The sequence below is a fragment of the Thalassovita litoralis genome, assembly GCF_900182725.1.
Classification (GTDB): Bacteria; Pseudomonadota; Alphaproteobacteria; order Rhodobacterales; family Rhodobacteraceae; genus Thalassobius; species Thalassobius litoralis.
The window spans coordinates 1-57,444 of the sequence record NZ_FXTO01000006.1 but is presented as its reverse complement, the minus strand read 5'-3'; the positions used below and the strand labels follow the sequence as shown (position 1 = coordinate 57,444).

The following is a 57,444-nucleotide window of genomic DNA, read 5'->3' as shown; positions in this document are numbered from 1 at the left end:
TTCGCGCCCGTGGCCGGATTTGCCCCGCCCGCCAAAGGGCAATTCCACACCGCCCCCCGCACCGTAATTGTTGATAAAGACCTGACCGGCCCGCACCTTTTTCGCCATACGCATTTGCCGCGCCCCGTCCCGCGTCCAGACAGACGCGACCAGCCCGTAATCAGTGCCGTTGGCAATCGCCACGGCCTCTTCTTCATCGTCGAAGGGAATAACCACCTGCACCGGGCCAAAAATTTCATCCCGCGCCAGCGCATGATCGGGCTTCACCCCGGCAAACAGGGTGGGTTGCACATAGTTGCCACCCGCCGGTGCATCCTGCAACAGCCCTTGGGCTGCGGTTTCCAGATCGGCGCCTTGTGACAGGAACCCGCTGACCAACCCATGTTGTTTACGCGAAATCAGCGGTCCAACGTCCAGATCGGCCATCGCTGGTCCCACCCGCAACGCACCATAGCGTTCCGCCATCCGCGCCAACACCTCGTCATGCACTGACCGATGCACCAGAATACGCGAAGACGCCGAACAGGTTTGCCCCGCATTCTGAATCCCGGCATTCACCAGAAACGGCAGCGCAGCATCCAGATCGGCATCGCCGAACACAACCTGCGGCGACTTGCCCCCCAGTTCCAGCGTGACCGGGATCACATGATGCGCCGCAGCCATCTGCACATGCACGCCCGTCGCAACCGACCCGGTAAAGCTGATATGATCCACATTCGGCGACGAACACAGCGCCGCCCCGGCCTCGGACCCCAGTCCGGGCACCACGTTCAGCGCTCCATCGGGCAGACCGGCCTCTTTTGCCATATCGGCAAAGGCCAGCGCGGTCAGGCAGGCGTCTTCGGCGGGCTTCAGCACACAGGCATTGCCCGTGGCCAACGCCGCCCCGACAGACCGGCCAATGATCTGCATCGGGTAATTCCACGGCACGATATGCCCCGTCACCCCATGCGGTTCCCGCAGGGTATAAACCGTATAGCCATCCAGATAGGGGATGGTTTCGCCATGCAGCTTGTCCGCCGCACCGCCATAGAATTCGCAATACCGCGCCAGCGCCACAGCATCGGCCCGCGCCTGTTTCAGCGGCTTGCCCACGTCCATTGCTTCGATCCGCGCCAGATCATCCACCCGCGCCAGCACCAGATCGCGCAGCTTCAACAGGATGCGCCCACGCTCTGCCGCTGTGACCTTGCCCCACGGCCCTTCATAGGCCGCGCGGGCGGCGGCCAATGCCGCCTCGACATCCTCGGGGCCGCCGCGCGCGATTTCCCCGATCCGTTCACCAGTCGATGGGTTTTCCAACGGCAAGGTGGCACCGCCCGCCGGGGCTACCCATTCCCCGTTGATCAAACATTTTGACGGATCGAACCACAGGCCCAGCTCGCTCATTCTTCTCTCCTTGCTTCGGCCCTCAGGCCACATCCGCAGGCAACACTGGCGCTGCGGCAATCAATTGCTTTGTGTACTCGTGTTGCGGATCGTCAAAGACCTGATCGGTCTGGCCCTGCTCTACGATTTCGCCGGATTTCATCACCAACACCCGGTCGGTGATCGACCGCACCACGCTCAGATCATGGCTGATGAACAGATAGGACAGGCCGTAATCCTGTTGCAGCGCCGCCAGCAAATCCAGAATTTGCGCCCGGATGCTAACGTCCAGCGCCGAAACCGCCTCGTCCAGAATAACGATTTCAGGCCGCAGGATCAGGGCACGGGCAATCGCAATCCGCTGCCGCTGCCCACCGCTGAATTCATGGATATAGCGATCCATCGCGTCGGCCCCGATGCCGACATCTTCCAACACCTGCGCCACGCGATCACGCCAATCATCTGGCCGCTGCGCCATCAGGTGAAACGGTTCCGCCACCAATCGCGTCACTTTCCAGCGCGGGTTGAAGCTGGAATAGGGGTCTTGGAACACCACCTGAATGCCGGATCGCAAGGCGCTGGGAAAATCCCGCCCCACGGGCTGCCCGAAGGCGTGGATTTCACCGCCCTGCACATCCTCCAGCCCCAGAATGGCGCGGGTCAGGGTGGATTTTCCACAGCCGGATTCCCCAACCAGCCCCAGACTTTCGCCCTTGCGCAACTGAAAGGACACGCCTTTGACCGCCCGGAACGTATCGGTTCCGCCCCAGATACCTTTGCGGTGGATCGTGTATTCGCGCACCACATCGCACACATCCAGCAGCACGTCGTCCAGTTCTTCGGCGGCACGGTCTGGCTGATGGGTTGAGGCAGCCAACAACGCTTTGGAATAAGGATGTTGCATATTGCGCAGCAACCACTGCGCGGGGCCGTTTTCCACCACCTCGCCCTGACGCATGATCACAATCTCATCGGCCATATCCGCCACCACCGCCAGATCGTGCGAAATCAGCAGCAGGCCCATGCCTTCTTCTTGCACCAGCTTTTTCAACAGGGTCAGGATTTGCGCCTGTGTCGTCACATCCAGCGCCGTTGTCGGTTCGTCCGCAATCAGCAGCTTGGGCCGCAAGGCAATGGCCATCGCGATCACCACCCGCTGACGCTGCCCGCCGCTCAACTCGTGCGGATAACGGGACAGAGGGAATTTTTCTTGAGGCAGTTCCGCCCGGCGCAGGGCTTCTGCGGCACGTTTCATCGCCTCGGCCCGGCTGACGCGTTCGTGGATCAGGATCGTTTCGGCAACCTGATCGCCAATCGTCTTGATCGGGTTCAGGGCTGTCATGGGTTCCTGAAACACCATGCCCACATCGCGGCCCCGCATCTGGCACAGCGTTGCTTCGCTCAGCGTCAGTACCTCGCGTCCGCCCAGATCAATCCGGCCCGAACATTCTGCACCATATGGCAGCAATTGCATCGCGGCGAATGCCGTCATTGATTTGCCCGACCCGCTTTCGCCAATCACGCCCACGATCTGCCCGGCACTGACGGACAAGGACACACCCTTCAGGATCGGGGTGCCGTGGATCGACAGGTCCAGCCCTTCGATAACCAACAGGCTCATGCCCGCGCCCTCCGCAGTTTTGGGTCCAGCAGATCGCGCAGACCATCCCCCATCAGGTTCAGCCCCAGAACCGTCAGCAGGATCGCCAAACCGGGGAACAGCGCCATATGCGGGGCAAAGGAAATCATCGTCTGGCTGTCCGCCAGCATCCGCCCCCAGCTTGGGATCGGCGGCTGCGCGCCAAGCCCGACATAGCTTAGCCCCGCTTCGGCCAGAATACCCAGACTGAACTGAATGGTACCCTGCACGATCAACAGGTTCAGCACGTTGGGCAGGATATGTTCCATCGAAATCCGCGCCGCGCCCTTGCCGGACACCCGCGCCGCCATGACATAATCCCGCGTCCACAGGCTAAGCGCCCCTGACCGCGTCAATCGCGCAAACACCGGGATGTTGAACACCCCAATCGCGATAATCGCATTTAACGCCGATGCCCCGAATACCGCCGTGATCATGATGGCGATCAGCAGCGACGGAAAGGCGAAAACCAGATCGTTCCCGCGCATGATCAATTCATCCAGCAACGATCCCTTTTTCGCCGCCGCCGCCAGCCCCAGTGGCACGCCGATCCCCATACCGATCCCCACAGCCACCAAAGCCACCGCGATCGAGGTCCGCGCCCCCACCATGATCATGCTCAGAATATCGCGGCCAAAATGATCGGTCCCCAGCGGATGCGCCAGACTGGGCGATTTGATCTTGTTGGCAATATCCAGCGCCGTCACATCATACGGCACCCACAGAAAACTGATGACCGCCGCCCCGGCGAAAATCGCCGTCAGCACCGCGCCAATCCACAGGTTGCGATTTCCGCCTGTCATCGCCGCCCCCTTAGCCGTGGGTCGACCGCCGCATAGGCCATGTCCACCGCGAAATTCACCACGATCACCGCCAAAACCAGCAACATCACCACGCTTTCCACCACGATCAGATCACGGGCGCTGATGGATTGGAACACCAGCCGCCCCAGACCGGGCAGGAAGAACACGTTTTCAATGATGATCGCCCCGGCCAGCAGGAATGAAAATTGCAACCCGATGATCGTCAGCACCGGGATCAGCGCATTGCGCAGCGCGTGCCGCCACAAGGCCTGTCGCTTGGTCAGCCCCTTGGCCCGCGCGGTTCTGATGAAATCCTCGGACAGGGTATCCAACAGGCTGGACCGCATCACCCGCGCCAGAATGCTGGCCTGCGGCAGGGCCAGTGCCACCGCGGGCAGGGTCAGCGACTTCATCGCCAGCCAAAACCCGGCATCCCAACCCACAAAGCCCCCCGCGCTGAACCAGCGCAGGTTGATGGCAAAGACCAACACCATCAGCATCGCAAACCAGAAATTCGGGATCGCCACGCCCAATTGCGTCACGCCCATCACCGCCACATCCACCACGGACCCGCGCTTGGACGCGGCCCAGATACCGGCAGGAAAGGCGATCAGCGTGCTTAGCGTCAGCGCATACAGCGCCAATGGCAGCGAAATCCACAATCGTTCCCCGATCATTTCCGCCACCGGCGTTCTGTAGGTATAGGATGTGCCGAAATCCCCGGTCAGCATCCCGCCGACCCAGCCCAGATAACGCGCCCAGACGCTGCCATTCAGGCCCAGTTCATCCCGCAACGCGGCCAGCGTATCGGGCTGCGCGTTGATCCCCAGCATATAGGCCGCCGGATCACCCGGCACGACCTCTAACGCCAAAAAAATCACGACCGAGGCCACCACAAGGCTTAGCCCCAGCGACAATAAACGTTTCAGGAAATAGCGCAGCATTCAGCCCGTCACCCAAGTCCGAAGGCATGGGCCTTCTTAGTCCGTTGGCAGATTGATCATCTGCCGAAAGCGCCCGCGCGTATCACACGCGCGAACGCCAGTGTTCAAGTGTTCAGATCACTGATCCCAGTAAACCGCCGTCATATCAGCGGCCTGTGTCGGTGCATCTTTCCACAGCCCGCGAATTTTCGCGTTCGCCACAGTCGGATAAGCCAGTTCAAACAGGTAACCGTTGACGTAATCCTTGGCGATGATTTCCTGCGCTTGCTTCAGCATGGCGGACCGCTGCGCCGGATCGGTGGTGGCGTTCAGGTCATCCATCAGCTTTTGGAAGGTCGGATTGTCGTACTGGAAATAATAGTCAGGCCGCGCGTAAATCCCGATGTCAAAGGGTTCGGTGTGGCTGACGATGGTCAGACCGAAATCCTTGCCACGGAATGCCTGCTCCAACCACTGCGCCCATTCCAGATTGCTGATTTCGGTTTCGATCCCAACAGCCCGCAATTGCGCTGCAATGATTTCCCCGCCGCGCCGGGCATAGGATGGCGGCGGCAATTTCAGCGTGGTTTTGAACCCATCCGCAAACCCGGCTTCGGCCAGCAGTTTTTTGGACAGTTCAGGATCATACCCGCTCAGCCCGGTCAGGTCTTCGTAATCTGGGTTATGCGGCGCGAAATGGGTGCCGATCGGCGTACCATAGCCAAACATCGCCCCATCAATGATCGCCTGACGGTCAATCGCATGGGCTACAGCTTCGCGGACCTTCACATTATCAAACGGCGGCTGTTTGTTGTTCATCGCCAGAATGGTTTCGCCCTCGGTCGAACCGACAAGAACCTGAAAACGCGGGTCTGCCTCGAATTGCGGCAGGTTTTCCGGTGCCGGGAAGCCCGCGAACGCATCCACATCCTGCGCCATCACAGCGGCAAATGCGGCGGTCGGGTCGCTGATGAACTTGAACGTCACCTTATCCAGCTTTGCGGGCGTTCCCCAGTAATCGGCATTTTTCGTCAGGTCGATTTTATCGCCCTGAACCCAATTGCTGAATTGGAACGCCCCGGTGCCAACTGGCTTCGTCTTGATGTTTTCAATCGATTCCGGGGCCACGATCACCGCATCGCCCCACGCCATGTTGAACAGGAAGCTTCCGTTCGGGGCGCTCAGCGTGACTTTCACCGTGGCGGGGTCCACGACCTCGACTGCCTCGATCCCTTTGAACAGCGCCTTTTGGGCATTCGCGCTGTCTTCGGCGCGCGCGCGATCCAGGCTGAACTTCACATCCTCGGCGTCCATCGCGGTGCCGTCATGGAATTTCACACCGTTCCGCAAATGGAACGTATAGGTCTTGCCGTCTTCGGAAATGTCCCAGCTTTCCGCCAGTCCGGGGATCACCGCCCCGTCCGAGGCAAATCGCGTCAGCCCTTCGAATACGTTCGAATACAGAACGGAATCAATCGCCCCCGCGGCCGCGCTGGTCGGGTCCAGATGCGGCGGCTCCAGCTGCATGGCAACCACGATATCGCTTTTGGCCTGCGCCATTCCCATACTGGCCGCCAGCGCCAGGGCGCTAACGACACCAGTCTTGAAACTGTTGAAAATCATCCTCTTACTCCCTTTTTCAGGCCGCCTTCTTCGGGCTTGCCAAAAGCTCGATCAGCGCACGGCCCATCACCTTTGCAGAATCGAGCATATCATCCACGCCGACATATTCATCAGGTTTATGCGCCAAATCCAAAATCCCCGGACCGTAAGCGATGCAATTCTTCAGCTTGCCGATCCGGTCGATATGTTTCTGGTCATAGGTGCCGGGGCTGACCACATATTGCGCGTCCTTACCCATCGTTTCTGCGATTGCGCGGGCCACGGTCTGCACGATGGGCGCGGATTTTTCCGTCATCGTCGGCAGTACCCGGTGCAACTCGGTCACGTCATAGCGGAATTTGTCGCGCCGCCCGGCAACCTTGTTCAGCACCTCCATCACTTCGGCCTGAACGTCGTCAATGTTTTCCTCGATCAGAAACCGCCGGTCGATAATCATCCGGCAGCTATCAGGCACACAGGGGCTAGGCAGCCCCGTGAAATCAGCATCGCCTTCGGCCTGCCCGCCGTGGATCGAATTGATGTTCAACGTCGATTGCTTGGCCCCTTCCGGCACCACGGGCATATCCGTGCGTTTAAGCGCAAGTGCGGGGAACAGGCTGTCCTCCATCTCCTCCAGCACGGCCCCCATATGGCGCACGGCACAATCCCCAAGGAACGGCATCGACCCGTGGGCAATTTCGCCATAGGTTTCGATTTCCGCCCACCAGACCCCCCGATGCCCCAGACAAATCCGATCTTTATTCAGCGGTTCGGGGATAATCACATGCTGTACGCGTTCCGGTGCGAAAAACCCCTTTTCCGCCAGATAGGCCACGCCGCCAAAGCCACCGGATTCTTCGTCTGCCGTGCCGCTGATTTCAATGGCACCCGCGAAATCCGGGCAAACCGCGATAAATGCCTCGGCCGCCACGATGGATGCCGCCAGTCCGCCTTTCATGTCACAGGCCCCGCGCCCGTAGACTTTGCCGTCCTTCAATTCCCCACCAAAGGGATCGACCGTCCAACCCTTGCCCACATCGACCACATCAATGTGGCTGTTAAAATGGACGCATTCGCCCGCGTGCTTGCCCTCGCGCCGCGCAATCACATTCCACCGGGGGTATTTTTCGCTGTCGCCCGGCGTGCCATAGGCCCGAACCATTTCAATCTCGAACCCGGCCCCGGCCAGCCGCGTGCGCAGAAATTCGCAAATCTCGCGGTAATTTTCCCCCGGAGGGTTCAGCGTCGGGATGCGGATCAGATCCCCCGTCAACTGGATCAAATCCTCGCGGCGGGCGTCGATCTCGTCACTCAGGCGCTGTTCAAGCGATTTGGGCGCGGCCATAGGGTCAGGTGTCCTCGAGTCTTGCAATTGTCACAAAAACTATGCTTCTGTGCGCCATACGGTGCCAATACCGTATGAACACGGTGATACATGCACGATCTTGAGACTCTGGCCTTTGACCAAGCCCCAATGGGCATAGCCCTGACCGAAAACCGCATTATCCGCGCCTGTAACGATACATTCGCGCGGATGTTCGGATTCGAAAAAAGCGATCTTGTGGGCCAAAGTTTCCGCCTTCTGTATGGCACAGATCAGGAATTCCACCAGATCCGCGACATCGGGCTGGAACCGCTGCGCCAATCGCTACCCTATTCCGATGAACGGATCATGCGCCACCGCGACGGCCACCAATTCTGGTGCCGTTTCCGCGCCCGCACCCTGACCCCCGAAGACCCGCTGGCCCGCATCATCCTTAGCTTTGCGCTGATCGACACCGACACCACCGGCCCCACCCTGACCCCCCGCGAACGCGAGGTTCTGATGTGGCTGTCGCGCGGCTATACCAGCAAGGAAATCGCCAAAGTGCTGGACCTGTCCCCCCGGACGATCGAGGATGTGCGCGCGCGACTGCTGCGGAAATTTAAGGTCAAGAACGTAGCAGTGCTGTTGTCCCGCCTGTCCGGCGTCGCACATTAACGCCTGACGCCCCCCAATCAGCGGTGCGCCCGCAGATCGGTTGCGCAATGGATATTTTTACCAAGAAAGAGCAACAGGAAGCGCATTAACCGTAACGCGGCGCTGCTCATGATAAGGCGCGCCCTTCTGTTTTCATCTTGCCCAAAATACTCAATATCCGCGCCATCCCCCGGCGCAGGTGCCAAAAGGGGTCAGACCATCGCCCCCACCGCCCGCGCCAAGAAAACCGGCAGATTATCCAACGTCAGGTCGGGAACGGTCCACGCGGCCCCGCCAAAGTCATCCCCTGCGGTATAGGCAGACGGCGTTACCAGCACATTCAACCCGGCCCCCCGCGCCGATAGCACGCCATTACGGCTGTCCTCGAACGCCAAACAATCGCTGGCGGGCAGGCCCAACCGCTCCAGCGCCAGATTGAACACGTCTGGCGCGGGTTTCTTGGCCCGCACCATATCGCCTGCCGCGATCACCTCGAACACATCGGTGGCGGGGCGTCCCCAGCAGCATTGCGTCAACGCCTCGACATTTGGGGTATTGGTCGTCGTCGCCACGGCCACCCGCACCCCCGCCGCCTTGGCCCGCTCGACCAGCGCGGCGACGCCGGGTCGCAATGTCAGTTCCCCACGCGCCAGAATATCCGCATAGGCACGGGTCTTATCCCTGTGCAGTGCAGCGATGTCATCGTCGTTCAAGCGCCGCGCCGCGGCGGGCAAATCCAGCTGAAACCGCTTCATCCGTTCCTTGCCGCCGGTGGTTTTCAGCAGCTCGGCGTAATCGTCGCGGCTCCACTCCCAGTCCAGCCCCCATGCCTGAAAGGTCGCGTTAAACGCTGCACGGTGGGCCTCCTCGGTTTCGGCAAGGGTTCCATCGACGTCGAAGATCAAGGCTTTCAGTGTCATGTCACCCCTCCTTGAACCCCGCAGCAACAATCCCCGGCAAGGCAGCAAAGTCGCTGAACCTGTCCTGATGCGGGATCATATCGACGGGGGTTTTACGATAGCCTTCGGTGAACAGCGCAAACCTCACGTCTGCACGCTGCGCGGTTTCGGCATCTACTTCGCTGTCACCAACATAGATCGCCTGCGCAGCCCCCAAATGCCGAAGGATATACAGCAAGGGTTCCGGGTCAGGTTTTTTCACATCCAGCGTATCGCCCCCGACGACCGCATTGAAATACTGTTCAATCCGTAAGTCGCGCAGGATAGCGCGGGCGGGGGCTTCGGGTTTATTGGTACACAGGGCCAACACATGCCCCGCCGCCTGCAAATCCTGTAATGCCGCCTCGACCCCCGAATAGGGGCGGGTCAGTTCGGTGGTAGCGGCGTTGTAATGCGCCAGCGTGATCGCGGTCAGTTCCGTGTGCCGGGCCATGTCCAGCCCCACGCGCTGCATCACCCGTTCCACCAGTTTTGGCAGGCCATTCCCGATGAAGCTGATGATCGTCGGCAGGTCCAGCGGGTCAATGCCCTGTTCGTCCAGCATCCTGTTTGCCGCTGCCTGAATATCCGGCGCACTGTCGATCAGCGTTCCATCCAGATCGAAAACCACAAGTCCCATGACGCACCTTCCCCATGCCCCGCCATTGGGCGGGGTGTTTTCTTCCCACTATAGAAACGTTTACTGCGCCGCTTCGGCAGCCGCACGAATGGCGCGGATGTTGTCGCCATAGACGTCGGGGTTTGACACCGATCCGCCTTTGAACACCGCAGACCCCGCAACGAAGCAATCCGCCCCAGCCGCAACCAAAGGACCAACCGTGACAGGATCAACGCCACCGTCGACCTGAATCATGATCTCGCGGTCCCCGATCATCTGGCGCACCTGACGCACCTTTTCGACCGAAGAGGGGATGAATTTCTGCCCACCGAAACCGGGGTTCACGCTCATCACCAGCACCATATCGACCAAATCCAGCACCTCGGAGATGACACTCGCGGGCGTACCGGGGTTCAATGAAATCCCTGCCATTTTCCCGGTTGCCTTGATCGCCTGCAAGGTGCGGTGCGGGTGGGGTCCGGCCTCCCAATGGGCGGTGATCATATCTGCACCGGCCTCGGCATAGGCGTCGATATAGGGATCAACCGGCGCAATCATCAGGTGAACATCCATGAAGGTTTTCACATGCGGGCGGAACGCTTTGACTGCGGGCGGGCCGAAGGTCAGGTTCGGCACGAAATGCCCATCCATCACGTCCACATGAACCCAATCGGCGCCCTGCGCTTCGATGGCCTGAATTTCCTGCCCGAAATTGGCGAAATCAGCGGACAGGATCGACGGAGCGATCTTGATGGAACGGTCAAAAGACATGGATATCCCCTTGGTTGAGCGGTCAGGCGGGGAACAGGCCCCGCCTATCCCTATATTACGCGGCCGAGTTGATGCGAAGAGCCTGCCGCCAGTTCGGGAACAATTTGTCTGCATCTTTCGGGAAAGATTCAAACGCCCGCGCGAATTCCTTGTGATCTTTGGCGAACTCCAGCGGATCGGCACCTTCTTTCCAGCATTGTTCGGCCTGCCGCAGGCTGATCGCGCCCGCCGCCGCCCCGTCGATATGGCCGAAACTGCCACCGCCTGCGGTCATCACCAGATTGGAATGGCCAAGGTTTTCAAAGAAACCGGGCATCCGCAGCGCGTTCATCCCGCCCGAAATGATCGGCGTGGTCGGTGCCATGCCCGCCCAGTCCTGATGGAAATACGGCCCATCCGCAGAATCCTCGGTGATCATATAGGCAATCGCCCGATCCGAGGCTTCGCCCTCCATCTTGCCAAAGCCCATCGTCCCCACATGGATTCCGCTGGCTCCCTGCATCCGCGCCATTTTCGACAGCACAAAGGCGGTATAGCCGCGTTTGGCCTGCGGGCTGGTCACGGCACCATGCCCGGCGCGATGGTAGTGCAGGTATTGACGCGGGAACCGCCGCCGCGCCGTGGTGATCGCCGCCGGGCCGGTCACATAGCCATCGACCAGAAACGCCACATGGTCGGCATTTTCGCCAAAGGTTTCCAGAATGAATTCCCCGCGCGCAATCATTTCAAACGGGTCGTCTGCGGTGATGTTGGCGCTGAACAGCTTGGCCTGCCCGGTCTTGTCCTGCGCGCGTTTCATCGCGTCAGCCACCAGCCGCATCGTGTCCTTCATCGGGGCAAAAATCTGATTGCCTTGGGGTTCGTCATTCTTGATGAAATCCCCGCCCAGCCAGAAATCGTAACACGCATCGGCAAAAGGCTGCGGGCGCAGGCCCAGTTTCGGCTTGATGATCGTGCCCACGACGAACCCGCCATCCACATGCGGGCGGCCCAGCACGCGCCACATATCGGCAATCGTGGTCGAAGGCCCATCGAACAGGCGCAGATAATCCGGCGGAACATAGAAATCGTGCATCTTGGCATATTCCACGTCCCCCATGCCCTGATTGTTGCCAATCGCCAGCGTCAGGAACGAACATATCATCGCCCGTCCGTCGGTAATGTTCCGGTCGAACAGATCGACCGGATACGCGATTTTCATCAGCTCTTGCTCCGGGTCGATGTCATACACCAGCGCGTCAACGCCACGGGTGAAATCATCGGTCGTGGACACGTCCACATTCGTTCCGGTCGAGCTTTCGGCCGCAAAGTGGGCCGCCGTTTCCGGGTATCCATGCCCCGCCTTGGGCTTCATGATATAGGCGACCAGCACATGGCGGCCCCCGGCAATCAGGTCTGCCTCTTTCAGGTCAAGACGGGCATAGCGATTTGACTGGTCCATAGTCGTTCTCCTGCTGGGTTGGCGGCCCCTTTCGGGCCGCTCTTAGGGGTCAAGCGACCCGCTTTCATAGCGGGCAGCCATCTCATCCATGGAAATGACCTTGATCTTGCTGGCATTGCCGGCGGTCCCGAACCGTTCAAAACGGTCGCGGCACAGGTCTTCCATTTCCTTCATTGCGGGAACCAGGAACTTGCGCGGGTCGAATTCCTGGGGGCTTTGGGTGGCCACCTTGCGGAACTGGCCGGTCATGGCCATGCGGCAATCGGTGTCGATATTCACCTTGCGCACGCCATGTTTGATGCCGCGCTCGATCTCTTCGACCGGCACGCCATAGGTTTGGGGCATTTCGCCGCCGTATGCGTTGATCAGGTCCTGCAATTCCTGCGGAACCGAGCTGCTGCCGTGCATCACCAGATGAATCCCCGGCAGTTTGTTGTTGATTGCTTCGATCGTGGCCATCGAAAGGATGTCGCCATCGGGCTTGCGGCTGAATTTATACGCGCCGTGGGACGTACCGCAGGCAATCGCCAGCGCGTCGCATTTCGTGGCCTTCACGAATTCCACCGCCTGATCGGGATCGGTCAGCAATTGGTCGTGGCTCAGCTTGCCTTCGGCACCCGATCCGTCCTCGGCTGCGGCCTCGCCGGTTTCCAGCGACCCCAAAACGCCCAGTTCGCCCTCGACACTTGCGCCGACCCAATGCGCCGCATCGGTCACGCGCTTGGTGATGTCCACGTTGTATTCATAGGACGCAGGCGTTTTCATGTCCGCCTCAAGGCTGCCGTCCATCATCACGCTGGTGAACCCGTGGCGGATCGCGGTCAGGCAGGTGGCCTCGTTATTGCCGTGATCCTGATGCATACAGACCGGAATATCGGGATACATTTCCGCCAATGCCTGCACCATATGGCGCAGCATGATATCGCCCGCGTATTTCCGCGCCCCGCGCGAGGCTTGCAGGATCACCGGCGCGTCCACGGCTTTCGCCGCTTCCATGATCGCCAGACCCTGTTCCATGTTGTTGATGTTGAACGCGGGCACGCCGTAGCCATATTCCGCCGCGTGATCCAGCAATTGACGAAGAGTAATCAAAGCCATCGTTTTCCCCTTTCAGGCCGTCGCGCCCGTCACCGGACGCCAAGATAAGATGTTGCATATCATGCCCATCGGCATGTCATGCGCCTGCCATACCTTGCGCGGCTCATCCGTGCCACTGTCAACGACCATCCCCACCCAAATGGACAAGGGTTCGGCAGGCTGCCACCACATCAGGCCAATTCCCCCATCAGGGCGGCATTATCCGCCATCCGGCAGGAAAACCCCCATTCGTTGTCGTACCAAGCCAGCACCCGCACCATGCGCGTCCCCATCACCCGCGTCTGATCGCTGGCGAAATTGCACGAATGGCTGTCGTGGTTGTAATCGACGCTGACCTTGGGTTCGGTTTCAAAGCTGACGATGCCCTTCATCGCGCCGCTGGCTGCGTCCTGCATCACCGCATTGATATCCGCAGCCGTCACATCCCGCCCCGACAAGAAGGTCAGGTCCACCGCCGACACGTTGGGCGTCGGCACCCGAATGGCCGATCCGTCCAGCCTGCCCTTCAGCTCCGGCAGCACCTCGCCAATCGCCTTGGCCGCCCCGGTCGAAGTGGGGATCATGCTCATCGCTGCGGCGCGGGCGCGGTACAAATCCTTGTGCCGCCGGTCCAGCGTAGGCTGATCACCGGTATAGCTGTGGATCGTCGTCATGATGCCGCTTTCGATCCCCACCGCGTCATGCAGCACCCGCGCCATCGGGGCCAGACAGTTCGTGGTACACGACCCGTTCGACACCACCAGATCATCGGCCCGCAATGCGGTATGGTTCACCCCGAACACCACCGTCCGGTCAACGCCCTTGGCCGGGGCGGAAATCAGCACCTTTTTCGCACCCCGCCGCAGATGCACCGCGCTGGCGTCCTTGGAATTGAACTGCCCCGAACATTCCAGAACCACGTCCACCCCGTTCCAATCCAGTTCCTCGGGATCATAGGTGGACATCACCCGGATCGGCCCGCGCCCCATGTCCAGCGTGTTGCCCGCCACCGTAATCGTACCCGGATGTCGGCCATGTACACTGTCATACCGCAGCAGATGCGCGTTGGTTTCGATTGGGCCAGTGGCATTCATCGCCACCACTTCGATATCGTTGCGGCTCGCTTCGAAAATGTGCTTCAGGGTACACTTCCCTATTCGGCCAAGGCCGTTGATCCCAACTCGGATGGTCATCGCTCTCTCCTCAGGTCATCAGGTCACGCGCGGCGTTTGCCACCGCATCGGGCGTTATCCCGAAGTGTTCGTACAGTTGCCCCGCCGGGGCTGACGCACCAAAGCCCGTCATCCCTACGAAACCGTCCTCGGGCCGCAACAACCCACACCAGCCTTGCCGCACCGCGGCTTCCACGCCCACACGAGGGCCATCACCCAGAACCGCACGGCGATACCCGGCGTCCTGTGCCGCGAACAGCTCGAAACAGGGGGCGGACACCACGGCCACGCGCCGCCCTTCGGCCTGCAACGCATCCGCCGCCGCCAGCGCGATTTCCACCTCGGACCCCGTGGCGATCAGCGTCACATCCCGCGCGCCCCCCGGATTGCGCAGCAGATACGCCCCCTGTGCAGTCCGGTTTTCCGCCGCATCGTCGCGCACCGTCGGCAAGCCCTGCCGCGACAGGCACAGAACGCTGGGGGTTTCCCGCTCCAGCATCGCGATTTCCCAGCATTCAGCCGTTTCCACCGCATCGGCCGGGCGGAACACCAACAGGTTCGGCATCGCCCGCAAGCTGGCAATCTGCTCGACCGGCTGGTGGGTCGGCCCGTCTTCGCCCAGCCCGATGCTGTCATGCGTCATGACATAGACCACGGGTTGCCGCATCAGCGCCGACAACCGGATCGCCGGGCGGCAATAATCGGCAAAGGCCAGAAACGTCCCACCATAGGGCCGGAACCCGCCATGCAGCGACATCCCGTTCATCACCGCCGCCATGCCGTGTTCGCGGATACCGTAGTGAATGTAATCCCCGGCATAATAATCCCGATGCACAGCCAGCATACCCGTGGTCCGGGTGTTGTTCGATCCGGTCAGGTCCGCGCTGCCGCCCACCGTGTTCGGCAGGGTCGCATTCACCACGCCCAACGCCATTTCGCTGGCCTTGCGCGTCGCCACCTTGGGCCGTTCGCGGACAAGCCCCGCGCGGTAATCGGCCATTGCCCCCCGCAGCGCCACCGCATCCGGGGCGGCCTGCGCGGCCTGAAACGCGGCACGATTTGAATGACCTGTCAGGCGGCTGTGCCACGCATCACGCGCCGCCTGACCGCGTTTGGCAACAGCGTGCCAAGCGTCGTAAATTTCCTGTGGAATTTCAAACGCGGCATAGTTCCAGCCCAAAGCCGCCCGCGCCGCCACGATTTCCGCCTCGCCCAACGGTGCGCCATGCGTTGCGCTGGTGCCTTGTTTGTTGGGGGCGCCATAGCCGATGATCGTCTTGCACGCGATCAGGCTGGGCCGCGCATCCTCTTGCGCTGCGGCAATCGCATCGGCCACCGCCTCTTTATCGTGGCCATCCACGGCCTGCACATGCCAGCCACTTGCCGCAAACCGCGCCCGCTGATCGGTCGAGGTCGACAAATCCGCCGCACCGTCAATCGTGATGTTGTTGTCATCCCACAGCACGATCAGCCGCCCCAGCCCCATGTGACCGGCAAAATCAATCGCCTCGTGGGAAATTCCCTCCATCAGGCAACCATCCCCGGCAATCACATAGGTATAGTGATCCACCAGCGCATCACCGAACCGCGCATGAGCCATCCGTTCAGCCAGCGCCATGCCGACAGCCGTGGTAATCCCCTGCCCCAATGGGCCGGTTGTGGTTTCAATCCCCTTGGCATGGCCAAATTCCGGGTGGCCCGCCGTGCGGCTGCCCATCTGGCGGAACGCACGGATCTGATCCATCCCCATGTCGTCATAGCCCAGCAGGTGATTGATCGCGTACACCAGCATAGATCCATGCCCCGCGCTCATCACGAACCGATCCCGGTCGGGCCAGCGGTCATCCCGTGGGTCCACCTTCATGAAACGGTTGAACAGAACCGCCGCCACATCGGCCATACCCATCGGTGCGCCCGGATGCCCCGAGTTCGCCGCCTGCACTGCATCCATTGTCAGCGCACGGATCGCGTTGGCCATCAAATCCTCGGTCGTGGGGGCCAGCTTAACTTGCGTGTTCATCTTACCCTCCTTCAGGCTTTGCGCGATTCAGCCACCAGACGGTGAACCATCGGCGTGAAAATCAACTGCATCGCCAAATCCAGTTTACCGCCGGGGATCACGATGGAATTTGCGCGGCTCATCCAACTGCCCTGGATCATCGAGGTCAGATAGGGAAAGTCGATCCCGCGCGGGTTCTTGAACCGGATCACCACCAGCGATTCATCCGCTGTTGGAATCCACCGCGCACAGAACGGATTCGAGGTATCCACCACCGGCACCCGCTGGAAATTCACGTCCGTTTCAACGAATTGCGGGCAAATACAATGCACATAGGCGTGCATACGGCGCAGAATGGTATCGGTCACGGCCTCGGTCGAATATCCCCGGCTGGCCTTGTCCCGGTGGATTTTCTGGGTCCATTCCAGATTGATCACAGGCACCACACCAATTTTCAGGTCGGCATGACGAGCGACGTTAATTCCGTCGCTGACCACCGCGCCATGCAGCCCTTCATAGAACAGCAGGTCCGATCCGGTTTCCAGTTCGTGCCAATCGGTGAACTCTCCCGGTGCCACGCCCCATGTCGCGGCTTCTTCGTCGTCATGCACATAATGGCGGGTTTTGCCGGTGCCGGTTGCGCCATAGCTGCGGAACACGTTTTCCAGCTCGTCCAGAACATTGGCGTCAAAGGAAAAATGGCTGAATGTTTCGTCCCCTGCCGCTTTCCGCGCCGCCAGTTCGGTTTTCATGTCGGCGCGGTTGTAGCGGTGGAACGCATCGCCTTCGATAGAAACCGCCTTGATGCCTTCGCGGCGGAAAATCTGGTCGAAGGTCGATTTGACCGTTGTGGTTCCGGCACCGGATGACCCGGTGACGGAAATAATCGGGTGCTTCTTGCTCATCCCAGCCTCCTCCCAAAGGCAAGTGGATCAGCCGCGGAACAGCCCCCTTTGTCCGAACAGAGCCGAGACTTCCTCTTCGGGAAGATCATGGTAGGCCGCGACGCGGTCCACTTTCTCGGCGCTGCCGAACACCAGCGGGCAACGCCCGTGCAGGGTTTCAGCGGCTTGGTTCAGGATCGGGTCGCTGCCATCGGTGGCGCGGCCCTGTGCCTGTTCGATCACAAAGGCGATCGGGGCACATTCGTAGACCATGCGCAGGCGGCCCTTCTCGTATCCTTTCCGCCCGTCGCTGGGGTACAGAAAGATACCGCCACGGGTCAGGATACGGTGGGTTTCGGCCACCAGTGACCCCACCCAGCGCATGTTGAAATTCACCTCGCGGGGGCCTTCGACCCCGGCCAGACAATCGTCAATGTAGGCGCGCACCGGCTTGGTCCAGTGGCGATAATTCGAGGCGTTGATCGCGAACTCTTTCGAGGTCTGCGGGATCGTCATTGCCTTTTCAGCCAGCTCAAATTTGCCGCTTTCGGGGTTCAGAACGAACTGCATCGTCCCGTTGCCGAATGTCACCACCAGCGCCGTCGCCGGACCATAGACGATATAACCGCCCGCGATCTGTTCCTTTGCCGGGCGCAGGAAACTTTCCTCGGCCCCGTCCTTGGTTTCGTAGATCGAAAAGATCGTTCCGATCGACACGTTCACATCAATATTCGATGACCCATCCAACGGATCAATCGCCAGCGCATATTTGCCCGCCGCGTTCAGCAGCACGGCGTCTTCCTGCTCTTCCGAGGCATACCAGCGTACTTCGGTCGACTTCAGCGCCTTTGCGAACATTTCATCCGCCAGCACATCCAATGCCTTTTGGCCGTCCCCGTCGCTGTTTTCCCCGACCTGATGGGCCAGCGATTGGCCCAACGGCCCCTTGGCGATCACACGGGCCACGTCGATGGACACGGCGCACAGCGCATCAATCACGGGAAACAAATCATTTGGTATCAGGTCATTCGAGATGACATTGGTTTGGCTGGTCATTTTTCAATTCCGGTTTTTATCGGTTGCAACACGATGTCCTTGCTATTTCACGTCTGGCCGCATAGTTGAATTTAATAAATCCGGCAGAGCATTAAGGAAAATTTAATGCCAATCAAAGAAGCAATTACAATCAAACAGTTACGTGCTTTACGGGCAGTGGCAGAAAATGGCTCTATCACCGCAGCGGCCGATATTTTGGGCCTGACACCCCCGGCGGTGCATACGCAACTGAAAACGCTCGAATCAAATCTGGGCTGTGTACTGATCGAACGGCACCCGTCCGGGCGGTCATCCCTGACCGCCGAAGGCCGCGCCGTGCTACAGGCAGAGCGCACTGTGGACACCGCGCTGGATAGCTGCATCGAAAAATTGCGCGCGCTCAAGGCCGGGCTGTCCGGTGTTGTCGTGCTGGGTGTGGTATCCACCGGCAAATATTTCGCCCCCAGTCTGGTGGCCCGCCTGCGCGATGAATACCCGGACATTGACGTGATCCTAAAAGTCGGCAACCGCGACATGACGATCAACGCCTTGCAACAGCGGTCCATCGAACTGGCTATCATGGGCCGCCCCCCGCGCAGCCCCGCAGTGCAAGCGGAATCCATTGGCGATCACCCCCATGTCATTATCGCAAAACCCGATCATTTACTGGCGCAACTGGATGACATTCCCGCCGATGCGTTGTTGAACGAAACCTTCATCGCGCGTGAACAGGGATCGGGCACCCGCATCCTGATGACCCGCTATCTGGACCGGATCGGCAACGGCACGCCGTATCGGATCATAGAAATGGGATCGAACGAGACCATCAAACAGGCGGTGATGGCAGGGTTGGGAATTGCCATGATTTCCGCCCATACCGTCACCGAAGAACTGCGCTCGGGTCGGTTGGTCATGCTGAAACGCCCCGATCTGCCCATTGTCCGGCAGTGGTTTTTGCTGCACCGCGAGGATCTGGAAATCACCCCCGTCATTGAAACCGTCCGCGCCTACATCTCGGAACAAAAGGGAAGTTTCCTGCCGAAATAGACCGCGTCCCGCTTTGCGGAAAATTATTTCACTATATTGATCCGCCCTGCGCTTTGTGCAAACCTACCCGAAATTGGGAGGAATATATCGGTGAGATTTGGCGGAAAAATCGCCATCGTCACCGGCGCATCCAGCGGCATCGGCAAGGCAACAGCAGAACGCCTTGCTGCCGAAGGCGCGTCTGTGGCCTTGGTGGACATACAAAACTGTACGCTACCGTCGGGTGACGGCGATCACATCAGCATCACCTGCGATGTATCGGATGAACATGCGGTGCAGAACTGCATCACGCAGGTATTGGGCCATTACGGGCGGCTGGACGTGATCTGTAACAACGCGGGCGTTGTCTGTTCCCACGCCCCGATCACCGACATTGACACCAGCCAGTTGCAACGCGTGTTCGGCGTGAACCTGTGGGCGATGATGTATTTCATCAAACATGGTGCGCCCGCGATGATTGCACAGGGCGGCGGAGCCATCGTGAACACGGCCTCGGTTGCTGGGGTTCGGTCCGGTGCGGGGGGGAATATCTATTCCGCCTCCAAGGCCGGGGTGATCAACCTGACGCAAACCACCGCCTGCGATCTGGGGGCGCATAATATCCGCGTCAACGCCATCTGCCCCGGCCTGATCGAAACCGGCATGACCAAACCAATTTTCGATTACGCCCGTTCCAAGGGCAAAGAGGAAAAGCTGGGCAGCCGCGCCGAACTGCGCCGTTATGGCCGCCCCGAAGAAGTCGCCGCCGTGATCGCCTTTTTGGCCAGCGACGATGCCAGTTTCGTCACCGGACAGGCCTTGCCTGTCGATGGTGGCAATACCGCGTCACTGAACATGCCCGGTATGAAAGTCTGACCCCAATCCGCAAGAGTCCCCATGTTTGACCGTCACCTCAAAGTCTGGCCCAAAGGCGTTCCGCATCATTTCGACCTGCCCGAACAAACGCTGGCCCAAAACCTGATCAACACCGCCGCCCGCACCCCGGACAAGGCCGCGATCATCTATCACGGCCATACCCTGACCTATGCGGACCTGAACGCGCAGGTGCAGGCGCTGGCCGGGTATCTGCAAAAACGTGCAGGCGTGAAACGCGGGGATCGGGTACTTCTGTACATGCAGAACAGCCCGCAATTCATCATCGGATACTATGCCATCCTGCGGGCGGACGCTGCCGTGATCCCCGTCAACCCCATGAGTCGACACGCGGAACTGATCCATTACGCCAAAGACGCGGGCGCGGATGTTATGCTGGCGGGGCAGGAACTTCTGCCCTTCGCCACCCCTGTTGTCGAAGAAGGCCACCTGAAAACCATCATCGCCGCCCATTACGGCGAACTGGCCGATCCGGCCTGTGACATCCCATTGCCCGACCCGCTGGGGCAACTGGACCCCGCTGACATCCAAGGCCCCGGCGTTGTCCGCTGGGCGGATGCGGTGGCCGAAAATATCGCACCTGATGCACCGCAAGCCACACCCGACGATCTGGCCGTGATCCCTTATTCCTCGGGGACCACTGGCGCCCCCAAGGGCTGCGTCCACACCCATCGTACTGTACAGGTCACATGCGTTGGCGGGCTGGTCTGGAACCCGATGGAAGGCCGCGACATCAGCCTGACCGTGTTGCCCCTGTTCCATGTCACCGGAATGCAGGCCGCCATGAATGCGCCCATCTATTCTGGCGGCACCTTGGTGCTGATGACCCGCTGGAACCGGGCCGCCGCTGCCGAACTGATCCGGCGGTATCGCGTGACCCGCTGGCGGTCAATTTCCACGATGGCGATTGATCTGGTCAATGACCCGGATATCAACAGCTACGACCTGTCCAGCCTAGAAGCTATCGGCGGCGGCGGGGCTGCCATGCCAGCCGCCATTGCCAAGAAGCTAAAAGACATGACCGGACTGGATTATATCGAAGGCTACGGCATGTCCGAAACGATGGCCGCCACCCATATCAACCCGACCGATGCGCCGAAACGTCAATGTCTGGGCATTCCGGTGTTTGACGTGGATTGCCGCGTGGTGGACCCGGCAGACGACCGCGAACTTGGCCCCAACGAAACCGGCGAAATCCTGATGTCCGGGCCGCAAGTGTTCAAAGGCTACTGGAACAACGATCAAGCCACGCAAGAGGCGCTGATTCAGCATGACGGCAAGACCTTCTTGCGCACCGGCGATCTGGGGTATTACGACGAAGACGGCTATTTCTTCATGGTCGACCGCGTGAAGCGGATGATCAACGCCAGCGGCTTCAAAATCTGGCCCGCCGAGGTTGAATCCCTGATGCACAAACATCCCGACATTGCCGAGGTCTGTATCATCTCCACCTCGGACCCGCGCCGGGGCGAAAGCGTGAAAGCCGTAATCGTTCCGCGATCCGGTGCAACCCCGGATGCCGAAAACATCATAAGTTGGTGCAAAGACGAAATGGCCGCCTACAAATGCCCCCGCACCGTGGATTTCGTGGATAGCCTGCCCAAATCCGGGTCCGGCAAAGTTTTGTGGCGCGAATTACAAGAGCAAGAGAATGCCAAGGCAAACGCCCAAACACTGAGCCAGTGAATGAGACTTTTACGCAACTTGACCCGCATAAAGCCAATAAAGTAGTTGCGCACAACCCTCGCGCCCCGGATCAAGGACAGCAAGGAGGGGACCAGGGAGACCAGAGTGAGAAAAAGAACAACCGAGTCCACTGCCGAGCTGATCGAAAAAGAACACGAAGGCGACCGCCAATTTGTCACCGCGCTGCATCGCGGGCTGGAAATTCTGCGCGCGTTCAAACCGGATGATGCCAGCGGTCTGGGCAATCGTGAACTGGCGGAACGCACGGGCCTGCCAAACTCGACCGTTTCTCGACTGACCTATACCCTGCTGAAACTGGGCTATCTGGTCTATGACGACGGCACCGGGCGGTATCGCATGGGCGTGCCGGTTCTGGGGCTGGGCTATGCCTGCTTGGGCGGGCTACGTATCCGTGAAACCGTCCAACCCCATATGCAGCGGGTGGCCGACGAATGCGGCGATGGTGTGCTTGTCGCATTGGGCGGGCGCGACGACATGAAAATGACCTATATCGCTGCCGCCCGCGCGTCAGCCGGGATGATTTCACTGCAACTGAACGTGGGATCACGAATTTCGCTGGCCCGTTCTGCGATGGGCCGCGCCTATATCGCCGGAACCGACGAACACGAACGCGCCCAGATCATGCAGCGGGTCGAAGAACGCACCGATCCCGCAGATTGGCCCGAACTGCGCGACGGCATCGAAGACGCGGCCGCCCAAATCAAGGAACGCGGCTTTTATGTCAGCATCGGGAAGTGGCAAACCGACGTACATGCCGTTTCGGTGCCTTACCGTTCGATGCACGGGGACACCCCGAGCTGGCCTTCAATCTGGGTGGTCCCGGATACATGCTGCCGCGTGAACGGCTGGAAAATGAACTTGGCCCCAAACTCGTCCAGATGCGCAACACCATCGCGCGAGTCAGCGGTTAAAGCCTCCCGAAATTGAAACGACCCGGAATTTTTCAAAATTCCGGGTCAATTTTGTCAGGGAACCAGTACCAACTTACCCGTTGCCCCGCGGCCCAGAACACGTTTCAAAACCTCTGCCGCGTCTGCCAGAGGATACCGCCCTTCGATCAACGGTTTGACTTTGCCCGCAGCGTACCAGCCGATCAGCTCTTTCATGTTGTCGGCGTAAACTTCAGGCTCGAACCGGGTGAAATTCCCCCAGAACACACCCACCACGGCATATTCCTTGACCAGTGACAGGTTGACCGGGAATTTCGGAATTTCACCGCTGGCAAATCCGATGATCAACAGCCGCCCATTCCGCGCCATCGACCGTGAACAGGCATTGAAGGCTTCCCCGCCCACCACATCATAAACGACATCAACGCCCTTCCCGTCGGTCAGCGCCTTCAGATCGTCCTTCAGGTTGTCATAGCCAATCGCCTCGTCGGCACCGCCTTCCAGCGCCAATTTGCGTTTTTCTTCGGTGGAACAGACCGCGATCACCCGCGCGCCCATCACCTTGCCAATTTGCACCGCTGCGATCCCGGTGGCCCCTGCGGCCCCCAAAACACACAGGGTTTCGCCCGCTTTCAAGGCCGCGCGCTGTTTCAGCGCGTGATGCGACGTGCCATAAGCCACCAGCAACGCGCAGGCATCGCCGCCATCCATTTCCCCGATGGGGAATACGCGGCTTTCATCTTCCAGTACCTTTTCGGCATAGCCGCCCAAGGTACAAACCGTCGCCACGCGTTCGCCAACCTTCAGCCGTGTCACATCGGGACCAACGCTTTCGACGGTTCCGGCCACTTCCATGCCCGGTGTAAACGGGTGCGGTGGTTTGCTTTGATACAACCCCTGAACCAGCAATCCGTCCGGGTAATTCACCCCGGCGGCTTCGACCTTGATGACCACCTGACGCCCGGTTGCCACCGGATCAGTGACATCTTCGTATTTCAATTCATCCAGCGGTGCGAATGCGTGGCTGACAATAGCTTTCATTGGAACCCCTCCGTCCTGTTCCGGGGCCGCTCCTCCTGCCCCTTTCGCCGTAGTCAGCTTACGCAGCTTCCCGCGATTCAGCAACCATCCCGCCGGATTGCCGTCAAATAACGGTACGGCATTTCATTGCCTCAACCCATTGAAATTTAGCGAAAAAGAATTCGCACAGGCTTTGGGCGCCGATCGCATAAAATCGCCTTGCGGAATGTAATTTCACTTTCCCCTGTCCCCACCTTCGGGCTAGTCTGCGCACAGGGAGATTACATCTAAAACGGGAGGACCTCATGCTTGGCATGATGATGCAGCGTCCGCTGCTGATCAGTGATATTCTTACCTTCGCGGCCGAAGCCAACCCAAAGGCGGAAATCGTTTCCGCCCGGACCGAAGGCGACATTCATCGCCAGACTTATGCCGAAACCCTGCCCCGCGTCAGCCAGTTGGCCCATGCCCTGCAAGGTCACGGCGTACACCTAGGCGACCGCGTGGCAACTTTGGCATGGAACGGCTATCGCCATTTTGAACTGTATTACGCGATTTCCGGCATCGGGGCCGTGTGTCACACGATCAACCCGCGCCTGTCCGCAGAACAGTTGATTTATATCGTCAATCACGCCGCCGATAAAATGATCTTCGTGGACACCACCTTTGTTCCGATTTTGGAAGCGGTAAAAGAACACCTGCCTGCCAATCTGGTTTATGTGGTGATGACGGATCGCGCCCATATGCCAGAAAACAGCCTGAACGCGCTGTGCTACGAAGAATTGCTGATCGGTATGGACGATACGTTCGACTGGCCGGAATTCGATGAAAATACCGCATCGGGCCTGTGCTATACCTCTGGCACCACGGGCAATCCCAAGGGCGCGCTGTACACTCATCGTTCCACCGTGTTGCACGCGCTAATCGTCGCCAGCACCGTTGGCACCGCCATCCCGAAAGAGGGCAAAGTCCTGCCCGTTGTTCCCCTGTTCCATGTCAACGCATGGGGGCTGCCCTATTCCGCGCCGCTTTTGGGGCTGTCGATGGTCATGCCCGGACAACATCTGGACGGGGCCAGCCTGTTCAAACTGATGGATGATGAACAGGTTGATTCCGCGTGGGGCGTCCCTACCGTCTGGATGGGCCTGATGGCGGAAATCAAAAAGCAGGGCCGCAAGCCGAATGGGTTCAGCGATGTTGTCGTCGGCGGGTCTGCTGCACCGCGCTCGATGATCGAAGCCTTTGAAAATATGGATGTTTCCGTTGGCCACGCTTGGGGCATGACGGAAATGAGCCCCATCGGCACCCACGGCGTCATGCCCAAATGGATCGAGGCCCTGCCCTTTGAGCAGATGATCGACAAAAAAGCCCTGCAAGGCCGCCGCGTCTTTGGGGTCGAACTGAAAATCGTGGACGATCACGGCAACCGCCAACCGCATGACGGTAAGGCCATTGGCGAACTTTATGTGCGCGGTAACACTGTCGTGGCCGGGTATTTCAACAACCCCGAAGCCAGCGAAAAAGCCGTTGATGCCGATGGTTGGTTTGGCACCGGGGATATGGCCAGCATCGACACCGATGGCATCCTGTCGATTCAGGACCGCGCCAAGGATCTGATCAAGTCGGGCGGGGAATGGATTTCCTCGATTGATCTGGAAAACGTTGTCATGGCGCACCCGGCAATTGCCAATTGCGCCGCCATCGCCATGCCCCACCCCAAATGGGATGAACGCCCGGTGCTGATCGCCGTCGCTGCGGGCGAAGATCGCCCCTCGCTAGAGGATATTCATCAGCACATGTCGGAACATTTCGCCAAATGGCAATTGCCCGATGATCTGATCTGGGTCGATGCGCTGCCGCTGACGGCCACCGGCAAAACCTCGAAGCTGACTTTGCGCCAGCAATTCGCGGATTACAAACTGCCCGATCTGCGCTGACCAACCCAGACTTATAAATCAGAAACGCCCGGCAGGATCATGATCCGCCGGGCGTTTCCTTTTTCCCCTCGCTCCAAAGGGAATGCTCAGACTTCCAGCCACTCCTTGCGAACATCGTCGCGGTCGCGGAATTCTTCGGGCGTGCCGGACCAGACGATTTCGCCATGTCCCATCACATAAACCCGGTTAGCAATCCGCAGGGCGATGCTCAGCTTTTGTTCGACCAGCAGAATTGCCACGCCAGTCTTGGCGATTTCCGCAATCATATCCCCGATCTGATGCACAATTTTGGGGGCCAGACCTTCGGTTGGTTCGTCGATGATCACCAGTTCCGGATCGCCCATCAGCGTCCGGCACATGGTTAGCATCTGCTTTTCCCCGCCAGACAAAACGCCCGCCGGATTATCCGCCCGCGCCCGCAGGTTGGTGAACATGTCCAACATGTCGTCGACCGAGTATTTACCCGGTTTCTTCATGTTCTTGATCCCCAAGATCAGGTTTTCCCGCACTGTCATCGTCGGAAAAATATCCCGGCTTTCCGGCACATAACCCAACCCAAGATGCGCAATCTTATGGCTTTCCAACCCGGAAATCGGCTGTCCCTTAAAGGTAACTTCACCTTTGGGGGCGACCTCTCCCATGATGGCCTTGGCGGTGGTGGAACGGCCCACGCCGTTCCGCCCCAGCAATGCAATCACTTCGCCCGGCATGATTTCCATATTCACGCCGCGCAGCACGTGCGATTTGCCGTAATACGCGTGCAGATCGGTGACTTTCAGCATTGGTTGCGTCATGCCGCATCTCCTTCCAGCGCATCGGCTTCGTCACCCAGATAGGCCTCGCGGACCTTCGGATCGCCCCGGATTTCTGACGGTTTGCCAGTGGCGATGATTTCGCCATAGACCAACACGCTGATCCGATCGGCCATGTTGAACACCACGCCCATATCATGTTCCACGATCAGCAGGGTTTTGCCCTCGGTCGCTTGTTTGATCAGCGCAACGGCCCGGTCGGTTTCCGAATGCGACATGCCCGCAGTCGGTTCATCCAACAGGATCACCTCGGCCCCGCCAGCAATCGTGATCGCAATTTCCAGCGTCCGCTGATCGGCATAGGGCAACAGCGCGGCGGGCAGGTTTGCCTTATCCAGCAAATCAACCCGTTCAAGGATTTCCGCGGTCTTGCGCTGCACCTCTTTCAGGTTCCCGACATTTCGCCAAAAGCTATAGCCATAGCCCATAGAATACAGCACGCCACAGCGTACATTTTCCCGGACGGACATGTTGGCGAAAATATTGGACACCTGAAAGCTGCGCGACAGGCCCATTCGGTTGATCTGGAATGGTTTGGTCCCGCCGATTTCAGCCCCGTTCAGCTTGATACTGCCCGAGCTGGGATGATACCCGCCCGAAATCAGGTTGAACAAGGTCGATTTCCCGGCCCCATTCGGCCCGATAATCGCGTGGCGTTCACCTTTTTCGATCTCCAGATTCACGCCCCGGATGATTTCAGCCGGACCGAAGTTCTTCTTCAGATCAGTGATAGAAAGTGCTGCAACGGTCATGCCTGCCCCTCCTTGTTGCGTGTTGCGCCGAAGCGCAGGATGGCAAAGCCCGCCGCCAACGGCAGTACGATCAACACCCAAGTCAGAACAGAAGCCGTCGGCAGATGCATCCCGAAGGGTTCAAACACCTCGCCATAGCCATTGGACCAGCGAATTGCGACTTCGACCAGCGCCACCAGCCCGACAAAGGCCAGCACACAGCCAACAACCATAATCGCCCATTTGCTGACTCGTTCGCTGCGGTCATCCGCACGCAAGCCGTTGAACAGCCCTGCCACGATCCCGGCCAGACCACCCGGCGCGAACATCACAATCGCCATGAACAAGATGCCCAGATACAGCAGCCACGCTTCGGAATAATCCGACAACATGGATTGCATATATGTCAGCACCACAGCGCCAAGAATGGGACCGGCAAAGTAGCGAATACCACCGATATAGGCCATCAGCAGCACCATACCCGACGGGGCCAATGACACGGCTTCGGGGGTGAAAATCTCGTACTGGACGGCGGCCATACCACCAGCCAGACCAGCAAACCCACCCGCGAAGATGAACACCAGATAGCGCACGCGCTGCGGGTCATAGCCCACAAATTCAACTCGTTCCGGGTTATCGCGCGTGGCTTCGGACATTTTGCCCAACGGCGTGCGGGTAAAGGCATAAATGCCTACAGTCCCCAGAATGGTCCAGAAAGCGATGAACCAATACACCTCGTTGATCGGTCCCAGCGACAGGCCAAACAATTCCGGCCCGTTCATCCGGTCGCCCGAAATGCCTTCTTCGCCACCAAAGATGGAGCCGAACATAAACCCGGCGGCCGCAATCAGTTCCGCCACACCCAGCGAAATCATGGCAAACGGTGTGCCAGCCCGGCGACACGACGGCCAACCAATGATGGCCCCCGCCAGCGCACCCACGCCAAACCCGATCACCGGCAGGAAGAACACCGGATAGCTGGCCCAGAAACCGCCATCCCCATAGGACGCGTTTTCAATCGCTCGCATGGCGTGAACCGCCGCATAGCCACCCAGCCCGAAATATACCGCATGGCCAAAGGACAGCAGCCCCCCACGCCCCAGCAGCATGTTATAGCTGAGCGCGAAAACGATATTGATCCCCATCACGTTCAACAACGTCAGCATCAGATTGGACGGGTTGAACATTGGGATGATCAGGATAATCAGTGCAAAAACCGCCAAGGGCAGAACGCGCTGGGTAAACTTCTGACCAGCCGAAGGGGCCAGAGACTCGAAGTTTTGAACAGTTTGATCGCTCATAGCTCACGGTCCCCCATCAGGCCACGCGGGCGCACCATAAGAATGATCACCAACAGTAGGAACGGCAGCATAGGCGCCAAGGATGCAATGGAAATCGCCCCAACCTCGCTTGTTTCGGACAGCCCCAGAAACCCGAAGATGTCTGCAAAACGGGTATCAATCGCCACGGCAAAGGTTTGCAACAGACCCAGCAGCATCGCAGCAAGGAACGCGCCCATCAGGCTGCCAAGCCCACCAACAACGACCACAACGAAAACGATCGGTCCCATCTGAACGGCCATCGCCGGGTCCGTCACCAGATAGTTGCCGCCAATCACGCCTGCCAAACCGGCCAGCGCACAGCCCACACCGAACACGGTCATGAAAATGCGCGGCACGTTATGGCCCAGATGCCCCACCATATGCGGATGGGTCAGCGCCGCCTGAATGATCAGGCCCGCGCGGGTCCGGTTCAGGATGAACCACAGCCCGGCCAACATCGCCAGCGCCACAAACAGCGTGAAAATCCGGTATGCGGGATATTGCGCCCCGAACAATTCAAACAGCGGGAAATCCAGCAATTCCGGCACACGGTAATCCACGGCATTGCGGCCCCAGATGATTTTCACCACCTCGTCAATCAGATAGGCCAGACCAAAGGTGAACAACAGTTCCGCGACATGCCCGTTCACGTGAACGGTCCGCAGCCCCCAGCGTTCAACAGCAGCCCCGATCAGCCCCACAAGGATCGGCGCAAAGATCAGCGCAATCCAGAAACTGCTTGCCTCGGATATCGTGTAAGCGAAATAGGCCCCCAGCATGTAAAAACTTGCATGTGCAAAGTTCAGCACGCCCATCATGCTGAAAATCAGCGTCAGACCGCTGGACAGCATAAACAACAGGAGGCCGTAAATCACCCCGTTCAGGAGTGAAAATACGATCGTTTCCATAGAAACCTCTTGTAAAACGGGTGCCATCCCGAAGGACGGCACCCTTCGTCAGAATACTAAGCGGCGCGTCGGATCAGGACGGGCGCTTCATCTTACAGGTGGTTTCGGTCTTGGTGGCTTCACCCTCGATCCGATCATTTGCCCCCGAGGTCCAACCCAGCGGCAAATCTTCCACGCCACGGGTCACGCCGTCCTTCGAGAAGGTGGACATGAACATCGGCTGAAGGATCTGGTGGTTGTCAGCGCGCATGGTGATGGTCCCGGTCGGGCCTTCCCAGGTCATGCCTTCCAATGCGAATGCAATGGCTTTCGGCTCGGTGCTGCCTGCTTTATCGGCAGCCATCGCCAGCATCTTCATCGCGTTGGAAATCCGGTGATAATAGTAATCATCCTCGGAATATTCCGCTTCGTAGCCATCCACATAGGCGGCGTGCGCGTCCGACATCGGCAGGTTGGTGTTGTGTTCCACGATGGCCTTAACGTGGCCGGTTGCGGACTCACCCATTGCCACGGCGGCGCCTTTGGAACCGCCATAGTAGGTCAGGATTTCACCCTTGAAGCCCGAATCCATCGCCGATTTGATCAGCAGCACCATGTCGGCGCCCCAGTTGCCGGTGATGATCGCATCCGCGCCCGAGCTGATGATTTTCTGGACATAGGGGGTGAAGTCTTTCACCTTGCCCAGCGGGTGCAGTTCGTTGCCAACGATTTCGATATCGGGGCGCTTTGCCGTCAGATTTTTCACAGCAGCAGCCGCCACGGCCTTACCGAACGAATAGTCCTGACCGATGATGTAGACTTTCTTGATCTGCTCCTGACCTTTGATCCAGTCGGTCACAGCTTCCATTTTCATGTCTGCATCCGCATCAAAGCGGAAATGCCAGAAGCTACAACGATCATTGGTAAAGACCGGATCAACAGCCGCATAGTTCAGATACAGAACCTCGTCACCGGGATTACGCTTGTTGTGTTTTTCAACAGCATCAACCAGTGCGGACGCGACCGACGAACCATTCCCCTGCGCGATGAAACGCACACCTTGGTCAATCGCTTTCTGGAACTGAATCAGTGATTCTTTCGGGTTCACCTTGTTGTCCAACCCGATGACTTCGACCTGCTTGCCCTGAATCCCGCCCTTTGCGTTCACCTGCGCTGCTGCATACGTCCATTCATTCAAGCCAGACTGCCCCGACGGCCCAAACGGACCCGAAAGCGGGTCGATAAAGGCGATTTTCAACGTATCAGCCGACGCACCCGACATCGAAGCAAATGCCATTGCAGCCGCCAAAGCAGCAGATTTCACAAGTTTCATCATATTCCTCCCGTTACAAAAGAAACCCGAATACCGGGTCGTCTTTTCGTCCCTGATCAAAAGCACGCACTGCCCGCTTGTCAATCATTTTGTGAAATTCTATTCTGCACTGCAAAACATACACCAGAGGGAGGGGTGTTATGACTGACGCAATGGCCGAACTGGCCAGCTACCGATCCGAGATCGCGGATTGGATTATGCAAAGCTGCCCTGACACGCTGCGCGGTGCAAGGCTTGATGAAGATTCAATCGTGTGGGGTGGTAAATCCTGGGTTTTCAAACGCGATGATCAAAAAGTCTGGATGGAGAATGCAATCTCCAAGGGGCTGACAGCCCCCCGCTGGCCCACGGAATACGGCGGTGGCGGTCTGACCCGCGCTAAGGAAAAGATTTTCCGCGAAGAAATGGCCCGCCTGCAAGCCCCGACCCCACTGGAAAGTTTCGGCCTGTGGATGCTTGGCCCGGCCCTGTTGGAATTTGGCACACACGAGCAAAAATCGCATTTCCTGCCCCCGATCACGCGCGGGGAAATCCGTTGGTGTCAGGGCTATTCCGAACCCGGCGCGGGCAGCGATTTGGCCAATGTGCAAACCAAAGCCGAGGATATGGGCGATCACTGGCTGGTGAACGGGCAAAAAATCTGGACCTCTTACGCGGACAAGGCCGATTGGATTTTCGCACTGGTCCGCACCGACCGCGACGCCCCGAAACACAAGGGCATCAGCTTTATGCTGATCGACATGAACGCGCCCGGCGTCACCACCAAACCCATCCGCCTTATTTCCGGTAAGTCCCCATTCTGCGAGACTTTTTTCGACAACGTGAAAGTCCCGAAATCCTATGGCGAAGGCATTTCCAGCATCGTCGGCGAACAAAACCGTGGCTGGGACGTCGCAAAACATCTGCTGACTCATGAACGCGAAATGATCGGCGGCGGCGCACGCGGGCTGCTGGGCGGGCGTTCTTTGGGAACGTTCCTTGGGTCATTGGACGATGGCGTTCTGGACGATCCGGTGATCCGCACCGAGGCAATGGGACTGGAAATCGACAGTCTGGCCTTTGGCATGACGATGGAGCGTTACAAGGATCAGGCCCAGTCGGGGCGCGGCGTGGGCAATGCCAGCGCCATGTTGAAATATTACGGCACCGAACTGAACAAGCGCCGCTATGAGCTGCTAATGTCCGCGACCGGCAGCGAAGGGGTGGAATGGGATGGCCCGCACGGCACCCTTGCACCGGAATGGCTGCGCACCAAGGCGAACTCGATCGAAGGCGGCACGACCGAGGTGATGTTGGACATCATCTCGAAACGCGTCCTCGAACTGCCCTCGAAATAAGGATTTTTCCAATGACCAGTCTTCTTGAAACCGAAGACGAAACCCTGTTGCGGGATGCCGCACGCGGGTTTCTGGCCGATGCGTCGCCGGTAAAGGCGCTGCGCGAAAACCGTGATCAGGGCCGCGCCTATGACGCCGGATTGTGGCGCGAAATGGCACAGATGGGATGGGCCGGGGTGCTGATCCCCGAAGATCAGGGTGGGGCCGATATGGGCCACCGCGCCGCCGGTATCCTGTCCGAGGAAATGGGCAATGTGCTGTCTGCCAGCCCGTTTATTTCCACCGCTGTGATGGCCGCAACCGCATTGCGGAATTGTGCCAGCGACCGCGCGAAACAGGCATTGACGCAAATTGCCGAAGGCGGCGTGACCTATGCCATTGCCGTGGATGAAGGGGCCAAACACAACCCCGCCCGCACGGCGCTGCGCGCGGAAAAATCGGGCAATGCCTATCGTCTGTCCGGCGTGAAAACCTTTGTCGCGGATGGGGCCAGCGCGGATCGTTTGCTGGTTCTGGCCCGCACAGCGGGCACCACTGGCGATGCGGCCGGGCTGACCTTGTTCGACATTGATGCCGCCCGCGCGGGCATTTCCCGCGATTCGAAACCCACCGTTGATTCGCGCGATCATGCTCGGATCACACTGGAAAATGTCGCCGCCACGGGCGAGGACATCGTGGGCGAGTTGGACAACGGGCTTGTAACGTTGCGTCACGGAATTCAGGCAGGACAGGCCGCTTTGGCCGCTGAACTGACCGGGGTTGCCGGTGGGGCATACGGGATGACCGTTGCCTATCTGAAAGAACGCAAACAATTCGACCGCACCATCGGCAGCTTTCAGGCGCTACAACACCGCGCCGCTCATCTGTGGAGCGAAATCGAAGTCACCACCAGCGCCATCATCAACGCCGGTCGCGTTTTGGACGCGGCCCCGGATGATGCAGCGCTGGCTGTGTCGCTGGCCAAGGCACGCGCCACGGCAACCGCAAAACTGGCCGTCAGCGAAGGCGTCCAGATGCACGGCGGCATTGGCATGACCGATGAATTCGACATCGGCTTTTACATGAAACGCGCCCGTGTTGGCGCAGAATGGTTGGGCGACTACGGCTATCATGCCGCATTGATCGCCGCAGCCCGTGGTTTCTGAGGGAGGGAACATGAAACCGTCTGATCTTTTTGATCTCAGCGGCAAGGTCGCTTTGGTAACGGGTGGCTCGTCCGGTATTGGACATATGGCCGCCGAAGGGTTGGTCGCCGCTGGTGCCCGCGTTCTGATCGCCAGCCGCAAGGCCGATGCCTGCGAAGCGGTCGCCGCGGAACTGAACGCCAAGGGATACCCCGGCAGTGCCGAAGGCTTCGGCGGGGATGTCGCCACCGAAGAAGGCATTGCCGCACTGGTATCCGAGGTGAACAAACGCACCGACAAGCTGCACATCTTGATGAACAACGCAGGCCGCACATGGGGCGCCCCCATCGGGGAACACCCCTATGAAGCATGGGATAAACTGCTGCGTCTGAACGTCACCGGCATGTTCCACCTGACGCAAAGCCTGCTGCCGCTGCTAAAAGCCGCCAGCACCGCCGACGATCCGGCCCGCGTGGTCAATGTTGGCTCGGTCATGGGGGACATCCCCAAGGGTACGCGCACCTATTCCTATGCCGTGTCCAAAGGCGCGGTGCATCACATGACCCGCGTGCTGTCCAACGATCTGGCCCACCAAGGCATCACTGTGAACGCCATCGCCCCCGGCCCGTTCGTATCGAAGATGACTGCCTTTGCCATTGGCACCGAAGAAGGACAGAAAAAATCCGCCGAAGGTGTCCCCTTGGGCCGCGTTGGCCGCCCCGAGGATATTGCGGGTGCGCTGCAATACCTGTGCGGTCGCGGCGGGGCATATCTGTCCGGCGCGATTTTACCCCTGTCCGGAGGGATGCAGTCCAACGCCCCCGGCAGCCTGTTTAACGAGGAGCTATAACAATGACCCTGCCATCCGGAAAAAACCTGCCGCTGGCCGAATTTCAGGCCTTGCAAGGCAAAGAAATGGGCGTGTCCAAGTGGATCACCGTCACTCAGGACCAGATCAACCAGTTCGCGGATTGCACCGATGATCACCAGTTCATTCATGTAGATCCCGAAGCCGCTGCCAAATCGCCTTTTGGCACCACTATCGCGCACGGGTTCCTGACGCTCTCTTTGCTGTCGACGATGGCCTATCAGATGCCCTCGATCCAAGGCGTGACGATGGGCGTGAACTATGGGTTCGAGAAAGTGCGCTTTGTATCGCCGGTCAAGGTGAACTCCAAAGTGCGGGGCCGGTTCGTTCTGGACGAGGTGAAAGAGGTTCGCCCCGGCGAGTTCCAGACCCTTGTCACCGTTACCGTGGAAATCGAAGGACAGGAAAAACCCGCGCTGGTCGCACAATGGCTGGGCCGTCGTTATATGGGAGAGAATAAATGAGCGAAGTACGTTTTGATGGCCGCGTGGCCATCGTAACCGGGGCCGGTGCGGGCCTGGGCCGCAGTCACGCGCTGGGTTTGGCCGCGCGTGGGGCCAAGGTTGTCGTGAACGATTTGGGTGCCGCGACCGATGGCAGCGGATCGGGTTCCGATGCGGCCCGCGCCGTGGTCGAAGAAATCCGCGCAGCAGGTGGCAAGGCCATCGCCAACGGGGCCAACGTGGCCAATGCCGAACAGGTACAGGCGATGGTGGACGAGGCCATTGCCGAATTCGGCCATGTCGATATTCTGGTGAACAACGCGGGCATCCTGCGCGATAAGACCTTTGCCAAGATGACGCTGGACGATTTCAAGATGGTCGTCGATGTTCACCTGATGGGGACTGTGAACTGCACCCATGCCCTGTGGCGTCACATGCTGGAACGGGAATACGGGCGGATCGTTCTGACCACCTCGTCCTCGGGGCTGTATGGCAACTTCGGTCAGTCCAACTATGGCGCGGCCAAGGCGGCGATGCTGGGTCTGATGAATGTGCTGCACCACGAAGGCAGCCGCAAAAACGTGCGCACCAACCTGTTGGCCCCCACCGCAACCACCCGCATGACCGAGGAACTGTTCCCCGCCGCCGTGAAGGATTTGCTGAAGCCCGAAACCATCACGCCGGGCCTGTTGGCGCTGGTCAGCGAAGATGCCCCCAGCCGCATGGTTCTGGGTGCCGGTGGCGGCTGCTTTGCGGAAACCCGGATCTACGAAACCCGTGGCGTGGCGCTGCAAGGCGATGATCTGACCCCCGAAGGCGTGTTGGCGAACATGGACACGATCCGCAGCGAAGACGGTCAAACCCTGATGGGCGGCGCGTTCGATCAAACCAACAAATACATCAAAATGGCCGCCGAATTGCGCGGTATCTCTTTGGAAGAAAAGGAATAACCCATGCGTGACGCAGTAATCGTATCCACCGCCCGCACCCCGATCGGCAAAGCCTTTCGCGGCGCGTTCAACAACACCTCGGCACAAACGCTGATCGGCCATGCCGTGAAAAACGCCGTATCCCGCGCCGGTCTGGAAGGCCACGAAATCAGCGATTGCATCGTGGGTTCGGCCATGCAGCAGGGTTCGACCGGGGGCAACATTGGCCGTCAGGCCGTGATCCGCGCGGGCCTGCCCGTTTCTATCGCCGGGATGTCGATGGACCGTCAATGTGCATCGGGCATGATGGCGATTGCCACGGCAGCCAAGCAGGTGATCCATGACGGCATGGATATTTGCATTGGCGGCGGTGTGGAATCCATCAGCCTTGTGCAAAACCAGAAAATGCGCACCGACTGGCTGGCCGATGCCTGGATCAAGGAAAACAAGCCCGATCTGTACATGTCGATGCTGGAAACCGCTGAAATCGTGGCGGAACGCTATGGCGTGTCGCGCGAAGATCAGGACGCCTATGCCCTGCAATCGCAGCAGCGCACCGCAGCCGCACAAGACGCGGGCAAGTTCGATGATGAAATCGTGCCGCTGACCACCACGATGGGCGTGATGGACAAGGAAACCAAAGAGGTGTCCTTCAAAGAAGTCACCCTGTCCAAAGACGAAGGCAACCGCCCCAGCACCACGCTGGAAAGCTTGCAATCGCTGGCCCCGGTGTTCAAGGACGGTCAGAAAGTGGCCGAAGGCAAATTCATCACCGCCGGTAACGCCTCGCAATTGTCGGATGGCGCATCTGCCGCCGTGATCATGGAAGCGAAAGAGGCCGAAAAGCGCGGCCTGCAACCGCTGGGGCGCTACGTTGGTGTGATGGCCGCAGGTTGTGAACCCGATGAAATGGGCATCGGCCCAATCTATGCCGTGCCGAAACTGCTGGAAGCGCACGGGCTGAAAATCGACGACATCGGCCTGTGGGAACTGAACGAAGCATTCGCCAGCCAAGTGCTGCAATCGCAGCGCGTTCTGGGCATTCCCGGTGAATTGCTGAACGTGAACGGCGGCGCAATTTCCGTTGGCCACCCCTATGGCATGTCGGGCGCGCGTATGGTGGGCCACGCCCTGATCGAAGGCAAACGCCGCGGCGCCAAATACGTTGTCTGCACCATGTGCGTGGGCGGTGGCATGGGTGCCGCTGGCTTGTTCGAAGTGCTGTAACACACCAGACGGGGCCGTATGCAACATGCGGCCCCATCCCCAATCACAAGGCCCCGATATATGCCCGAACTTTACCTGATCCGCCACGCCCAGGCATCCTTTGGCGCAGCGAATTACGATGTGCTGTCTGACCTTGGCCACGAACAATCCTTTGCCCTTGGGCAGGCGTTGGCCGTGCAGGGCGTGACCCCTGATGCCCTGTTCATCGGTGCGCAGCGCCGCCACCGCGAAACACTGGAAGGCATCCTGAAGGGCATGGGCCGCGACCCCGAACAGGCCGAAATTCTGCCCGGCCTGAACGAGTTTGATTTCAAGAACCTGCTGGATGCACATTACCGGGGCCGCCCTGCCCCCGAAAACATGCATTCAGAACGCAAATCCCATTTCCGTACCCTACGTGATACCGTGCTGGCGTGGCAGCGGGATGAAATCGAAAACCCGCCCGAAACATGGGCGCAATTCAGCGGTCGCGTCGAAGCCGCCCGTCAGGCGATACTGGACAGCAAGGCCCAGACCATCGTGGCCGTCAGCTCGGGCGGGGCCATCGGGCAGATGATTGCCGCAACGCTGCAAACGCCTTCGGAACATCAGATCAAACTGCAATTGCAAATGAAGAATTGCGCCGTGAACCGTTTCGTTTTTTCTGACAGCAATTTTTACCTGCACGGCTTTAACGAAACCCCGCATATCACGGCAGCCAATGCCGACCCCCTGCTGACTTATAGTTGAGGATGGACATGACCAAAGCCGACCCGACCAAACTGGATACCGATGCCGTTTCAGCCTATCTAAGCGCCCATCTGAACGGTTTCGCTGGCCCACTGAGCGCCGAAAAATTCAACGTGGGGCAATCCAATCCCACGTTCCGGCTGATCACCCCCACCCGCAACTATGTGCTGCGCCGCAAACCGCCGGGGGTGTTGCTGAAATCGGCCCATGCCGTTGACCGCGAATTCCGCGTCCAAAGCGCCCTGCAAGGCAGCGATGTCCCCGTCGCCAAAATGTATCTACTGTGCGAGGATGACGCGGTCATCGGGTCCGCCTTCTATGTCATGGACGAGGTGAAGGGACGCCATTTTGACGACCCCCGCCTGAACGAATTGTCCCGCGATGACCGCCGCCCCATTCAGGACGAAATGAACCGGGTTCTGGCCGCGATCCACAATATTGATCTGAACGCTACGGGCCTGTCTGATTATGGCCCCGAAGGTAATTATTACCGCCGCCAGATCGACCGCTGGACCAAACAATACCGGGCGTCGGAAACCGATCACATCCCGGCGATGGAGGAACTGATTACTTGGCTGGATGCCAACATCCCCGCCGAGGATGGCCAGCGCACGCTGGTGCATGGCGATTACCGCATCGACAACATGCTGTTCCACAAGGACAAGCCCAAAGTCGCCGCCGTTCTGGATTGGGAACTGTCCACCACCGGCCATCCCTATGCCGATCTGGCCGCAGTCATCATGCAATGGATGATGCCTCCGGGTCAGGAAGGGCGCGGATTGGCTGGCGTGGACCGCGACGCCCAAGGTTTGATGAGCGATCAGGAATTCATTGATGCCTATTGCGCCCGTCGCAATCTGGGCGGCATCGACGGGTTCGGGTTCTATCTGGCGTTTACCTTCTTCCGCATGGCGGGCATCATTCAGGGCGTTTACAAACGCGCATTGGATGGCAACGCCTCGAACCCGGAACGGGCCAAGGCGCTGGGGGGCTATGTTCCCAACTTTGCCCAACACGGGCTGGATGCGGCCCGCACCGTCTGATCTGAAAGGCAGGATATGACAGACAGCAAAATCGACCCCGCGCTGGTCGAAGACCCTTATGCGCTTCAGGCGCATATGGGGTTTGAAGTGACCGACTGGAAACCAGACTACACGCGAGTTGAACTACCGATGCTCCCGCATCTGATGAACCGCTACGGCATTCCGCATGGCGGGGTTTATGCCATGCTTCTGGATACGGCTATGGGGTTCTGCGGCTGCTACACTGGCGACCGCGATAACAAGCGGCTGGCGATGACCCTGTCCATGAACGTAAATTACGAAGGACAGGCCAAGGGCCAACATCTGATCTGCGAGGCGCGGCGCACTGGTGGCGGGGCGAAAACCTTTTTCGCCTCTGCGCTTGTGACCGATGAATTGGGGACGCGCATCGCCTCGGGGACCGGGGTGTTCCGCGTTCGTGGTGAAACTCGGATCAAATGACGCTGCGGCGGGGTTCGCCCCGCCCTGTCCGTATCACGCAAACACACTAGCTATTTGCAAACTGCACAGAATGGGAGGAAGAAATGGGTGAAACAATGAAACGTATCGTATTGGCGCGCCGTCCGGACGGCGAACCCGTCGACGCGGATTTCCGCTACGAAGACGCCCCGATGCCGGTTCCCGGCGAAGGCGAGGTTCTGGTTCGCGTCACAGATATGTCGCTGGACCCCTACATGCGGGGCCGTATGGATGACGCCAAATCCTATGCCAAGCCGGTAGAGCTTGATCACACAATGGAAGGTGGTGCCGTGGGCGAGGTGATCGCGTCCAACCACCCGAAATTCGCCGTTGGGGATCATGTGTTCGGCATGTTGGGCTGGGCGACGCACGGCTGCCTGAACGGGCGCGAACTGCGCAAGCTGGACCCATCGCACGGGTCCACCACCACCGCGCTTGGCGTTCTGGGGATGCCGGGCTTTACCGGCTGGTTCGGCCTGATGGAATACGGCAAACCCAAAGCGGGTGAAACGCTGGTGGTTGCTGCGGCAACCGGCCCGGTCGGGTCGATGGTGGGGCAGATGGCCAAACTGCTGGGTCTGCGCGTTGTCGGCATTGCCGGTGGGGCGGATAAATGCAAACTGGCCAAGGAAACCTTTGGCTTCGACGAATGCCTTGACCACCGCGCCTACGAGGACGCCAAGGCCCTGCGCGCCGCGCTGGCCGAACAATGCCCCAACGGCGTCGACATCTATTTTGAAAACGTCGCGGGCAAGGTTCTGGAGGCCGTGCTGCCGCTGATGAATGTTGGCGGACGCATCCCGGTCTGTGGCATGATTGCATGGTATAACGCGGGCGCATTGGGCGGCAACATGACCGGGGCCAAGGACAACCTGCCGAAAATGTGGCGGACCATCCTTGTGAACCGTCTGCATGTTCACGGCTTTATCATCTCGGACCATTTTGAACGCTTCCCCGAATTCCTGATGGATGCCGGGCCGCGCGTGGGCAAGGGTGACATCAAATATGTCGAAGACATTGCCGAAGGTCTGGAAAATGCACCGCGCACCTTCATGAATATGCTGAAGGGCGGGAATTTCGGCAAACAAATCGTGAAAGTCGGCTAACCGCCGCCCTGCCCTCAAACGCGAAGGCAGCACACAAAGAACCCCCGGCAGGACAGCCTGCCGGGGGTTTTCATTTGTCAGTCCAATCGCAGGGATCAGGCGGCTGCGTTGCCCGCCATCACGCGGCTCAGGTGGTAATCGGTATCGCCCAATTGCGCGTCCAGCATCACCAGACGTTTGCCGTAATGCGACACCGGGTATTCCCAAGTCATCGCAATACCGCCGTGCATCTGAATCGCCTCTTCGGCGATCAGGCGGGCGGAGCGGCCAATCAGGTTTTTCGCCATCGACGCATAGCGCGACGCATCCGGCCCGCCCAGTTCAGCCGCAGCCTTGATCACGATGGACCGGGACTGTTCGATTTCCGTCAGCATGTCCACGGCGCGGTGTTGCAGCACTTGGAACTTACCAATGGTGATCCCGAACTGTTTACGCTGTTTCAGGTAATCCACGGTAATCGCATGGGTCACGTCCATCGCGCCAACGGCTTCGGCGCACAGGGCGACGATCCCGGCGTTAATCGCGTCTTCCATCGCGGCTGCGCCGTCTTCGATCAGCAGGGTGGCAGGGGTGTCGTCCAGCAGCAATTCAGCCGCGCCCGCACCGTCCATCATGCCGTAGCCGGTCACATTGGCATCTGCTGCGTTCACTTGGAACACGGCCAGCTTGCCGTTCAGTTTCGCAGCAACAAGGAACACATCCGCAACCTGCCCGCCGTAAACGGTGCTTTTGCGACCCGACAGGGCATAGGCATCGCCCTTGGCAGTGGCCTGCGCGGCAATCTGGTCCAGCTCATAAGCTGCATCCAGTTCGGTAAAGGCGACGGCGTATTTCGACGCACCGGACAACAGCGCCTCTTGATCCGCACCCGCAGCCGCCAGCAAACGGCTGGCCATCAACGCGCCCAGAACGGGTTCCGGCGTGATCTGACGGCCCAGTGCCTCGAACACGACGGCGATGTCAAAACCTGCGCCGCCCATGCCACCGGCCTCTTCCGGGGCCAACGCGAACAGGGTGCCCAGTTCCACCAGCGCGTCCCATTTCGACGGGTCGTGATAGGGCGCGTCATAGGCCACCTTATTGCGGTGTTCGACGGGGTACTGTTCGGTCAGGAAACGGTTCAGCGTGTCCGCCAGCATCTGGCGGTCTTCGGTCAGATTGAAATCCATCGGTCACAGCTCCAGCATGGTCTTGGTCAGGATGTTCCGCTGGATCTCGTTCGATCCACCGAAAATCGAGGTTTTGCGGTTGTTGAAATACCGCGCCGCGTTATGGGCGGTGGCGGCGGGGCCGAACATCAGGTTGCCATCGGTCACATGACCGGGGAACGGTGCCGCTGCCGGGCCAAGCGCGCGGCGGGCCAGATCCTTCAGTTCCTGATGGATCACCGTACCTTTGATCTTCAGGATCGAGGTTTCCGGCCCCGGTGCGCCCTGGCTTTGCGCCTTGAACAGCATCCGCAGGTTGGTGATTTTCATCGCTTCCAGATCAATTTCCACCTGCGCGATACGCGCGGCGAACAGCGGGTCTTCGATCAGCGGCTTGCCATTGCGCAGCGTTTTGCGGGCCAGCGCCTTCACCTCTTCCAAGGCCTGCATCGAGAATCCCACCCCGGCAATGCCGGTGCGTTCGTGCGTCAGCAGGTACTTGGCGATGGTCCAGCCCTTGTTTTCTTCGCCGACAAGGTTGCCATACGGCACACGCACATCGGTAAAGAACACCTCGTTTACCTCGTGACCGCCTTCGATCAGCTTGATCGGGCGCACTTCGATGCCGGGGGTTTTCATGTCCACCAGAATAAAGCTGATACCCTGCTGTTGCTTTGCATCGGGGTCGGTGCGGCACAGGCAGAAAATCCAGTCAGCGTGCTGGCCCAGCGTGGTCCAGGTTTTCTGACCGTTGATCACCCATTCGTCGCCTTCGCGCACGGCGCGGGTTTTCAGGCTGGCAAGGTCCGATCCGGCACCCGGTTCGGAATAGCCCTGACACCACCAGTCAGTACCGTCCAGAATACGCGGCAGGTAATGGTCCTGCTGTTCCTTGGTGCCGAATTTTTGCAACACCGGCCCCAGCATCGAAATACCAAAGGGCAGGATGCGCGGCGAATAGGCACGGCAGCATTCTTCCTCGAAGATATGACGCTGCACCGGGGTCCAGCCAGGGCCGCCAAATTCCTTGGGCCAGATGGTTGCCAGCCAGCCCTTGCGGTTCAGAATGGCGTGCCATTCTTCTATCATTGCCTTGCCCATTTCGCCGCCTTCGCGCACGGCGTCAGAAATGTGCTTGGGCAGGTTGTCCGCCAGATAGGCGCGGACTTCATCGCGGAATGCGATGTCCTCGGCAGAATAGCTCAGGTCCATATCCGGTCCCTTTCTTACTTGTTCAGATCAGCAAATTTGGTGCCTTCGGCGGCCATTTTTTCCAGCAAGGCAGGCACCTGCCAGTAATGGGCGTCTTCTTTGGCGTATTCTTTGATGCGGCGCACCAGTTCGGCGGCCCCGATCGTATCGGCATAATGCAGCGGGCCACCGCGATGACGCGGGAAACCATAGCCGAACACGAACACCATATCCACGTCCAGCGGACGTTTGGCAGTGCCGTCTTCGACAACGCGGGTCGCCTCAGCGATCATGGCGGTCATGTAACGGTCCACGATGTCCTGATCGGTGAAATCCTGCGGCGTGATCCCTTTGTCAGCGCGGACGCCGTCAATGATGGTTGCCACCTCGGGGTTCGGCACCGGGGCGCCCTGACCATAAATGTAATAGCCCTGCCCGGTTTTGCGGCCATACCAGCCCTGTTCACAAATACGGTCAGCCACGTCACCGCCATAGCGTTCGGCGGGGTCGCGGGTTGCGGCCAGACGCTTGCGGTTGGCCCACCCGATATCCATGCCCGCCAGATCGCTGACCTTGTGCGGCCCCATAGCGAACCCGAACCCTTCCAGCGCGTTATCCACATGTTGCGGGCTGGCACCGTCCAGAACCAGATAGGCCGCGGTTTTGGCGTAATGCGACAGAATGCGGTTGCCGATAAACCCATCGCAGACCTGCGCCAGAACGCCGACCTTTTTCAGCGTCTTGGCCAGCGCGAACCCGGTCGCCAACACATCGGGCGCAGTTTTGGCGCCCTGTACGATTTCCAGCAAACGCATCACATGCGCCGGGCTGAAAAAGTGCAGGCCCAGCACATCCTGCGGACGATCGGTGCAGGCGGCGATTTCATTCACATCCAGATAGGACGTGTTCGAGGCAAGGATCGCCCCCGGTTTGCAGATGGTGTTCAGTTTGCCGAAGATGTCCTTTTTGACATCCATGTTTTCAAACACGGCTTCGATCACCAAATCCACGTCTGCCAGATCATCCAACCCCAGCGAGGGGGACAGATTGGCTAGCGCCGCGTCTTTCTTTGCCGCGCTCATCTTACCGCGCGATACAGCGCCTTCCAGATTCTTGGTGATGGTGGCAACGCCACGGTCCAGCCCGTCCTGCGCCACTTCGATCAAGCGCACGGACAGCCCCGCCATCAGACACGAGGTTGCAATCCCCGATCCCATCGTGCCGCCACCGATCACGCCGATTTTTGCCAGCGGGCGGGTGTCGCCCTTGGCTTCGGGAATGTTCGACACGGCCCGTTCACCAAAAAACGCGTGGATCAAGCCCGAACGCTGCGGGGTTTGCATACAATCCAAGAACCCCTGACGTTCGATCTTCAGCCCTTCGGTGCGGGGCAGATAAGATGCGCGCACGGCCTCAACAATCTTGTGCGGGGCAAACAGATGGGCCTGTTTGACCTTCAGCATCGCGGCGGTATCGTCCAGCGCCTTATCATCGCGGGGCGTATCCAGATCACAGGTGTGGCGGGTGGTCAGTTTACCATCCAGCACGTCCTGCGCAGCGACCAGCGCCACATCACGCGGCTCCCCCGCAACCAGACGATCCAGCAGACCTTTGTCCAGCGCCTCTTTTGCGCTGACCATACGGCCCGACAGGGACATATCCAACGCCATCGGAATGCCAGCCAAACGCGGCACGCGCTGGGTGCCACCGGCACCGGGCAGCAGGCCAAGGTTGACTTCGGGCAGACCGACTCGCAGCCCTTCGATCCCGATCCGCGCATGGGTTGCCAGGCCCAATTCCAGACCGCCCCCCAGCGCCGTACCGTGCATAATGGCGATAATCGGGGTCTGGCAGTCTTCGATGATGTTATACACATCCGGCAACGAAGGCGGCTGCGAGGGCTTGCCAAATTCGCGGATATCGGCACCGGCCACAAAGGTCCGGCCAGCGGCGTAGATTGCGATCACCTTTGCTGTATCATCGGCTTTCAATTGTTCGACCGCATCCAGCAAACCCTGCCGCACGACCTGCCCCGTTGCATTTACCGGGGGGTTGTCGATGCAGATCAGGGCAATATCCCCGCTGCGTTCAATCGAAATCAGATCATTCACCTTGGTGACGTCAGCCATATCGCTTGTTTCCTTTGTCCATCGGGCAAGAGGATACAGCCACCAATAACGGCGCGCACTCCTCCTTCGCATGCAAACTAATTCCTTGCCGGAAACCCGTCAATCAGTGGAAATCGGTTTTGCTGTGCAGAAAAAGCGTATGACGCAGGGTCATGGGATGATCTGGAACTTGTTCACGTCAACCAATCCGCGATCCGTGATTTTCAACGCCGGAATCACCGGCAATGCCAGAAAGGCCAGTTGCAAAAACGGTTCTTCCAACACCACGCCCAGACTGCGGGCGGCATGGCGCAACTCTACCAGATGGTCGCGGACAGTTTCAAACGGGTCAAGGCTCATCAATCCGGCCACAGGCAGCGCCAGCTCGGCCAGTATTTTCCCATCACGGGCCACGACAAACCCGCCTTCGATCTGGCCCAGCCGATTGGCGGCCAGCGCCATATCGTCGTAATCCGCACCGACCACCGCGATATTGTGATGATCGTGGCACACGGTTCCGGCAATCGCCCCGTGCTGCAATCCGAACCCGCGCACGAACCCCGTGGCGATATTCCCATTTTTGCCGTGCCGTTCGATTACCGCGATTTTCATCAGGTCGCGGGCCGGATCGGGGCATTTGTCGCCGTCCACGATGGCAATGGTTTCGTGCAGATGTTCGGTGATGATCTTACCTTCGATAATGCCAATCACGTCGGTATCTTCGCGGTTTCCTGCCGTGCGAAAATGATCCGCTGTCACAATCGGCGCCTTCACCGAATGCCGCCCCACCGGCGGGATCGTATCCCGCGCGGCAAAGGCCGCATCGGTCACTTCTACGCCATTGCACAGCACCAGTTGCGCATCGCAATGTTCCAGACTGGTCAGCGCCACAATATCCGCCCGCTTGCCCGGTGCGATCAAACCGCGATCTTTCAGCCCAAATGCCTCGGCCGCCGACAGGCTGGCCGCGCGATACACCGCCAGCGGGTCCGCCCCCAGCGCGATAGCCGTGCGGATCATGTAATCCAGATGACCATATTCCGCGATGTCCAGCGGGTTCCGGTCATCGGTACACAGACAAATATAGGGTGAATTGCGTTCCGTGATGATCGGGGCCAGCGCGTGCAGATCTTTGGACACCGATCCTTCACGGATCAGCACCCGCATCCCCTTGCGCAGCTTTTCCAGTGCCTCCTCGGCGCTTGTGGCCTCGTGTTCGGTACGAATACCCGCCGCGATATAGGCATTCAGATCGTTGCCGGACAAAAGCGGGCAATGGCCGTCAATGTGCTGCCCCCGGAACAGCGCCAGCTTTTCCATCACACCGGGGTCTTTGAACAGCACACCGGGGAAATTCATGAACTCGGCCAAACCGATAGCAGACGAATGCCCCATCACCTGCTTCAAATCATCCGCATCAATCCGCGCCCCGGCGGTTTCCATATCGGTGGACGGCACACAGGATGACAGTTGCACCCGAATATCCATCAGCGTGTATTCGCTGGCCCGCTGAAAATAGCGGATACCGTCCAACCCGATCACATTGGCAATCTCGTGCGGGTCGCAAATGGCCGTGGTCACACCGCGCGGCAGCACGCAGCGGTCAAACTCAAACGGCGTGACAAGCGAGCTTTCAATATGCAGATGCGTGTCAATAAAACCGGGGACAAGGATCATGCCTGACACATCAATCTCTTGCTGGCCGCTATAGCGGCCGCAGGTGCCTACGATCGTGCCGCCGCAAATCGCTACATCGCCTGTCAGCAATTCGCCTGTGATCAGGTCCAGAACCCGCCCGTTTTTCAGCACCAGATCGGCAGGGATCACCCCCCGCCCCTGATCAATGATCTGCGCCAGTTCTGTCATGTTTCGCACTCCACCGATTTTGGTCAGGGTGCCACACTCCACACCCTATGACGAGGGGTTCAGGCACTTTTCCCTACGGTTCGCGTTCTGCGCCCATCCATTCAGCGCCAGCCCAGATGCCGGTGTCGATCAATTCGCCGACCACCTCTTTCAGCAGTGCGCTGACCGCCCCCGCAGCACTGGAAAGCGGATGCGCCAACGAATAGGCCAGATAGGCGCTGCGCCACAGTTTCGGTCCAGCAAAAGGCTGCACCGCCAGCGTTCCCACCTCGGCATCCGCCGCAACCGTATGAAACGGCAACACCGAACACCCATATCCCGCAGCAACCAGTTTCTTGATATTGGTATAGGAATCCACCTCGATCACCGGATCAACGCGCACCCCGCTGTCACGCATGTACCCGTCCACCATCTTGCGCAGCCCATGCGCCCCGCTGGGCAGAATCAGCGGCACATCGCCCAGCCCCTCGATCGCGCGGGGCGGCTGATCGGGGCTGTCCGGTGGCAACAGCAAAACCAGTTCTTCCTTTAGCAAGGTTTCCGAATGAATCCCCGCCTCGCGCAGTTCGGTATACAGCACCGCCAGATCGACCCGCCCTTCGGTCAGCCAATCACGGACAAAGCCGCTCATGGCTTCGGCGATGATGATCTTGATCCGAGGATACCGTTCCCGCGTCCGGGCAATCAGCGGCACCGCCAGAATGCCGCTGATCGTCCCCGGCAAGCCGATCCGCACCGTCCCCGAGGGCATCTTGCCGAAACTACGAATTTCATCCTCGGTACGCTCCAACTCGGCCAGCACCGCGCACGCACGTTGGGCCAGCAACGCCCCTGCTTCGGTCGGACGGACACCGTGCGCTTCGCGGATCAGCAACGGGGTTCCCAATTGCTGTTCCAGCGTTTTCACATGCAGCGACAAGGCCGGTTGCGCCACGTTCAGGCGGGTGGCCGCGCGGGAAAACGATCCCTCTTCGACGATTGTCGCGAAATACCTAAGCTTTCTGGTGTCCATCCTGCCCCGCCACAGCGCCGCCATATAGGCAGGTTATACTATGTCAGGACTATATTTCTATCGGCTATGGTTTGTTTTAGCTCAGCGCCCCTCGATCCGGATGGAAAAACGTCGCTGCGCCCCCTTGGGCGGGGCCGGGAACGGGGCGGCCTGCCGCACCAATCGCAACGCCGCCTGATCCAGATGCGACGACCCGGAACTGCGGCCCAGCGAAACGCTGGACAATTGCCCGCTTTGCGCCACGGCGAACACCACAACCGCCGCGCCGGGGCTACGCACGCGCGGGCGCGGCACGCGGGCAATGCGCCGCATGACCACGCCGGGGTAATTGCTGACGGCGGCATTGCCGCTTTCGGTGCCCTTGGCCTTGGTCACACCCTGCCGCTTGGCCTTGGCGTCCTTTGTGCCGGTGGCCGATCCGGCACGGGCATTCACCTTGGCATTCCCCGCCTTAGCCGTCACGGTACTGGTGGGCTTCACCAACGGTTCCGCGCGTGGCTTGGGGCGCGGGGTTTCCTTGGTGGCCTGTTGTACTTTGGGCGGGTGTGCCACTTCTACTGGCTTCACTGGCTTGGCCTGCACGGGGCGCTGCGGTTTTGCAGCCATAGGCGCGGGAATGGCCGCCAGAGCCGCAGGCGCAACAGGCTCCATAACCAAGGGGGTTTGCGCGGCAACAGGCATCGGCGACACAACATCCGTGGCCACCCGCGAGGCCAATGTCCCCACGGCCATATCCTCGAACGACCCGCCAATCCGCGCCTCTGCCGCGCCATCGCTGGCTTCGGCCAACACCGCCGGTTTCGGCGCAAGCTGCATCGCCAAGGCTCCGTGAACCGTCAGCGCCACCGTCAGCGCCGCCAATTTCGCCCGCTTGGTTGCCACAATCATTCCAGCCCCCTTTCGGTGACGATCATTACCTTTTCCGCCCCTGCCACCCGCAGGGCGGTGGCGATCTGCACCATCTTTTGCGCGGCCAAGGCCCGGTCCGGCACGATCCGCACGATTTGCCGCTCGTCCTCGGGCAACAACGCCAAAAACGCCGCCGCATCCGGCAGCGGTTCCCCCGCATGGGTCAGCCGCCCGTCGGGATGGATCACCAGCGCCTTGGGCGGGGCTAATCCTTCAAGCTGATCCGTGCGCACCAAGGTCAACGTCTTGTCCATCGGCTGCAACAGCGTGCCAGCCACCATGAAAAACACCAGCATCAGGAACACCACGTTGATCAGTGCAATCGTGGGTTCGCGTTTGGACGACCGCTTCATCCCGCGCCCTCCAGCACTGTCACGGACGCCCCCGACACGCCGCGCAGCACCACCAGAAGATCCGTCAATCGCTGTGTATCAACGTCCCCCTTCAGGCTGACCAGCAGCCGGGGCTTGTCCTGCTCCTGCAAGGTAGGCTGCAAATCCGCCAGCGCCATATCCCGGCCATTCAGGCTCAGCGTTGCCGGGGATAGCTGAATAAACAGCGGTTTTGCCGCATCATCGGGCACCTTCCCCGCGCCTGCCGCTGTCAGTTCGACCTGCGCAAACCGCGAAAACGTGGAACTCAGCATGAAGAACAGCAGCAGCAGGAAAATAATGTCGATCAGCGGCGCCATCGACAATCTGCGCCGGGGTTTACGCCGCTTCAGCATGGCTGACCCCAGCCGCCGCCGTTTGCGGCACCAGAACCGTCATCAGAGCATGATCGGCCAGCACGCGATCCGCCTCGATCCGCCCCTCGAACCAACTGAGCAAGGCCGAGGCAGGCATGGCCACGATCAGACCCACCGCCGTTGTCAGCAACGCCACCCAAATCCCACCGGCCAGAATTGACGGGTCCACCTGCGCCCCGGCCTGTTGCAACGCCTGAAACGCCTCGATCATGCCCAAAACCGTTCCGAACAGCCCCAGCAGCGGCGCGATCTGCGCCACGGTATCCAGAAGGCGGAACCCGCGTTCTAATGCGCTGAATTGCGCCTCTGCCTCTGCTCGCAGGCGGTTGTCCGCCCCGTTCGGCGCATCAAAAGCCCGCCCGACCAATGGCGCCAGATAGCTGCGCGAACGCATCAACATCTGTCGCGCATCGTGCTGTTGTCCCGCATCCCATTCAGCAACCGCACGCGACAGGATTTTGTGCCGCCCCACCCCGACCGCATGGAACTGCCACAGCTTGAACAGCACCACTGTCAGCGTCACCACGGACATCGCCACAAGTATCATGACCACAGGCCCGCCCAACTGGGCCGCCTCGATCAGCTTTTCCAGATAACCGCTCATATCCGCACCTTACCCCTGCAACCCAATCGTCACCCGGCTGTGGGTGGTCAGCCCTTGCGCGCAAACCGACGAATCCGCCCCCGCCACGCGGCAGGTATTGGCCCCGTTCAACAAGATTTGCCCCAGATCGGCACAGTTCAGATCAGGCACCGCAAATTGCCGCACACGTGGCCGTCCCATCGGCAATTCCCCGAAATCAAACAACGTCAGGCGCTCTACCTGTCCGGCAGCATCAAAGAAAACCGCCTCGTACACGGCCTGCTCGATCGGGCTGGAATGGCTGTTTTTCACCAGAAAGCTTAGCGTGCAGACCCCGGCTTGCGGGCTGGCGGCGTTCAATTCGATGTCCAAGCCGCCCTCGGCATGGGCTGTGCCAGAACACAGACAGATCGTTAATGCAGTCAGAAGGACTCTCATCGCCAGCAGCACCTGATTTCACAAGATTTCCGGCTGGATCCCCATACTGGGCGGTCTGGCGTTCGCCTGCGTCTACCGCAGACAGGCTGGAAAGGCAATATTTCTTTATCAAAACACTAAGGTATCACGGAGTTTTCACCAAGGGCTTGTTGCCGATGCCCGCGATTGCTACGCCTTTTCATGGGAAAACACCGCCCAAAGGGCCACGACAAAGGAATATGCCTATTCGGATCCTGCTGGTCGAAGACGAACCATTGATCGCAGACGCAATCCGCGTGTCTATGACGCGGGCGGGCTACCATGTGGATTGGGCTGCCGATGCCGACACCGCCGAAGAAGCCCTGCGCAATGGACAATTCCAACTGATCGTACTGGACCTTGGCCTGCCTGATCGCGATGGCCTGTCCCTGCTGCGCTGGGTTCGGCAGCAGGACATTCCCGTACCCGTGATCATCCTGACCGCCCGCGAAACCACGGAAAACCGGGTCGAGGGGCTGGATTTGGGGGCGGATGATTACGTGACCAAGCCCTTTGACATGGATGAATTGCTGGCCCGGTGCCGGGTGCAACTACGCCGCGCCAGCGGGCGCAGCACCCCGGAACTGACCCACGGCAATATCACCATCCACCCGCAGGACCATGCCGTTCTGCTGGGGGGACAGCGGGTGGATTTGCCGATGCAGGCCTATCGCTTGCTATTGCTTCTGATCGAACGGCGCGGCCATATCGTATCCAAATCCGAACTGGCCGAATCCCTGTATGGTTGGGACGAAGGTGCCGAAAGCAACACGATCGAGGTTTACGTTTCCCAAATACGCCGCAAACTGGGCAAAGATCTGATCCGCACCATCCGGGGCATGGGCTATGTCATCGAAAAACCGACCTGACACACGAAACAGCATTCGCAGCCGTATTCAGCGCCGCCTGATCCCGGTGATCGTTCTGTCGTGGCTTAGCGCGATGGCCTTGGCCGCCGTTCACGCCTTTGTCGAGATTGACGAAGCCGTGAGCGCGAATCTGCTGAACCTGAACCATGCCACAGCACGGGTTTTCCAAACGCGGATTGATACGAATTATCCGTCTAATATCCCCTTGGAAGACCTAGAGGACGAAGACGAATTTTATCTGCTGGTGCTAGGGCCAGACGGTTCCTTGATTTATGCGTCGCATCCGAAACTGACGCTCCCCGTATCCGAGCAGGATGGTCCCTTTCAGTGGAATGGCTGGACCATGATGCAAAACCATAGCGCCGCCGGACACCTGATCATCGCCGGGCAGTTCAACGAAGAACGCGATGAGCTGCTGGGCAGCCTGATCCTTTCGACCTCTCTGCCGATGCTGCTGGCGCTGGGGGTGCTGCTATTTGGCGTACTGGTACTGGTACGAAACGGGCTGCGACCATTGCAAACCTTATCGGACCTGTTGATCCGGCGCGATCCGCAGCGGTTGGACGCATTGGATGTTGATCACCAGCCCAGTGAACTGAAACCTATCGTCAGCGCCCTGAATGGGCTGTTTTCCCGTGTCACGCGTTTTATGGAACGGGAACGGAAATTTATTGACGACGCCGCGCATGAATTGCGCACCCCCCTGACGATCATCAAAGCCCAGTGCCAGACCTTCGACACCGATGACCTGAACGCGGAAAACCGCCAACGTCTGCGCAACCTGATCGAAGGTGTGGACAAGGCAACCGCGCTCAGCGCCAGCCTGTTGGCACAGGCCCGCGCCGACAGGCCAATGGCCAGCCAGTCCACCTTTGATCCTGAACCCCTGGCCCGTCAAGCCATACAAGATTTAACCCAGTCCCAGGGCGATCTGGTCGCCGCCGCTGATCTGCACAGCATTACCCCCCTGAACATCACAATGTCCCCCGAAGATTTGCGCCTGATTTTGCGTAACCTTCTGGAAAACGCGGCGCTGCACGGGGGCCGCCCCGCCCATGTACGACTGGAGCTAAGCAGCGAAGGCACCACCGGACTGATCGCCGTCGAGGATAACGGCCCCGGCATTCCCGTGGACCGCCACCAACAAGTGTTTCAGCGTTTCTTTCGTTCTGGTCGGCATCAAGGAACCGGGCTGGGCCTGTCGATTGTCCGCGCCGCAGCAGAACGCAACGGAATCACCGTGACCATCACCAAGGGTAAAACCCTGAACGGCGCGCGCATCGAACTTCGTATACCCCAAGCGGACAATATAAACCGCTAACCTTCAGCGGCTTCAGGTTGGGTTCAGTTTCGCCTGTTAGCTGAGCAGTCATCGTGACCAGCACAGCAGCGCCGCACATGAGTGATACCACCCACCACACGTTAGTTTCCCCCGGCACAACGGCCCGTCCCCTTTCCACGTCGTTCGGCAAATCTGGGTTGGGTGATCGCCTGCGGTTCCTCCATGCACGTCTGCGCCGCGACGAAACAGGCCTGCAAGCGTGGTCTGATACGCTGGCGGACCTGAAACAAGCTGCCGCAGGACAGCGGATTGCCGTGGTTGGCAATGCCCGTTCCTTGGGTGAAAAGGCGCTGGGGGCTGATATTGATGCCCATGACATCGTGCTGCGGATGAACAGCGCACCGCAACCCGCGCCACACAGCCACGGCACCCGCACCGATTGGCTGGCGACTTCGATCCCATTGAAATCAGACCGTCTGGCGCAACTGTCCCCTGATCGGCTTTTGTGGATGACCCGGAAGCGGAAACGCCTGCCTTATGACTATGCCCGCCGCAACGGTTTTTTCCTGAACCCGCCCGCCCCAATGGATTGCCTGTCGCAAAAACTGGGCGGTCCCCCTTCAACCGGGATGATGGTTTTGGAACTGATGCACAGCCTGCCGTTTGAAACGATTTCTGTTTATGGGTTCGATTTTTTCAAATCGCTTTCCAATTCAGGCCGCAGAACCGCCGAACAGGTGCCGCATGATTTCGGGGCCGAACAATCCTATTCGACCCAGCTTTTCGCAAGCGACCCAAGGTTCCATCTGTTCTGATTGTTCTGGCAAACCTACGGAATAAAAAAACAGGGCCACGAAAGGCCCTGTTTTTTATTTAGAAATCCAGATTTTCGACGCTTAGCGCGTTTTGCTGAATGAACTCGCGGCGTGGCTCCACCACATCGCCCATAAGCTTGGTAAAGATGTCGTCGGCTTCCAAAACATCGTCAATCCGCACTTGCAGCAGCGTCCGCGCTTCGGGATCCAGCGTGGTTTCCCACAACTGATCGGGGTTCATTTCCCCCAGCCCTTTGTAGCGTTGCAGGGCCAGACCCTTTTCGCCTTCGCGCAGGATAGCGTCCAGCAGGTCCAGCGGCCCCATGATCAACTGGCTTCGATCCTTGCGCACCAGCGTAGCGGGGGTGTCATAGACCTCTTGCAGGCTTTCGGTGAAGCTGCCGGTTTTGCGCGCCTCGCCGGACCGTAGCATCGGCCCGTCCAGCGTGCGCACTTCCTCGACCCCGCGCAAGATACGGGCCAAGCGGATACCGTGATCCTGTGTGATCCGCCCGGTCCAGCCGCGTTCGTATTCCAGCGCGATCAGGTCCAGCCGTTTGGCCACGGTATCGGCCACGCCTTGCAGATTGGCATCCACGGCCCCCGGCACAAACGCCCCGGCAATCGCGGCCTGTTCCAGAATGTGACGCGGGTAATGGGTGGGGAAGGCATCCAGCACACGTTTCAGGCTGCGGGCTTCTTCGACCACGCGCTTCAGGTCCGCCCCGGCCATTTCCATGCCAGAACCAAGCCGCAGCACCGTATCCGTCGTTCCCTGTTCAATCAGGTAATCGTCCAGCGCAGCCTGATCTTTCAGATACACCTCGGACTTGCCGCGGCTGACCTTATACAGGGGCGGTTGCGCGATATACAGATAACCGCCTTCGATCAGCTCAGGCATCTGGCGATAGAAGAAGGTCAACAGCAGGGTGCGGATATGCGCGCCGTCCACGTCAGCATCCGTCATGATGACGATCTTATGATACCGCAGCTTGCCGATGTTAAATTCGTCCCGGCCAATGCCGGTTCCCAGTGCCATGACAAGGTTGCCGATTTCCTGCGATCCCAGCATCCGGTCAAACCGCGCCCGTTCCACGTTCAGGATTTTCCCACGCAGCGGCAGGATGGCCTGCGTGCGTCGATCCCGGCCCGTCTGTGCCGATCCACCAGCCGAGTCACCCTCGACAAGGAAGACTTCGGTCTTGGACGGGTCTTTTTCGGAACAATCCTTGAGCTTGCCAGCAAGGAAATTCACATCCATCGCAGTTTTACGGCGGGTCAATTCGCGGGCCTTACGGGCGGCTTCGCGGGCCAGTGCCGCCTCGACGATCTTGCCGACGATCATCTTGGCGTCGCTCGGGTTCTCCTCGAACCACTCGGCCAGCTTTTCACCGACAAGGTTTTCAACGGCCGGGCGCACCTCGGACGAAACCAGCTTGTCCTTGGTCTGCGAACTGAATTTCGGGTCAGGCACTTTGACGGACAGCACACAGGTCAGCCCCTCGCGCGCGTCATCGCCGGTGAAGTTCACCTTTTCCTTTTTCGCGATCCCGGATTCAGTGGCATAGCGCGTCAGGGTGCGGGTCAGCGCCCCACGGAAGCCCGCCAGATGGGTGCCGCCATCGCGCTGCGGAATGTTGTTGGTAAAGGGCAGCACCGTTTCGTGGTAGCTGTCGTTCCACCACATCGCCACTTCGACGCCGATGCCATCCTTTTCGCCCTCTACGAAAATCGGGGTTGCCATCAGCGGATGTTTGGAACGGTCCAGATATTTGACGAACTCCTTTACGCCACCTTCGTAGAACAGTTCCGAACGCAGCGGTTCAGCCGGGCGCAAATCTTCCAGAATGATCCGAACGCCCGAATTCAGGAACGCCAGTTCGCGCAAGCGCTTTTCCAGCGTTTCAAACGAATATTCCAGATTCGAGAAGGTGCCTTCCGGGTCTGTCGTCTTGGCCGAAGCCAGAAACCGCACCTCGGTTCCTTTTTCGCCTTCGGCATCGCCGACAACGCGCAAATGTTCCGCCGTTTCGCCGCGCACGAACTTGGCGTAATGTTCCTTGCCATTGCGCCAAACGCGAAGTTCCAGCCATTCGGACAGGGCGTTCACCACCGACACGCCCACACCATGCAAACCGCCCGACACCTTATAGGAATTGCTGTCGAATTTCCCGCCCGCATGAAGCTGGGTCATGATCACTTCGGCGGCGGAAACGCCTTCTTCCTCGTGGATATCCACGGGGATGCCGCGCCCATTATCGCGCACCGACACGCTGGAATCGGCATGGATGACAACGCGCACATGGTCCGCATGACCCGCCAACGCCTCGTCAATGCCGTTATCCACGACCTCGTAAACCATGTGATGCAGGCCGGACCCGTCATCGGTATCCCCGATATACATGCCGGGCCGTTTGCGCACAGCCTCCAAGCCTTTGAGAACTTTAATAGAATCCGCGCCGTATTCTTGCGCGGTTTGCTCGGTCCCGGACATGCAGCCCCACCCTTTATGTCGTTTGAGATTATATACGAAACCTTGCGGGCGTTGTCACGCGCCCGCCCCATATTTTGTAACGGTTAAAATAGTCAGACGCCGCAGATCAGCCGATTTGCAGCGGTTCGCGCGATGGTTCGCGGGTCTTTTCCACCCAGCGGGCGATGACAGCGCGGGCGGCTTCTTCATCTGATCCTTCGACAGCAATGCGCAAGTCCTTTATCGCATTGGCCATTTCCAGTTCCGACAGATAGGTTTCCTGCGCCCGCATGATCTTGGGGTGTGGCGTGGTCAGCATGTCCGGGGAAATCAGCAATTCCTCGATCAGCTTTTCGCCAGGGCGCAGCCCCGTCACCACGATTTCGATGTCGCCATCGGGGTTGTTTTTATCCAGCACCGAATACCCGGCACCTTCGATCATCTGGCGCGCCAGTTTCTTGATCGGGACCAATTCGCCCATATTCAGCACGAACAAATCCCCGCCACGGGAATACGATCCAGCCAACAGCACCAGACGCGCCGCTTCGGAAATCGTCATGAAATAGCGGGCGACATCATGGTGCGTCAGCGTCACGGGGCCACCACGGGCGATCTGCTCCTCGAACAGCGGGATCACAGACCCGGACGATCCCAGCACATTGCCGAACCGCACCATCGCAAAGCGGGTTTTGTCCGCGCGGGTGGCTAAATCCTGCACCACCAGTTCTGCCAGCCGTTTCGACGCGCCCATCACATTAGTGGGGCGCACAGCCTTGTCGGACGACACCAGAATAAACCGGCTGACCTTGGCCTTTAACGCCGCATCGGCAAGCGTCTTTGTCCCTAGAACATTGTTGTTCAGACCCGCGATTTCGTTCTTTTCGACCATTGGAACGTGTTTATACGCCGCAGCATGAAGGACGACCTCGACCTTGTGATCATGCAGGACTTTCGCACAAAGCACCGGATCACACACCGACCCCAAGATTGAAATCAGTTCAATCCCCTGTGTGACATCCAAATCTTGCAGTTCTTTTTCGATGTTATACAGCGCCAGTTCGCTGTGATCGAACAACACCAGCCGCGCGGGTTTACAGGCCACCAACTGACGGCACAGTTCGGACCCGATGGCCCCCCCTGCCCCGGTGATCAGAATGCAGCGATTGTGATAGCTTTCCGCCACTTCCGGCAGTTCATTTTCCAGCTTGTTGCGGCCCAGCAAATCATCCAGCGAAACAGGCGAGCTGCGCTTGTTCAGGTCTTTCTGCTGGATCAGTTCAGCGAAGGATGGCAGCGCGTGAACCTCGCATCCCATTTCCCGCAGACGCATGGCAATTCGCGCCTGCACTGCCGGGGTTGAGGATGGCATGGCCAGCACCACCCGATCCACGGATTTATTCGCAATCAGGTCTTTCATACGGCTGGAGGCATAAACGGGGGCCCCCGAAACGGTCAGGCTTTGCAGACGGGGGTTGTCATCGACAAAGGCCACCAAAACCACGGCGTTATCCGTCCGCAAGGCCGCCGCCAACTGTTGCCCTGTTTGACCCGCACCATAAATAATCACACGAGTCCGGTTCTTTGCGTTTCGATATACCGTCAGCAAAACACCGCGCATAAAATTCCGTGTCGCCACCACGGAAATAAAGAAAATCATCCCGAAAACCGGGAACATCGGTGCCCCGAATGGCGAATCAAGCACCATGTTCGACAACAGCCCCGCACCGACCAAGATACAGGTCAAAATGGCCGTTGGTTTCATGCCACCTGTTTCAAACGCATTCAACCGAATGCGCGACAAGCCCAGCATGGCAGATGCCCCGGCGCTTAGGCTCAGGACTCATAACCAAAACATGACTGTTGCGGCGAGAGCGATGGCCGAGAGGAAGACTTCGGGGCAGCGGTCATATCGGGTGGCGACCCGCCGCC

General features: G+C 59.3%; 52 protein-coding genes and 1 pseudogene (1 of these 53 only partly in view). 19 read left to right on the top strand and 34 right to left on the bottom strand.

The genetic code is table 11. The annotated features are described in order from the left end of the window. The 6 genes from FN828_RS06920 to FN828_RS06895 form a co-directional block, all read right to left on the bottom strand. Positions 1 to 1,389 carry the 5' portion of an aldehyde dehydrogenase family protein gene (locus FN828_RS06920; RefSeq protein ID WP_142492681.1) on the bottom strand. 63 nt of this gene lie to the left of the window's left edge, so 1,389 of the gene's 1,452 nt are visible here — the first part of the coding sequence; the start codon lies at positions 1,387 to 1,389; its stop codon lies beyond the left edge, outside the window. A gap of 22 nt (positions 1,390 to 1,411) precedes the next feature. Further along, positions 1,412 to 2,989 carry an ABC transporter ATP-binding protein gene (locus FN828_RS06915; RefSeq protein WP_142492680.1) on the bottom strand — a complete coding sequence of 526 codons (1,578 nt, stop codon included), beginning with the start codon at positions 2,987 to 2,989 and terminating at the stop codon, positions 1,412 to 1,414. After that, positions 2,986 to 3,810: an ABC transporter permease gene (locus FN828_RS06910; protein WP_142492679.1), complete on the bottom strand. Its 825-nt coding sequence runs from the start codon at positions 3,808 to 3,810 to the stop codon at positions 2,986 to 2,988. Before FN828_RS06910 ends, FN828_RS06915 begins: the two co-directional genes overlap by 4 nt. Further along, on the bottom strand, positions 3,807 to 4,754 hold the full coding sequence (locus tag FN828_RS06905) for an ABC transporter permease (RefSeq protein WP_142492678.1): 948 nt from the start codon (positions 4,752 to 4,754) through the stop codon (positions 3,807 to 3,809). Before FN828_RS06905 ends, FN828_RS06910 begins: the two co-directional genes overlap by 4 nt. A gap of 117 nt (positions 4,755 to 4,871) precedes the next feature. Further along, positions 4,872 to 6,356, bottom strand: a complete 1,485-nt coding sequence (locus FN828_RS06900) for an ABC transporter substrate-binding protein (RefSeq protein ID WP_142492677.1) — start codon at positions 6,354 to 6,356, stop codon at positions 4,872 to 4,874. 16 nt (positions 6,357 to 6,372) lie between these two features. After that, positions 6,373 to 7,680, bottom strand: coding sequence for an acetylornithine deacetylase/succinyl-diaminopimelate desuccinylase family protein (locus FN828_RS06895; RefSeq protein WP_142492676.1), 1,308 nt, complete (start codon positions 7,678 to 7,680; stop codon positions 6,373 to 6,375). Positions 7,681 to 7,770: 90 nt separating this feature from the next. On the opposite strand from FN828_RS06895, the gene FN828_RS06890 reads away from it, so the two are divergent. After that, on the top strand, positions 7,771 to 8,316 hold the full coding sequence (locus FN828_RS06890) for a PAS and helix-turn-helix domain-containing protein (RefSeq protein WP_142492675.1): 546 nt from the start codon (positions 7,771 to 7,773) through the stop codon (positions 8,314 to 8,316). Between the two features lie 191 nt (positions 8,317 to 8,507). Here FN828_RS06890 and FN828_RS06885 read toward each other — a convergent pair whose 3' ends face one another. From FN828_RS06885 to FN828_RS06845, 9 genes are all read right to left on the bottom strand, one after another. Then, positions 8,508 to 9,215, bottom strand: coding sequence for an HAD family hydrolase (locus FN828_RS06885; RefSeq protein ID WP_142492674.1), 708 nt, complete (start codon positions 9,213 to 9,215; stop codon positions 8,508 to 8,510). A gap of 1 nt (position 9,216) precedes the next feature. Next, entirely contained in the window at positions 9,217 to 9,873 is a 657-nt protein-coding gene (gene gph / locus FN828_RS06880; RefSeq protein ID WP_142492673.1) for a phosphoglycolate phosphatase, read from the bottom strand. 60 nt (positions 9,874 to 9,933) lie between these two features. Continuing rightward, positions 9,934 to 10,623 carry a ribulose-phosphate 3-epimerase gene (gene rpe, locus FN828_RS06875; protein WP_142492672.1) on the bottom strand — a complete coding sequence of 230 codons (690 nt, stop codon included), beginning with the start codon at positions 10,621 to 10,623 and terminating at the stop codon, positions 9,934 to 9,936. A gap of 55 nt (positions 10,624 to 10,678) precedes the next feature. Further along, the gene (locus FN828_RS06870; RefSeq protein ID WP_142492671.1) at positions 10,679 to 12,064 is read right to left on the bottom strand and encodes a ribulose-bisphosphate carboxylase; all 1,386 of its coding nucleotides are present in this window, start codon (positions 12,062 to 12,064) and stop codon (positions 10,679 to 10,681) included. A gap of 42 nt (positions 12,065 to 12,106) precedes the next feature. Next, positions 12,107 to 13,162: a class II fructose-bisphosphate aldolase gene (gene fba / locus FN828_RS06865; protein ID WP_142492670.1), complete on the bottom strand. Its 1,056-nt coding sequence runs from the start codon at positions 13,160 to 13,162 to the stop codon at positions 12,107 to 12,109. 170 nt (positions 13,163 to 13,332) lie between these two features. Continuing rightward, the gene (gene gap / locus FN828_RS06860; protein ID WP_142492669.1) at positions 13,333 to 14,334 is read right to left on the bottom strand and encodes a type I glyceraldehyde-3-phosphate dehydrogenase; all 1,002 of its coding nucleotides are present in this window, start codon (positions 14,332 to 14,334) and stop codon (positions 13,333 to 13,335) included. Between the two features lie 10 nt (positions 14,335 to 14,344). Next, the gene (gene tkt / locus FN828_RS06855) at positions 14,345 to 16,333 is read right to left on the bottom strand and encodes a transketolase (RefSeq protein WP_142492668.1); all 1,989 of its coding nucleotides are present in this window, start codon (positions 16,331 to 16,333) and stop codon (positions 14,345 to 14,347) included. 11 nt (positions 16,334 to 16,344) lie between these two features. Continuing rightward, positions 16,345 to 17,217, bottom strand: coding sequence for a phosphoribulokinase (locus FN828_RS06850; protein ID WP_142492667.1), 873 nt, complete (start codon positions 17,215 to 17,217; stop codon positions 16,345 to 16,347). A 27-nt stretch (positions 17,218 to 17,244) separates the two neighbouring features. Next, positions 17,245 to 18,252, bottom strand: coding sequence for a class 1 fructose-bisphosphatase (locus FN828_RS06845; RefSeq protein WP_142492666.1), 1,008 nt, complete (start codon positions 18,250 to 18,252; stop codon positions 17,245 to 17,247). Positions 18,253 to 18,357: 105 nt separating this feature from the next. Between FN828_RS06845 and cbbR the strand changes: the two genes are divergently transcribed. From cbbR to FN828_RS06825, 4 genes are all read left to right on the top strand, one after another. Continuing rightward, positions 18,358 to 19,278, top strand: a complete 921-nt coding sequence (cbbR, locus tag FN828_RS06840) for a LysR family regulator CbbR (RefSeq protein ID WP_142492665.1) — start codon at positions 18,358 to 18,360, stop codon at positions 19,276 to 19,278. 90 nt (positions 19,279 to 19,368) lie between these two features. After that, entirely contained in the window at positions 19,369 to 20,133 is a 765-nt protein-coding gene (locus FN828_RS06835) for an SDR family NAD(P)-dependent oxidoreductase (RefSeq protein ID WP_142492664.1), read from the top strand. A gap of 21 nt (positions 20,134 to 20,154) precedes the next feature. Further along, the gene (locus FN828_RS06830) at positions 20,155 to 21,837 is read left to right on the top strand and encodes a long-chain-fatty-acid--CoA ligase (protein ID WP_142492663.1); all 1,683 of its coding nucleotides are present in this window, start codon (positions 20,155 to 20,157) and stop codon (positions 21,835 to 21,837) included. Between the two features lie 105 nt (positions 21,838 to 21,942). Then, positions 21,943 to 22,785 carry an IclR family transcriptional regulator gene (locus FN828_RS06825; RefSeq protein WP_221930535.1) on the top strand — a complete coding sequence of 281 codons (843 nt, stop codon included), beginning with the start codon at positions 21,943 to 21,945 and terminating at the stop codon, positions 22,783 to 22,785. A 38-nt stretch (positions 22,786 to 22,823) separates the two neighbouring features. Here the strand turns inward: FN828_RS06825 and FN828_RS06820 are convergent, their stop codons facing one another. Continuing rightward, a complete protein-coding gene (locus tag FN828_RS06820) occupies positions 22,824 to 23,789 on the bottom strand; it encodes an NADPH:quinone oxidoreductase family protein (protein ID WP_142492662.1) in 966 nt (321 codons plus the stop codon). 284 nt (positions 23,790 to 24,073) lie between these two features. Here FN828_RS06820 and FN828_RS06815 point away from each other — a divergent pair, with 284 nt between their 5' ends. Next, positions 24,074 to 25,705: a long-chain fatty acid--CoA ligase gene (locus FN828_RS06815; protein WP_142492661.1), complete on the top strand. Its 1,632-nt coding sequence runs from the start codon at positions 24,074 to 24,076 to the stop codon at positions 25,703 to 25,705. Positions 25,706 to 25,791: 86 nt separating this feature from the next. On the opposite strand, the gene FN828_RS06810 is transcribed toward FN828_RS06815, so the two are convergent. The 5 genes from FN828_RS06810 to FN828_RS06790 all read right to left on the bottom strand — a co-directional run bounded on the left by FN828_RS06810 (position 25,792) and on the right by FN828_RS06790 (position 30,790). Next, a complete protein-coding gene (locus tag FN828_RS06810; protein WP_235891429.1) occupies positions 25,792 to 26,499 on the bottom strand; it encodes an ABC transporter ATP-binding protein in 708 nt (235 codons plus the stop codon). Further along, complete coding sequence (locus FN828_RS06805; protein ID WP_142492660.1) at positions 26,496 to 27,269, bottom strand: ABC transporter ATP-binding protein; 774 nt, start codon at positions 27,267 to 27,269, stop codon at positions 26,496 to 26,498. The genes FN828_RS06810 and FN828_RS06805 overlap by 4 nt, the downstream gene beginning before the upstream one ends. Beyond that, positions 27,266 to 28,549: a branched-chain amino acid ABC transporter permease gene (locus FN828_RS06800; RefSeq protein WP_142492659.1), complete on the bottom strand. Its 1,284-nt coding sequence runs from the start codon at positions 28,547 to 28,549 to the stop codon at positions 27,266 to 27,268. Before FN828_RS06800 ends, FN828_RS06805 begins: the two co-directional genes overlap by 4 nt. After that, positions 28,546 to 29,478 carry a branched-chain amino acid ABC transporter permease gene (locus FN828_RS06795; protein WP_142492658.1) on the bottom strand — a complete coding sequence of 311 codons (933 nt, stop codon included), beginning with the start codon at positions 29,476 to 29,478 and terminating at the stop codon, positions 28,546 to 28,548. The genes FN828_RS06800 and FN828_RS06795 overlap by 4 nt, the downstream gene beginning before the upstream one ends. A gap of 73 nt (positions 29,479 to 29,551) precedes the next feature. Then, positions 29,552 to 30,790 (bottom strand): branched-chain amino acid ABC transporter substrate-binding protein, encoded by a 1,239-nt coding sequence (locus FN828_RS06790; RefSeq protein WP_142492657.1) that lies wholly within the window; start codon positions 30,788 to 30,790, stop codon positions 29,552 to 29,554. 140 nt (positions 30,791 to 30,930) lie between these two features. On the opposite strand from FN828_RS06790, the gene FN828_RS06785 reads away from it, so the two are divergent. The 10 genes from FN828_RS06785 (at position 30,931) to FN828_RS06740 (ending at position 40,055) form a co-directional block, all read left to right on the top strand. Next, positions 30,931 to 32,127 (top strand): acyl-CoA dehydrogenase family protein, encoded by a 1,197-nt coding sequence (locus tag FN828_RS06785; protein WP_142492656.1) that lies wholly within the window; start codon positions 30,931 to 30,933, stop codon positions 32,125 to 32,127. Between the two features lie 11 nt (positions 32,128 to 32,138). After that, positions 32,139 to 33,272, top strand: coding sequence for an acyl-CoA dehydrogenase family protein (locus tag FN828_RS06780; protein ID WP_185958959.1), 1,134 nt, complete (start codon positions 32,139 to 32,141; stop codon positions 33,270 to 33,272). Positions 33,273 to 33,282: 10 nt separating this feature from the next. Next, positions 33,283 to 34,101, top strand: coding sequence for an SDR family NAD(P)-dependent oxidoreductase (locus FN828_RS06775; protein WP_142492655.1), 819 nt, complete (start codon positions 33,283 to 33,285; stop codon positions 34,099 to 34,101). A gap of 2 nt (positions 34,102 to 34,103) precedes the next feature. After that, positions 34,104 to 34,583 (top strand): MaoC family dehydratase, encoded by a 480-nt coding sequence (locus FN828_RS06770; protein ID WP_142492654.1) that lies wholly within the window; start codon positions 34,104 to 34,106, stop codon positions 34,581 to 34,583. After that, entirely contained in the window at positions 34,580 to 35,512 is a 933-nt protein-coding gene (locus FN828_RS06765) for an SDR family NAD(P)-dependent oxidoreductase (RefSeq protein WP_142492653.1), read from the top strand. The genes FN828_RS06770 and FN828_RS06765 overlap by 4 nt, the downstream gene beginning before the upstream one ends. A 3-nt stretch (positions 35,513 to 35,515) precedes the next feature. Continuing rightward, positions 35,516 to 36,718: an acetyl-CoA C-acyltransferase gene (locus tag FN828_RS06760; protein WP_142492652.1), complete on the top strand. Its 1,203-nt coding sequence runs from the start codon at positions 35,516 to 35,518 to the stop codon at positions 36,716 to 36,718. A 60-nt stretch (positions 36,719 to 36,778) separates the two neighbouring features. Continuing rightward, the gene (locus tag FN828_RS06755) at positions 36,779 to 37,447 is read left to right on the top strand and encodes a histidine phosphatase family protein (protein ID WP_142492651.1); all 669 of its coding nucleotides are present in this window, start codon (positions 36,779 to 36,781) and stop codon (positions 37,445 to 37,447) included. A gap of 8 nt (positions 37,448 to 37,455) precedes the next feature. Next, complete coding sequence (locus FN828_RS06750) at positions 37,456 to 38,490, top strand: phosphotransferase family protein (protein ID WP_142492650.1); 1,035 nt, start codon at positions 37,456 to 37,458, stop codon at positions 38,488 to 38,490. Between the two features lie 15 nt (positions 38,491 to 38,505). After that, entirely contained in the window at positions 38,506 to 38,931 is a 426-nt protein-coding gene (locus FN828_RS06745) for a PaaI family thioesterase (protein WP_142492649.1), read from the top strand. Positions 38,932 to 39,014: 83 nt separating this feature from the next. Beyond that, entirely contained in the window at positions 39,015 to 40,055 is a 1,041-nt protein-coding gene (locus FN828_RS06740; RefSeq protein ID WP_142492648.1) for an NADP-dependent oxidoreductase, read from the top strand. Between the two features lie 95 nt (positions 40,056 to 40,150). On the opposite strand, the gene FN828_RS06735 is transcribed toward FN828_RS06740, so the two are convergent. The 10 genes from FN828_RS06735 to FN828_RS06690 form a co-directional block, all read right to left on the bottom strand. Beyond that, positions 40,151 to 41,224 carry an acyl-CoA dehydrogenase family protein gene (locus tag FN828_RS06735; protein ID WP_142492647.1) on the bottom strand — a complete coding sequence of 358 codons (1,074 nt, stop codon included), beginning with the start codon at positions 41,222 to 41,224 and terminating at the stop codon, positions 40,151 to 40,153. Positions 41,225 to 41,227: 3 nt separating this feature from the next. Further along, entirely contained in the window at positions 41,228 to 42,415 is a 1,188-nt protein-coding gene (locus FN828_RS06730) for an acyl-CoA dehydrogenase family protein (protein WP_142492646.1), read from the bottom strand. 14 nt (positions 42,416 to 42,429) lie between these two features. Further along, a complete protein-coding gene (locus FN828_RS06725; RefSeq protein WP_142492645.1) occupies positions 42,430 to 44,523 on the bottom strand; it encodes a 3-hydroxyacyl-CoA dehydrogenase NAD-binding domain-containing protein in 2,094 nt (697 codons plus the stop codon). A gap of 150 nt (positions 44,524 to 44,673) precedes the next feature. After that, positions 44,674 to 46,368 carry an adenine deaminase gene (ade, locus tag FN828_RS06720; RefSeq protein ID WP_142492644.1) on the bottom strand — a complete coding sequence of 565 codons (1,695 nt, stop codon included), beginning with the start codon at positions 46,366 to 46,368 and terminating at the stop codon, positions 44,674 to 44,676. Between the two features lie 73 nt (positions 46,369 to 46,441). Beyond that, on the bottom strand, positions 46,442 to 47,380 hold the full coding sequence (locus FN828_RS06715) for a LysR family transcriptional regulator (RefSeq protein WP_185958958.1): 939 nt from the start codon (positions 47,378 to 47,380) through the stop codon (positions 46,442 to 46,444). 81 nt (positions 47,381 to 47,461) lie between these two features. Continuing rightward, complete coding sequence (locus FN828_RS06710; RefSeq protein ID WP_142492642.1) at positions 47,462 to 48,268, bottom strand: energy transducer TonB family protein; 807 nt, start codon at positions 48,266 to 48,268, stop codon at positions 47,462 to 47,464. After that, the gene (locus tag FN828_RS06705) at positions 48,265 to 48,642 is read right to left on the bottom strand and encodes an ExbD/TolR family protein (RefSeq protein ID WP_142492641.1); all 378 of its coding nucleotides are present in this window, start codon (positions 48,640 to 48,642) and stop codon (positions 48,265 to 48,267) included. The genes FN828_RS06710 and FN828_RS06705 overlap by 4 nt, the downstream gene beginning before the upstream one ends. Beyond that, a complete protein-coding gene (locus FN828_RS06700; RefSeq protein ID WP_142492640.1) occupies positions 48,639 to 49,016 on the bottom strand; it encodes a biopolymer transporter ExbD in 378 nt (125 codons plus the stop codon). Before FN828_RS06700 ends, FN828_RS06705 begins: the two co-directional genes overlap by 4 nt. Continuing rightward, the gene (locus tag FN828_RS06695) at positions 49,000 to 49,641 is read right to left on the bottom strand and encodes a MotA/TolQ/ExbB proton channel family protein (RefSeq protein WP_142492639.1); all 642 of its coding nucleotides are present in this window, start codon (positions 49,639 to 49,641) and stop codon (positions 49,000 to 49,002) included. The genes FN828_RS06700 and FN828_RS06695 overlap by 17 nt, the downstream gene beginning before the upstream one ends. A gap of 9 nt (positions 49,642 to 49,650) precedes the next feature. Then, a complete protein-coding gene (locus FN828_RS06690; RefSeq protein WP_142492638.1) occupies positions 49,651 to 50,058 on the bottom strand; it encodes a hypothetical protein in 408 nt (135 codons plus the stop codon). A gap of 218 nt (positions 50,059 to 50,276) precedes the next feature. Here FN828_RS06690 and FN828_RS06685 point away from each other — a divergent pair, with 218 nt between their 5' ends. The 3 genes from FN828_RS06685 (at position 50,277) to FN828_RS06675 (ending at position 53,042) form a co-directional block, all read left to right on the top strand. Next, positions 50,277 to 50,945 (top strand): response regulator, encoded by a 669-nt coding sequence (locus FN828_RS06685; RefSeq protein ID WP_235891428.1) that lies wholly within the window; start codon positions 50,277 to 50,279, stop codon positions 50,943 to 50,945. Continuing rightward, entirely contained in the window at positions 50,923 to 52,266 is a 1,344-nt protein-coding gene (locus FN828_RS06680) for an ATP-binding protein (protein WP_142492637.1), read from the top strand. Before FN828_RS06685 ends, FN828_RS06680 begins: the two co-directional genes overlap by 23 nt. Positions 52,267 to 52,343: 77 nt before the next feature. Continuing rightward, positions 52,344 to 53,042, top strand: a complete 699-nt coding sequence (locus tag FN828_RS06675) for a glycosyltransferase family 29 protein (protein ID WP_142492636.1) — start codon at positions 52,344 to 52,346, stop codon at positions 53,040 to 53,042. 58 nt (positions 53,043 to 53,100) lie between these two features. On the opposite strand, the gene gyrB is transcribed toward FN828_RS06675, so the two are convergent. The 3 genes and pseudogenes from gyrB to FN828_RS06660 all read right to left on the bottom strand — a co-directional run. Then, positions 53,101 to 55,536: a DNA topoisomerase (ATP-hydrolyzing) subunit B gene (gyrB, locus tag FN828_RS06670; RefSeq protein WP_142492635.1), complete on the bottom strand. Its 2,436-nt coding sequence runs from the start codon at positions 55,534 to 55,536 to the stop codon at positions 53,101 to 53,103. A 106-nt stretch (positions 55,537 to 55,642) separates the two neighbouring features. Continuing rightward, positions 55,643 to 57,325: a polysaccharide biosynthesis protein gene (locus FN828_RS06665; RefSeq protein WP_142492634.1), complete on the bottom strand. Its 1,683-nt coding sequence runs from the start codon at positions 57,323 to 57,325 to the stop codon at positions 55,643 to 55,645. Between the two features lie 30 nt (positions 57,326 to 57,355). Then, a pseudogene (locus FN828_RS06660) lies at positions 57,356 to 57,444 on the bottom strand (IS5/IS1182 family transposase); the annotation flags it as partial.

Excerpts from the sequence above, each read along its gene's own strand:
- FN828_RS06915 (WP_142492680.1), bottom strand. The coding sequence starts at position 2,989 with ATGAGCCTGTTGGTTATCGAAGGGCTGGACCTGTCGATCCACGGCACC.
- FN828_RS06910 (WP_142492679.1), bottom strand. The coding sequence starts at position 3,810 with ATGACAGGCGGAAATCGCAACCTGTGGATTGGCGCGGTGCTGACGGCG.
- FN828_RS06905 (WP_142492678.1), bottom strand. The coding sequence starts at position 4,754 with ATGCTGCGCTATTTCCTGAAACGTTTATTGTCGCTGGGGCTAAGCCTT.
- FN828_RS06900 (WP_142492677.1), bottom strand. The coding sequence starts at position 6,356 with ATGATTTTCAACAGTTTCAAGACTGGTGTCGTTAGCGCCCTGGCGCTG.
- FN828_RS06895 (WP_142492676.1), bottom strand. The coding sequence starts at position 7,680 with ATGGCCGCGCCCAAATCGCTTGAACAGCGCCTGAGTGACGAGATCGAC.
- FN828_RS06890 (WP_142492675.1), top strand. The coding sequence starts at position 7,771 with ATGCACGATCTTGAGACTCTGGCCTTTGACCAAGCCCCAATGGGCATA.
- FN828_RS06885 (WP_142492674.1), bottom strand. The coding sequence starts at position 9,215 with ATGACACTGAAAGCCTTGATCTTCGACGTCGATGGAACCCTTGCCGAA.
- gph (WP_142492673.1), bottom strand. The coding sequence starts at position 9,873 with ATGGGACTTGTGGTTTTCGATCTGGATGGAACGCTGATCGACAGTGCG.
- rpe (WP_142492672.1), bottom strand. The coding sequence starts at position 10,623 with ATGTCTTTTGACCGTTCCATCAAGATCGCTCCGTCGATCCTGTCCGCT.
- FN828_RS06870 (WP_142492671.1), bottom strand. The coding sequence starts at position 12,064 with ATGGACCAGTCAAATCGCTATGCCCGTCTTGACCTGAAAGAGGCAGAC.
- fba (WP_142492670.1), bottom strand. The coding sequence starts at position 13,162 with ATGGCTTTGATTACTCTTCGTCAATTGCTGGATCACGCGGCGGAATAT.
- gap (WP_142492669.1), bottom strand. The coding sequence starts at position 14,334 with ATGACCATCCGAGTTGGGATCAACGGCCTTGGCCGAATAGGGAAGTGT.
- tkt (WP_142492668.1), bottom strand. The coding sequence starts at position 16,333 with ATGAACACGCAAGTTAAGCTGGCCCCCACGACCGAGGATTTGATGGCC.
- FN828_RS06850 (WP_142492667.1), bottom strand. The coding sequence starts at position 17,217 with ATGAGCAAGAAGCACCCGATTATTTCCGTCACCGGGTCATCCGGTGCC.
- FN828_RS06845 (WP_142492666.1), bottom strand. The coding sequence starts at position 18,252 with ATGACCAGCCAAACCAATGTCATCTCGAATGACCTGATACCAAATGAT.
- cbbR (WP_142492665.1), top strand. The coding sequence starts at position 18,358 with ATGCCAATCAAAGAAGCAATTACAATCAAACAGTTACGTGCTTTACGG.
- FN828_RS06830 (WP_142492663.1), top strand. The coding sequence starts at position 20,155 with ATGTTTGACCGTCACCTCAAAGTCTGGCCCAAAGGCGTTCCGCATCAT.
- FN828_RS06820 (WP_142492662.1), bottom strand. The coding sequence starts at position 23,789 with ATGAAAGCTATTGTCAGCCACGCATTCGCACCGCTGGATGAATTGAAA.
- FN828_RS06815 (WP_142492661.1), top strand. The coding sequence starts at position 24,074 with ATGCTTGGCATGATGATGCAGCGTCCGCTGCTGATCAGTGATATTCTT.
- FN828_RS06810 (WP_235891429.1), bottom strand. The coding sequence starts at position 26,499 with ATGACGCAACCAATGCTGAAAGTCACCGATCTGCACGCGTATTACGGC.
- FN828_RS06805 (WP_142492660.1), bottom strand. The coding sequence starts at position 27,269 with ATGACCGTTGCAGCACTTTCTATCACTGATCTGAAGAAGAACTTCGGT.
- FN828_RS06800 (WP_142492659.1), bottom strand. The coding sequence starts at position 28,549 with ATGAGCGATCAAACTGTTCAAAACTTCGAGTCTCTGGCCCCTTCGGCT.
- FN828_RS06795 (WP_142492658.1), bottom strand. The coding sequence starts at position 29,478 with ATGGAAACGATCGTATTTTCACTCCTGAACGGGGTGATTTACGGCCTC.
- FN828_RS06790 (WP_142492657.1), bottom strand. The coding sequence starts at position 30,790 with ATGAAACTTGTGAAATCTGCTGCTTTGGCGGCTGCAATGGCATTTGCT.
- FN828_RS06785 (WP_142492656.1), top strand. The coding sequence starts at position 30,931 with ATGACTGACGCAATGGCCGAACTGGCCAGCTACCGATCCGAGATCGCG.
- FN828_RS06780 (WP_185958959.1), top strand. The coding sequence starts at position 32,139 with ATGACCAGTCTTCTTGAAACCGAAGACGAAACCCTGTTGCGGGATGCC.
- FN828_RS06775 (WP_142492655.1), top strand. The coding sequence starts at position 33,283 with ATGAAACCGTCTGATCTTTTTGATCTCAGCGGCAAGGTCGCTTTGGTA.
- FN828_RS06770 (WP_142492654.1), top strand. The coding sequence starts at position 34,104 with ATGACCCTGCCATCCGGAAAAAACCTGCCGCTGGCCGAATTTCAGGCC.
- FN828_RS06765 (WP_142492653.1), top strand. The coding sequence starts at position 34,580 with ATGAGCGAAGTACGTTTTGATGGCCGCGTGGCCATCGTAACCGGGGCC.
- FN828_RS06760 (WP_142492652.1), top strand. The coding sequence starts at position 35,516 with ATGCGTGACGCAGTAATCGTATCCACCGCCCGCACCCCGATCGGCAAA.
- FN828_RS06755 (WP_142492651.1), top strand. The coding sequence starts at position 36,779 with ATGCCCGAACTTTACCTGATCCGCCACGCCCAGGCATCCTTTGGCGCA.
- FN828_RS06750 (WP_142492650.1), top strand. The coding sequence starts at position 37,456 with ATGACCAAAGCCGACCCGACCAAACTGGATACCGATGCCGTTTCAGCC.
- FN828_RS06745 (WP_142492649.1), top strand. The coding sequence starts at position 38,506 with ATGACAGACAGCAAAATCGACCCCGCGCTGGTCGAAGACCCTTATGCG.
- FN828_RS06740 (WP_142492648.1), top strand. The coding sequence starts at position 39,015 with ATGGGTGAAACAATGAAACGTATCGTATTGGCGCGCCGTCCGGACGGC.
- FN828_RS06735 (WP_142492647.1), bottom strand. The coding sequence starts at position 41,224 with ATGGATTTCAATCTGACCGAAGACCGCCAGATGCTGGCGGACACGCTG.
- FN828_RS06730 (WP_142492646.1), bottom strand. The coding sequence starts at position 42,415 with ATGGACCTGAGCTATTCTGCCGAGGACATCGCATTCCGCGATGAAGTC.
- FN828_RS06725 (WP_142492645.1), bottom strand. The coding sequence starts at position 44,523 with ATGGCTGACGTCACCAAGGTGAATGATCTGATTTCGATTGAACGCAGC.
- ade (WP_142492644.1), bottom strand. The coding sequence starts at position 46,368 with ATGACAGAACTGGCGCAGATCATTGATCAGGGGCGGGGGGTGATCCCT.
- FN828_RS06715 (WP_185958958.1), bottom strand. The coding sequence starts at position 47,380 with ATGGACACCAGAAAGCTTAGGTATTTCGCGACAATCGTCGAAGAGGGA.
- FN828_RS06710 (WP_142492642.1), bottom strand. The coding sequence starts at position 48,268 with ATGATTGTGGCAACCAAGCGGGCGAAATTGGCGGCGCTGACGGTGGCG.
- FN828_RS06705 (WP_142492641.1), bottom strand. The coding sequence starts at position 48,642 with ATGAAGCGGTCGTCCAAACGCGAACCCACGATTGCACTGATCAACGTG.
- FN828_RS06700 (WP_142492640.1), bottom strand. The coding sequence starts at position 49,016 with ATGCTGAAGCGGCGTAAACCCCGGCGCAGATTGTCGATGGCGCCGCTG.
- FN828_RS06695 (WP_142492639.1), bottom strand. The coding sequence starts at position 49,641 with ATGAGCGGTTATCTGGAAAAGCTGATCGAGGCGGCCCAGTTGGGCGGG.
- FN828_RS06690 (WP_142492638.1), bottom strand. The coding sequence starts at position 50,058 with ATGAGAGTCCTTCTGACTGCATTAACGATCTGTCTGTGTTCTGGCACA.
- FN828_RS06685 (WP_235891428.1), top strand. The coding sequence starts at position 50,277 with ATGCCTATTCGGATCCTGCTGGTCGAAGACGAACCATTGATCGCAGAC.
- FN828_RS06680 (WP_142492637.1), top strand. The coding sequence starts at position 50,923 with ATGTCATCGAAAAACCGACCTGACACACGAAACAGCATTCGCAGCCGT.
- FN828_RS06675 (WP_142492636.1), top strand. The coding sequence starts at position 52,344 with ATGAGTGATACCACCCACCACACGTTAGTTTCCCCCGGCACAACGGCC.
- gyrB (WP_142492635.1), bottom strand. The coding sequence starts at position 55,536 with ATGTCCGGGACCGAGCAAACCGCGCAAGAATACGGCGCGGATTCTATT.
- FN828_RS06665 (WP_142492634.1), bottom strand. The coding sequence starts at position 57,325 with ATGCTGGGCTTGTCGCGCATTCGGTTGAATGCGTTTGAAACAGGTGGC.